Here is a 54,227-nt window from a genome sequence, read left to right as displayed (position 1 = left end):
CAGCCCTTTCGACGCTTGCCGCCGACGCCATCGCCATTAGCTACGTCTACCGTCTGAAGTGGTCGTCGGCACTCCCGCTCACACTGTTGCACTTCGGATTCTTCGCGGTCTTGGCCTTCGCCCTGAACAACATCTTCGGGCTCGTCTAGCGGTCGACGAAGAGCGCGTCGTCGAGCAGACGGCGGAACCGGTCGTCCTCGACGGTACAGACGGCTCGCCTGTCCGCAGCGTCGTACGTGATCACGTCCGCAGCGTCGAGCTTCGGCAGGTGGGTGTGGTGGAGCTGGAGCCGAATCGTCTCCAGCGGCGGTCGGTCGTCACCGGCCGTGGCCGCGTCGCACCGGGCCAGGACCGCCCGTGTGAGAACGTCGATAGAGAGCCACTCGCCGTCCCGCAGGACCGCGATCACCGCACGACGATAGGGATGTGCCAGTACGTCGAGCATCCACGTGAGATCGTCGAACTCTGGGAGGGAATCGCCCGTCCGACGCCACCCATCCAGCGTGGTCCGGGGAGTCACACGCTCCGTTCCCTGGTGATCCTGGCCCACAGACCCGTTATGCACCGACTGCCCCATCAGCATATCCCGTGCACAGTGTGCAGGGGTTGCACGCGCCGCCGACGACCACACCGCGTGGCGGTCACCACTGCTCGAACGGCGTCGCCTCGGCACGGTACTCCTCGACGGTGCGTTCGGCCCACTGGCGGGCGCGCTCGTCTTCGGTCGCCACCAGCGCGGCGGGTTGCCCCTCCTCGACCAGCCCGAGTTCGACGGTGTCGGCGTACCGGCCCAGATAGTAAGGGAACTGCCCGTCGTAGACCCACAGTGAGGCCGTCTCCGCCGCCTGCAGGTCCGCGACCATCTCGCGGTAGTCCGCCTCACTCCGGAGGTTCTCCGCGACGACGGGGGTGACCAACAGTTCGAGGTCCGCCCCCGCTTCGGTGACCTGCTCGTGCAGTGCCGCCAGCGCCTGCGCGCAGGTCAGCGGAAACAGCATCCGGAGGTACTCCGCGCCCTCGATGTGTTGGACCTGCTCGTGGATCATCTTCAGCGGGTCGGCCGGGTCCGGCGTCGTCACCGACACGTCCACGTGTCGGAGGTTCAGGTCGACCGCCTCCGTATCGACGTGTTCGTAGACCGGCGCGAGTTCCGAAGCGGTGTCGACGGTCCGGACCAGGTGTCGGAAGTCCTCGGCGACCCACTCACCGGCCGCCGTGGCGTCGTACTCGCGGTTCCGTTCCCGGACCCATCCCCGGTCGGCCAGCGCGTCGAGGTTGCGCTGGACCGTGGTCCGGGCGGCGTCGAACCGTCGCTGGAGGGCGTCACGAGTCAACGGCCCCGACGCGACCAGCGCGTTCAGGATTCGGACCCGCGTCCCCGACCGCGCGAGGAACTCGACGGCTCCGGTGGCCTCGCTCCGGTCGCCCACCGGCGTCGGGGTCGGCCGGTCGGTGTCGGCCTGTGGTGTCGCACCGCCAGCCGTCCCGCCGTCGGTTCGTTCGGTGCCCGCCGAACCGTCCGCCTCCGAAGCCCGCTCCCCACTCCGCTCGTCCGGTTGCGCACCGTTTGTCGCCTCGTCCATGTCGCCTTTCGATTCAGGCCATCCCCACGTAAAACCTGTCGGACGACGCGACAGTTACTCGACCAGCCGTTCGATTTCGGTCACCAGCACGTCCGTCGCCCCTTCTGCCTTGAGGTCGGTGATCGTCTCGAACACCGACTGCTCGTCGACGACCGCGTGGACCGCCACCATCTCCTCCCCCGCGATGTCCATCACCGTCGGCCCGCCCATCCCCGGAATCACGTCCTTCACCGCCTCGATCTTCTCCTCGGGGACGTTCATCATCAGGTAGCGTTTCCCCTCGGCGGTCTTGACCGAGGACAGCGCCGTCCGCACCTGCTCGACTTTCGGATCGTCGACGACGTCCTCGCGGGCGAACAGCCGTACCGAACTCTCCAGTACGTCGTCGATCACCGCCAGCCGGTTCATCCGGAGAGTGGTGCCCGTACTCGTGATGTCGACGATGGCGTCGGCGATGTCGACGTGCGGCGTCAGTTCGGTGGCACCCGAGACCTCCGCGATGTCGGCGTCGACGCCCCGGTCGTCGAGGTACGCCCGGGTGACGTTGGGGAACTCGGTGGCGACGGTCCCGCCGTCCAGATCGTTCACGGACTCGACGGCGCCGTCCTCGGGGGCCGCCAGCACGAGCCGACAGGCCCCGAACTCCAGGTCGAGCAGGTCCACGAGGTCGCCCGTGTCGGCCTCCCGAACCTGATCGAGGCCGGTGATCCCCACGTCGGCGGCGCCGTCGCTGACGTATTCGGGGATATCGGCGGCCCGGGCGTAGAGGATCGTCACCTCGGGGTCGACGGTGTCGGCGTAGAGTTTCCGGTCCGCGCCGTCGACGACGTGGAGTCCGGCCCGTTCGAGCAGATCGACCGACGGATCGTGGAGACGCCCCTTGTTGGGCACGGCGATGCGCATACCGCTCCTTCCGGACCCGCCGGCAATTGCTTTTCGCACGCCGCCCCGGCCGTCGGATCGCCGCGAAGATCGTTATCAAGCGCGATACTGCCGGAGGAATCGACTTATGAGGCGCAAGATCACGAAAGTACATGGCAAACGTACTGGATAGACTCTTTCTCTCGCTCCCCGATCCGGTTCGGGAGCGGCTCTGGGGAAAATTCGCGTTCGCCCTCGGCACGGTCGCGGTCCTCTCGGTCGTGCTGACAGGGGCACTCGTCGTGGTGTTCGACCTGCCATGGGTGCCGCTGCTGTTGCAGTGGGCGATCCTGATCGGGCTGGCGACCGGCACGAGCGTCTACGTCGGCGCGGACTTCATCGGGCAGATGCAACGCGTCGAGCGAAAGGCCACAGCCATCGGGCAGGGGGAGTTCGACACCCGGGTGACGACGCCGCGGAGAGACGAAGTGGGGGAGGTCTTCGACGCGCTGGCGACGATGCGAGATAAACTCCAGGACCGCATCGAGGAGGCCGAGCAGGCGACGGAGGCCGCCCAGCGCGAACGGGAGAAAGCCGAGACGTTGAGCGCCGAGGCCGAGCAGCTGAACGACCACCTCGAACGGAAAGCCGGGGAGTTCGGCGAGACGATGGCGGCCTGTGCCGACGGCGACCTGACCCGACGGCTCGACCCCGACGGCGAGAGCGAGGCGTTGACCCAGATCGCCACGGAGTTCAACGCGATGATGGACGAGATCGAGGCGACCATCCTCGATCTGCGGGCCTTTACCGACGACGTGGCGGCCGCGAGCGACGAGGCCACGGCGGGCACCGACGCGGCCCGCGAGGCCGGCTCGGAAGTCAGAGGCCACATCACGGACATCGCGGACGGTGCGAGCGAGCAGGATCGGAAGCTCCAGTCCGTCGCCGACGAGATGAGTCAGCTCTCGGCCACCGTCGAGGAGATCGCGGCCACCGCCGACGAGGTGGCCGACGTGTCCGACCGCGCCGCCGAGGCGGGCGACCAGGCCAGGGCGGCCGCCGAGGACGCCGTCGGCGAGATGGACCGCATCACCGCACAGACCACCGCCGCCGTCGACGAGGTCGAACAACTCGACGGGGAGATGGCCGAGATCGACGAGGTCGTCGGCATCATCGAGGACATCGCCGAGCAAACCTCCGTGCTGGCGCTGAACGCCTCCATCGAGGCCGCCCGCGCGGGCGAGGCCGGCTCCGGGTTCGCCGTCGTCGCGAACGAAGTGAAAGACCTCGCTGAGGAGACCCAGGCGGCGACCACGGAGATCGCAGAGCGCGTCGAGCGGATTCAGGACCGGACGGAATCGGCCGTCGAGGGCATGCACGAGACCAGCGACCACGTCGAGGAGGGGATGGAGACCATCGCGACCGGCCTCGACTCGCTGGAACGTGTGGCCGAACTCGTGGCCGACGCCAACCAGGGGATCCAGGAGATCGACGCGACGACCGACGAGCAGGCCGCCCGCACACAGGAGATCGTCGCGACCGTCGAGGAGGTCGCCGACATCAGCCAGCGGACCCGGGAGGAGACCGACGCCGCGACAGAGGCCGTCGACCGCCAGCAGGAGACCCTGGAGGCGGCGACCGGGACGGTCGAGGGCGTCGCCGACCGGACCGACGAGTTGCGGGACATGGCCGACTACTTCCGGGTCGAGGGCGACGCCGAGCGTGCGACGCTGGCGGCGGACGGTCGGGGCGACTAGCCCCGAGTCCCCGTCTTTATGTCGTCCGGCCGCGGACGCCCGAGCATGACGACGCTGCAAATCGCGGACGGTCGCGTCCTCCGCCCCGACCACACGGTCGAGCGGGCGGACGTCCTCGTCGACCAGGCCAGCGGCGAGATTCTGTCGGTCGAACCCGAAGGCGAGGGAAGTACCAGCGCCGACGACACCCTCGACGCCGACGGCGGGTTCGTGATCCCGGGGCTGGTCAACGCCCACACTCACGTCGCGATGACGCTGTTGCGGGGCTACGCCGACGACAAACCGCTGGACGCGTGGCTCCAGGAGGACATCTGGCCCGTCGAGGCCGAACTCACCGCCGAGGACGTGCGAGCGGGCACGCGACTCGGCGTCCTGGAGATGATCCGCTCGGGTACCACCGCCTTCGCGGACATGTACTTCTTCATGCCCGAGGTCGTCGCCGCCGTCGAGGAGTCGGGGATGCGCGCACTGCTCGGCTACGGCTCGATCACCGTCGGCAACGACGACGACGCCGCCCACCGGGAGATGCGGGACGGCCTCGACTTCGCCGAGGGCTACGACGGCGCGGCCGACGGCCGCATCTCGACGGCGTTCATGCCCCACAGCCTCACCACCGTCGGCGAGGAGTACCTCCGGGAGTACGTCCCCGAGGCCCGCGACGCGGGGATCCCGATCCACTTCCACGCCAACGAGACTGTTAGCGAGGTCGACCCGCTGGTCGACGACCACGGCGAGCGCCCCCTCGAATACGCCGACGACGTCGGCATGCTGGCCGACACGTCTTTCCTGGCCCACGGCGTCCACACCGATCGGACCGAACACGAGTTGCTGGCCGAGCGCGACACCGCCGTGATCCACTGTCCGGCCTCGAACATGAAACTCGCCAGCGGGATGGCTCCGGTCCAGGCCATGCGCGACCGGGGCGTGACCGTCGGCCTCGGCACCGACGGGGCGGCCTCGAACAACGACCTCTCGCTGTTCGACGAGATGCGCGACGCCGCCATGCTCGGCAAACTGGCGGCCGACGACGCCAGCGCCGTCGACGCCGATGCCGTCGTCGAGATGGCCACGCAGGGCGGCGCGGACGCGCTCGGGATGGCCTCCGGCCGGATCGAAGCGGGCGCGAACGCCGACCTGGCGGTGCTGGACCTGGACCAGCCCCATCTCACGCCGGATCACGACCTCGTGAGCCACCTCGCCTACGCCGCCAGCGGATCCGACGTGCGCCACACGGTCTGTGACGGTCAGGTCCTCATGCGGGACCGGGAGGTGCAGACGCTGGACGAAGACGCGGTGCTCGCGGACGCTCGCGAGCGCGCCGCAGCCCTGATCGACCGCGCGGAATCGTGACTCGACGCGTGAATTAAACGACCAGTACGGTTCGTGAACGTTCTGCCGGCAACTGCTGGCGTTTTAGATCGCAGTGAAGTAACTGAACGGGAATCCGGGTTTATGCGGGTCTCTCGCCTGGATACGGGTGAGATGCAATCGAGACAAACACTGTTCGCACTCGTGTCCGTTGTACTGCTCGCCGGTGCGGCGCTGGGTCCGGCCGTGGCCGCCGGCTCACCGACCGCCGTGGCGAGCGGGGCCGCGCTCGCACAGGACGACACCACTACCAACGAGACGGCCACGAACGAAACGGACGGCAACGAGACCGATCTCGACGAAACGGACGGCAACGAGACCGATCTCGACGAAACGGACGGCAACGAGACGGCCACGAACGAAACGGACGGCAACGAGACCCAGGTCCCGTTCGGTCAGCTCGTGTCCGCGTTCGTCGAGGACGCCAAGAACCGGCTGAACAGCACGAACAGCACGAACAGCACGAACGCGAGCGACACGCCGCTCGGCCTGCTGGTCGCGGCGTTCGTCACGGAGAACAACCCCGGGAACGCGCCCGACCACGCGGGCCCGCCGGACCACGCCGGTCCCGGCGGTGACAAGAACATGAGCGAGCGACGCGGCCCGCCCGAGGACCGCGGCCCGAGCGAGGACAGGCGACAGGGCCCACCCGAGGACCGCGGCCCGAGCGGTGACGACGAGGCCGACACCGAGAACGACGGCAACGGCGGTGGCGGCGGCGGTCCGCCCGCGAACGCCGGCGGGAACGGCGGCGGTGGTAACGGCGGCGGGAACGGTGGCGGCGGTCCGCCCGCGAACGCCGGTGGCCCCGGTCGGTAGGCCGACACTCTTCTGACGCGCAGATTCCACACGCAGGTTGCCGAGGCGAGTCAGTCCGACTCGGAGACGGCGACGTTCCGGTACGCCGAATCGTGTGACCCGCAACTGATCCCCTCGTTCCCGTCGCAGTCGTTGACGACGATCAGCGAGTCGGCGTCGCCGAGGTTGTTCGTATCCCCGTACACCTCGCCGATGGGGACCTCGTAGCGGGTCCAGCCGTCACCGGTCCTGTAGTACGACCCGCCGTAGTCGCTGACGTTGACACCCCAGTTCTGGACGCCCGAGAGCCGGACGACCCGGCCGCTCTCCTGCCCCGTACCGGCGTTCTCGAACCCGATACCGTGGATCGCGCCCTCCGTCGTACTCCTGAACTCGAAGGTCAACACCGTGTCCTCGGTGACGGTGTAGTTCTTCTCCACCAGTTGCCACTTGTTGCCGGTCACCTCGATCCGCCGTCCGTCGTCCGAGACCGTCGTCGTCGCCGACGGGTCGTTGTAGTTCCCGCCGAAGTCACCGAGCGAGCCGGCGTCTGCGGTGATCAGTTCGCCGACGATCCCGTCGGCGATCCAGAACTGCCGGGTGTGCAGGACCGCGCCGCTCGCTTCGTGGACGACCGCAACCGCGAGTTCGCCCTGGATCACGTCGTGGGAGAGGCGATACCGGTCACCGGCGGTGATCCGGTCGTCGTCGCCGCCGGCGACGGTGGTGAGCGACGACAGCCTGACGCGACGCGCGTCGTCGCCGTGGCGCAGGACCACGACCGTCTCGGCCGCCGGCAGGGCGTTTCCGGCGGTGTGGACGAGCGTGAGATTCGCCGCGGAGACGGAGGAGGAGAGCGACGCCGTCGTCGGGTCACGGGTCGTGTCCCCGGCCAGCGAGAACCCGAGGACCGCGACGACGCCGACCAGGACGACGCCGACCGCGACGAGCAGCAGGCTGCCGATCACCTCCGACTGCCCCCGGTCGCGACCGAAGTTTCGCATATCCGAGTGTTGGCTTCGCATTCGGTAATCGTTTTGGTCGGTCACGATCCGTGAGCCACGCCTTCACCGGCCCGGTTCGGCAGCGTTTTGAGTGTGCTGGCTAACTGTGGAGCAATGACTGCGCCGATCAGCGAGCGGCTCGACGACCCGGAGAGTGCACGGGAAGAGGGCCGCCGGAAGATGGACTGGGCGCGCGAACACATGCCGATCCTGGCCTCGCTGCGGGAGGACTTCACCGAGGGTCAGCCCTTCGCGGACGAGGTGATCGGGATGGCGATGCACGTCGAGGCCAAGACGGCCGTCCTCGCTGAACTGCTGGCCGAAGGCGGTGCCGAGGTCGCCATCACGGGCTGTAACCCCCTTTCGACCCACGACGACGTGTCCGCGGCGCTGGACGCCCACGGGAACGTCACCTCCTACGCCGAGCGCGGCGTCGACGACGACGCCTACTACGCCGCGATGGAGGCCGTGATCGAACACGAACCGACGATCACCGTGGACGACGGGATGGACCTCATCGCCGCCATCCACGAGGACTACCCCGAACTCATCGACACTATCGTCGGTGGCTGTGAGGAGACCACGACCGGCGTCCACCGCCTGCGTGCGATGGACGACGACGGCGCGCTCGAGTACCCGGTCTTCGCCGTCAACGACACGCCGATGAAACGCCTGTTCGACAACGTCCACGGCACCGGCGAGTCCGCACTCGCCAGCATCGCCATGACGACGAACCTCTCTTATGCCGGCAAGACCGTCGTCGTCGGCGGCTACGGGGACTGCGGCCGCGGCGTCGCCAAGAAGGCCGCCGGGCAGAACGCTCGCGTCATCGTCACCGAGGTCGACGCCCGGCGCGCCCTCGAAGCACACATGGAGGGCTACGAGGTCATGCCCATGCACGAGGCCGCGAAGGAGGGCGACGTGTTCGTCACGACGACGGGCAACCGCGACGTGATCACCGCCGAAGACTTCGAGGTCATGCAGGACGGCGTCTTGCTCGCCAACGCCGGCCACTTCGACGTGGAGATCGACCTCGTCGCACTGGAGGAGATGGCCGCGGAGGTCACCGAACCCCGGGAGGGCATCGAGGCCTACGTCATGCCCGACGGCCGCGAACTCAACGTGCTGGCCGAGGGGCGTCTCGTCAACCTCGCGACGCCCGTGGCGCTTGGCCACCCCGTCGAGGTCATGGACCAGAGCTTCGGCGTGCAGGCGGTCTGTGTCCGCGAACTCGTCGAGTCCGGCGAGGCGTACGACGCCGGCGTCCACGACGTGCCCGACGCTCTGGACCGGGAGGTCGCGGAGATCAAACTCGACGCGGAGGGCGTGGCTTTCGACGACCTGAGCGAGGCCCAGGCGGAGTACATGGGCTCGTGGCAACACGGGACATAGACGGCCGGTCGATTTTTCGGGTCGCCCTGCGAACCGGCAGGTATGGACGACGGTGCCCGGAACCGCTGGAACCCGGACGACTACGACGACGACCACGGCTTCGTCCACGAGTACGGCGAGGGGGTGGTCGACCTGCTCGACCCGAACCCGGGGGAGCGCGTCCTCGATCTCGGCTGCGGGACGGGTCACCTGACCGCCGAGATCGGGTCGGCAGTGGGGCCACAGGGCGAGGTCGTCGGCATCGACCGGGCCGCCGAGATGGTCCGGGAGGCCCGGGAGACCTATTCCGACCCCTCCTTCCAGCGGGCCGACGCCCGGTCGTTCAGCGCGCGCGAACCGTTCGACGCCGTCTTCTCCAACGCCGCGCTCCACTGGATCTCCGACGTGGACCAGAACCGCGTGCTGGCGGGCGTGGCCGACGCGCTCCGCCCCGGCGGCCGCTTCGTCGTCGAGATGGGCGGTTCGGGCAACGTCGACCGGATCGTCACCGCGACGCTCGACGAACTCGACGCCCGCGGCTACGACGCGATCCACCCGTGGTACTTCCCGAGCGTCGGCGAGTACGCCCCGCGGCTGGAGACCCACGGGTTCGAGGTCCGCCACGCGCGGCTGTTCGACCGGCCGACGGAACTGGACGGCGGTGCCGAGGGCCTCGCCAACTGGCTCGGGATGTTCGGCGACAGCCTCTTTTCGGACGTGCCCGACGACGAGCGGGCAGCCGTCGTCGCGGCCGTCGAAGACCGCCTCCGGCCGGACCTATTCGACGGCGAGACGTGGACGGCTGACTACCGGCGACTGCGCTTTCACGCCGTCCGGGACTCAGAGTGAGAGTAGGGTCAGGGCGTTGAGCGCGACGGTGAGCACGGAGATGACGGCGAAGCCGGTGAGGACCAGTTCCGCCGGTCGGTCCGGGAGGTAGTGCCAGGTGACCACGAGGACGACCAGCGCGGCGAACTTCAGCAGGCCGATGCCGGCCTCGCCGTAGGTCGCCAGGAAGGCACGGGCGACCTGGTTGCCCTCCTCGAACCCGACCGAGAGGCCCGCCAGCGTCGTCACCACGTCGAACGCCGCCGCGACGATGATGACCGTCCACAGCACGGCGTGGGACTCCGGGAGCTCCCGCTCGAAGCGTTCGAGCGCGTCTGGACTGCTCTCCGCCGGCGACCCCGAGTCCGACCCCATCTACGGCCGAAGAGACCGGCCGGCCACATAACGGTCCCCGCAGTGTCGGCGCGTGAGTCGTTTGGGACGCCGCGTCGGCAGACAATTCATATCCGTGTAGTCCCTACCACAGGTGACGGCACCGACTATGCCGCTGATTCCACCGCAGACCGACGAGATTCGCGCCGAGATGTCGAAAGATCACCGCCGTTTGCTCCACTGTCTCGACTGTGGCGGGCAGGTCGTGGCGATCCGCCACGGCGGCTCCTGCATCCTCTGTAGCTCCGAGGCCGTCGTGATCGAGGAGTGGGACTAAGGCCCGCGACACGGAAACCCCGAATCGATGCCCGCACGTGACGACGGGGAGGACGGGGCCGCCGCCGACGCCCTCTCGGTGGTAGCCCACGAACTCCGCCTGGAGATTCTCCGAGCGCTCTGGGCGGCGGAGGGACACTCGCTCTCGTTCTCGGACCTGCGGACCGCGGTAGGCGTGCGCGACGCCGGGCAGTTCAACTACCACCTCTCGCAGTTGACCGGCCGATTCGTCGCCCACGTCGAGGACCGCTACGAACTGCTCTACCCGGGCCACCGGGTGGTCGACGCGATCCAGAGCGGCGTGTTCCACCGGGACCTCGCCGGGACCGAGATCGACGTACCAGGCACCTGTTCCGACTGTGCGGGGTCGCTCGCGTTCACCTACGACGAGTTCATCGCTCGAATCGAGTGTCTGGACTGCGGCGAGACGATCCTCGGGTACCCGTTCGACCCGGGCGGGTTCGAGGGCCGCGACGACGCCGGCGTCGTCCGGGCGTTCGACCGCCGGACGCGTCGGTACTGGCGCTCGTCGACCGACGGCGTCTGCCCGGTCTGTGCCGGCCCCACCGACGCGGAGTTGGTGGCCGACGCCACGACGCTCCAGGCACTGGATCGGTACGACAAACACTTCGCGAGCGACCAGCCCGCCATCGTGGCCACCGACTGTCGGCACTGCAGTTTCTACAGCTACGTCCCCAGCGGCGTCGTCGTGCTCTCTCACCCCGCCGTCGTCGGCGCGCTGTACGACCGTGGTGTGGACGTGCGTGACGAACGGCTCTGGACCCTGCCGTTCGTCGTCGACACCGACCGCGTCGTGCTCGCCGGGTCGAACCCACTCGAAGTCACGGTCACCGCCGGCCCGGACGACGACCCCTTGCGCGTCGGCGTCGACGCGGACGCCACGATCAGTTCCCTCGACGTCTAGTCCCCCGCGGCCGGCGCGGGCGTCGACGGACAGTCCGGGTAGGCGGCGACGTTGGCGTACGCGACGAGTTCACGTCCCAGTCCCGCGACGCGTTCGGCGACGGCCTCGTCGGCGAACGCCCCGTCGTCGGTCACCGCCGAGTGTGAGTCCGGGACCGCGACCTGCGCGGGGAGCGTCCACGCCTCCAGTGCCCGGCAGACCGTCCGGAGGTGTTCGAGCGCGGGCAGGGGGAACCCACCACCCGCGACGGCCAGCAGACCGACCGTCGTGTCCGCGAACTCGTCGAACCCGCAGTAATCCAGCGCCGTCTTCAGCGGCGAGGCGTAGGAGCCGTGGTACATCGGCGTCGCCAGCAGGGCGGCATCGGCCTCGCGGACCCGGCGGCGCAACTCCGCGGCCTCGCCGGCGTCGGGCCGGTCGGGGTCGAACGTCGGCAGCTCCCACTGCCGGAGGTCGAGCAGGTCCGTGGTCGCGCCCGCACTGCTTGCGGCGTCGAGGGTCCGTCCGGCGGCGATTCGCGTCACGCTGTCGTCGGCCTGACTTCCACAGATCGCGACGACGTGTGTGTTCTCGGTCATGTATCGAGTGTATCGAAACACACGCCACGTAGTGTGATAAGCGATTGGTGAAGCCGATTTCAGTAAAAATTCCGGTAAGTACGGATCGACGGTCGCTCAGGAACGGTCGGTCTCGATCTGACGGTGTAGGTGCCGTCGCCGGGCAGTTGGAGGTTGCGTCCGTAGTGGAGCAGGCCCGGGTGACAGACGAACTGGATCTCCAGGGGCCCGACGCTGTCGCCCGCCTCGTCGGTCAGCGTCGCGCGCACGTCGACCTCGGGGGGAAGCGGCCGGTTTCGCCCTCGGCGACGAGGACTTCGAGGTGGCAGTTGTCGCCCTCGGCGGGATCGTGCCACGCCAGGTCGCCGTCGACGAACCGGTAGAGACCCATCGGCTTCTTGCTGTGCGAACCCGATCGGGTAGTCGCCGTGCTCGGTCGTGTCGCCCGTTGCCGCGACGTCGTCGATCATGTGGCGCTCGTCGGCCTCGTCGGGGGGTTCGGGTCGGAGCGGCAAGAGCCGCCGGACAACGTGCAGGTTCGTTGTCGCTCGCTTGCGAGACGGGCCTACAGCGTGATGCAGATGGCCCCGACGACGACCATGGCCGCGCCGAGGACGACCCCGCGGGTCACCCGTTCCACGTCCCGGAGGAGGACGGCGGCGAAGACGGTCGTGAACAGGGGTGCCGTCGCCGCGAGCGAGTCGACGATGGCGATCCGACCGGCCTCCATCGAGAGCGCCGTGAAAAACGAGAGCAGGGCAACGGCCGTGATGAGCCCGCTCCCGGTGAAGTACGTGTAGGACGCACGGGGCGTATCGAGGGGGTCGGTGCCCCACGTGACGAGCGCGTAGGCGGCCAGCGCTACGAGCGCTGCGGTCTCGTTGATCGCGACGGCCTGCAAAGGGGTCGCGGCGGTGTCCCCGAACCCGAAGCGTCGGAGGACGTTGCCAGCCGCGAACACGGCTGCCGCGCCGACCGGGAACAGCAGGTCCCGGGGCTTCCACCCCATCACGTCCCCACCCTTGGAGTATGTCAGGACCACGAGTCCCGCGACGAGGACGACGATGCCGACGCCCGTGAGCGGGCCCAGCGGCTCACCGAGGAAGCCGAGCGCGAGCAGGCTCGCGAAGAGCGGGCGCGTGCTGATGCCGGCGCTGTTGATGCTCGCCCCGACCCGGTGGACCCCGGCGAACACGAGGATTCGCCCCATCGCGGTGCCGAAGAGGCCGGCGACCGCGAAGACGGCGACCAGGTCGACGGTCAGCCCGGCGAAGGGATCGGGCCAGGCGGTGATCGAAAGCGCCAGCCAGTACAGCACCGAGTCCACGACCACGACGACGATGGCGGCCTGGGTCGCCGTCCCGCCGGCGTCCATCCCGCGCTTGTCGAAGATCGGCCCGAGACCCCAGAGGACGGCCGGCAACAGTGCCAGCGCGTATACGACCAGCGGCGTTCCCGTCACCGACGATCCGCTCCTGTCACGGCCGCCTTTCCGAACGGCCGCCTGAAGTGGCTTCCGTTCACTTCCACCCCGCTCCCGTGTCCCTTTTGCCCCCACCCGGCCAAGCCGGGGGTATGTCCTCGAATCGGAAGGGTGACAGGCGCGAGCGCGAACTCGTCAACGCTCTCGACGAGTCCGGCTTCGCGGTGATGCGCGCGCCCGCCAGCGGGAGCGCCACCGAGCGCGAACTTCCGGACGTGCTCGCCGGCGACGGCGAGGCCTTCTACGCCATCGAGGCCAAATCCTCCGCGGGCGATCCCATCTATCTCGACGGCCACGAGATCGAAGCCCTGCTGTACTTCGCCCAGAACTTCGGCGCGAAACCGCGCGTCGGCGTCCGCTTCGACCGGGAAGACTGGTACTTTTTCCACCCCGGCGACCTCTACACGACCGACGGCGGCAACTACCGCGTCAAGAAAGAGACCGCACTCGCCGACGGCACCGACTTCGCGGAGTTCGTCGGCGACACCCAGAAGGTCACGCTCGCCGAGGCGGCCGCAGCCGCCGAGGACGACGAAGGAGACGGCGACGAGGCCACCCGTGAGGTTCTGTCGGCACTGGATCGGGGCGACATCTCGGTCGACGACGCCGTCGAGATGCTCTAGTCGACCACTGCAGCGTCCTCGACCTGCCGGAGTCGCGAGTAGGGAAACGCGTACACGCGGGGATCGTCGTTGCGCAACTGATCGCCGAGATAGACGGCCTCGACCACCAGATCGTCGGCCGGGTAGTCCTCGTTCGTGTCGTGTGCGGCCACGGACCTGCCGGTGGCCTCGATGACGTACTCGTCGGCGCGGTCGGGCAGGACCCGCCGGACCACGAGGGTATCCGCCGTCTCTCGGTCGACGGCCACGTCGCCGTCGTCGAGCCGGCAGTCCGCACACAGCGGGACGTCGGCGGTCTCGGGGACGAACGACTCGTGGCCACAGTGGGCACAGTCGGCGCGGCGCTGGCCGGGTGCGGGGACCCGCCCCTGTGTGATCTCGATGGCGACCCGGCGGCGGTGCTTGCAGTGTGCGTGTCGGAAGTGGTAATCCGGACAGGTACAGCGGTGGCCGGGTACGTCGACGGTGTAGGTATCGGCGTCGGTGTCGACGCGATAACAGCCGCCGCCGAGCGGCGTGACGGCCATCGGTTCGGTCCATGCGCGAACGGTGCGCTCGTCGCAGTCCCGAAGGTCGGGCGCGAGCGCGGTCTTGGAGGCTCGTGACATCGGCGATCAGGACGCTGCTAGTTTCCGGCGCGTCCGTCCGAAAGTAGGTGCCCGAACTACCTAAGTGATACGCCCGATCCGGCCGGAAAACGGGTCTGAGACGGCCTGTATCGTCGCATTCTGCCCTTCTCGAAGCGGGGGAAATCGCCCGCGTCCGGCGGCATCGAAGCCCTTTTGCACGGGCCGGTGAAAGCCGCGCACATGGATATCGAGCGGGAGACGGTCGTCGAAGCGGGCGTCTCGTTCGCGGCAGTACTCGTCTTCATCGCGGCCGTCATGGGCGTCGGCACGACGTTCGGGACCAACGGCAACCTCTCCGGAACCGGCGGTCTCGCCGTCCTCGGCGCGGTCGTGCTGTTCGTCGTCGTCATGACCCTCGTCGGCTACTGGCTCTCCTTCCGGGAGTGATCGCCCGAGTCGGTGACGCACGGCCGTTACCCCGCGTCGTCGTCTTCCTCGTCTTCCTCGCCGTCACGCCAGTCGACCAGTTCCTCCTCGTCGGCCTCCTCCAGCCGGTGTTCGTAGTAGTTCAGCGGGTGTGACTCGTTGATCACGTCCTCGCAGATGTCGTCTTTGTTCACGCAGTCGCCGTAGGACTGCATCGTCGCACACGCCGGCGCGGAGTACTCGGTGGGGCTCGTCTCCCCGCGGATGTGATCGACCTGGTAGCGCGTCGCCTCCTCGCCGAAGCCGGGGTTGACCTGAAACAGCTCGACGATCTCGTCGGTGCTCATCCCGATGCTCGTCAGGAAGGCGGCGATGGCGAAGCGGGAGTGGTGTTCGAGGTGTTCGCCCTTCTGGACCTTGTCGAGCAGGTGGCGCATACACGGTGGGAACAGGTCCGGAACCACCGTGTCGATGTCCCGCGTCAGGTCCAGATCGGCGAGGACGTCGCGGACGCGCTCGGTCTCGTCGTCCAGTTCCGTGGCGATGGCGTCGGGCACCGAGAGCGGGAGTCCGTCCTCGACGCGGCGGCGGACGGCCTGGCGGACGAGCAAGAGGAGTTCGTCCTCGTCGACCGGGACCTGCCCGTCGGCCAGGGGGCGGTTGACCAGCCGCCACTCGTCACCCCACTGGCCGGCCGTGTGTTCGAGGTAGGTTCCCACGTCCACCCGATACTCCCCGTCCTCGCCCGCGACCGCGTGAACGTGGCCGGACAGATCGAATTCGGCCAGCAGGTCCTGGCGGTCGAGCCGTTCGGTGCGGGTACTCTGGAACTCCGCAGTCGCGGTCAGTTCCTCGGAGAAGCGGTCGTAGGCCGTCACCGCCTCCGCGCGGGCGTAGCGGCGCAACAGGATGTGTTCGTCGACCAGCGACACCAGCACCCTGGCGACGGGATAGGAGAGCAACTCGACGCGGGTGCGGCGGTGTGGCTCGCCGACGGTGCCCTCGGTGACGGCCCACTCGACGCGCTCCAGGCCGCGCTCGACCGCCGCCGAGTCGCTGGCGACCAGTTCGGACAGATCGACGCCGGCGGTCTCGACCGCCTCCCGGGCGGCCGACAGAAACGGATAGCGGGCGTGGAGCGCCTTCATCGACGCCTTGGTTGCCGCCGGGTCCGAATAAACCCGACGGTCCGGAGAGTGAGTCGCCGCGTCACCGGTCGTGGCGGTGTTCGATTTCCGTCACGATATCGTCGTCCGTCTCCCCACCGTCGGACCGGTGGTCCGACGAGGTCCCGATCACGACGTTCTCGGGACCCCCGTCCGCCAGTTTCGACCGGTACGCCTGCAGTTCGGCGGGCGTAACTTCCATCCGGCGCGTCTCGCCACCCGTCTCGATTTCGAGGGTGACGGTGCCGTGGGGGTCGTTGCGCCGCCGGAAGTTCGCGACGGCGACGAAGACGTACCAGAGGGCGACGAACGCCCCGACGAAGTAGACGACGGCCGTCTCGAACACCAGTGGATCGGCGGCGTGGAACCAGCGCTGGGGGTAGGCGAGCGAGAACAGATAGACGCCGGCGACGGCGACGAGCGAACCCGCGACCACGCCGACCTGCTGGCGACGCTTCGAGGGCAGGACGGCGACGACCCCGAGCAGGACGGCCGGGCCGCCCAGCCCCGCGAGAACGCCGCCCATGTGTTTGGCGGCGATGGCGTCGGTGGCCCCGAGGAGGTCTCCGAGCGGCGTCGTCACCACGAGCAGGGCGGCGACGAGTGCGACCGCGCCCGACAGCGACACGGCCGCGCCCAGCGCGATCCGGCGTGGATCGCGCTTCCCGCGGTCCCGTCGGTCGGTGTAGGCCTCCGAGAGGCTCGGCATACGTTCGTATGGTCGCTCCACCTACAAAACGATGCGTCAGACACGCGTGTGACGGCATCACCGGCGACCGAGCACCCGTTCGGCGATCCCGCCACCCTTCCGCTCGGTCAGGAGGACCGACACGTCCACGTCGTCGACCACGTCCATGTGCAGCGAGTCCGCGACGAGTCGCGAGAGCAGGCCGCGTTCGGTCGCACCCATGATCACGAGCGACGCGTCCTCGGCCGCGTTCTCGATGGCCGTCTCCACGTCCCCGGAGTCGTCGACGGTCATCGTCGCCTCGGCCATGTCCTGCTCGACGGCCCAGTCGGCGAGGAACGCCTCGCCGGCCTCGCGCTCTTCGGGGCCGTCGACGACGTGGAGCAACTCCACCGACGCCCCGGAGACGTCCTGGAGTGTCCGCGCCACCGACGCGGACAGTTCGCAGTTCGGCCCGCCGTCGGTCGGCAGGAGGACCGTCGAGACGTCGAGCCCGCGGTCCTTGAGGATCAGGAAGTCGCTGGGGAGCCGGCGGGTGAGGTCGTTCAGCGACCGGTCCGACCGGGCCGCCGTCCAGAGGCGGTCGTCACTCCAGCCCATCACCACGGTGTCCGCGTTCTTGCGCCGGACGATGTCGAAGATCTCCTCGAACGAACGGTGTGAGACGACCGTCGAGGTCTCGAATCGCACGTCGTAGCTCGCCGCGGTCCCCTGGAGGGGTTCGAGGAGGTTCTCCGACTCGTCGATGATGCGCCGGCGGTTCGACCCGCCGTACCCCCGTGCCGGACGGTCGGGCTTCTGGACGACGTGGACGGCGTGGACCGTCGCAGTCTCGTGGTCGCGTGCGAGCATACAGGCCAGCTCCACGAGGTGGGTCTCGGTCCGGGGATTGGCGATCGGAACGATGATCCGGTGATGATCGCCGTTCTCGGCGGCCTGTTCGGCCGTGTCGATCAGGGGGACGTACGAGCGGCCGACGAACCCACCGAACAGCCACTCCCGGATCGAGAGCTGCCGTGTCGCACCCTCGAACCGGGCCGACTCCAGCCGCGTCTCGGTGGTCTGGAAGTAGTTGACGAGCGTCACCAGCACGACACCGCCGACAGTGTTACCCAGAAGCACCGGGAGGACGAACTCGATCATCCCGGTCAGGACGCCGAGTTCGCCGAGCAACACCAGATACACCATCTCGGTGAACGAGACCACGGAGTGATACAGTCCGCCCAGCGGAATCGACAGGAAGGCCAGATAGATGACCACGAGTCGCGACACCGTGTCACGGGCGGCGTACTCGACCCAGACGACGCCGGCGACGATGAGACCGGCGAACGCGGCCTTGGAGAACAGCGACCACCACGCCGTCGCGACCCCTTTTTCGGCCAGAGCGGTCGCGGCCGTCGCCGCCTCGGGCGAGAGGACGCCGCCGAACACCAGCGCGATCGCGCCCAGCGCGCCCCCGGCGAAGTTGCCCGTCAGCACGACGATCCAGTTGCGAAGGAGTGCGGGGATCGACGCCAGCCGTTCCAGGGTCAGCGCCACCGGTGGCAACGTGTTCTCGGTGTACAGCTGGTAGCCACCGATGATGATGTAGATGAACCCGAGCGGATAGAGCATCACGCTCAACACCGTGTCTCCGCCCGTCGAGGCCGTCAACGAGGCATAGAGGAGGAACGTGATGGTGATGGCAAAGCCCGCAGCCAGGCCGCTGAAGAACAGTTCGCGGCTCCCGGAGGTGATCTCCTCGTCGGCCGCCGCGATGATGCGCTGGAACACCTCGTCGGTCGAGAAGCGATCACGGACGACGCGGCCGACCGCCGGCGCGCCACTCCGAGAACGCTCGACGGCTTCACGAACGGATTCCTCTGGGTCGCGGTCCGGCTCGGGCGGCCGGTCGTCTGGTATGTCCATGACAGGTCAGTACTGGATGAGAGGCAGGAAGACGGAGGACAAAAGAACAGTGATAGAGGACCGTGGATCAGTCGCTCTGTATCCGGGGTGCGAGCATGTAGGTTACCGTCCCGTCGCCCTCCGCGATGTCGAAGTGCATCTTGACGGGGAACTCCTCGCCGAGTTCCATCTCGATCTCGGCGTCTTTCGGGATGGCCTTGTTCATGTCCTTGAGGTAGTCGAGCGAGAACAGCGAGTGCGCGTCGCCTGCCACGAGGTCGATGAGGTCGTCCCGGCCGAGTTCGAAGTGGACGTCGTCGGTGTCGCCCTCGGCGTCGACGTAGAACACTTCGTCGTCGGTCTCGACACCCAGCGCGATGTGGTCGGAGACCATGTCCGCGGCGGTGACCGCGCGGTCGATGTCTTTGCCCTCGAGGACGACCGTCGCGGGCAGGTCCAGGTCGGGCAGGTCGGGTTCCTGCCGGATCGAGTCGGGGTCGATCAGCGCCAGCGTCCCCTCCAGCCCGTCGATCTGGACGTGGAGCTTCCGGGTCTCCTCGTCGAGTTCCAGCTGGATCAACTGGCCCGCGTCGGCCATACCGGCGAACTCTTCGAGCCGCGAGAGATTGACACCGATGATCCCGCCGTCGGTCTCGTAGGACTCGAAGGCTGCGGCGTCGAGCCGCAGGTCGACCATCCCGACGTTCGCGGGGTCGACCGCCCGGATCTCGATGCCCTCGTCCGTGAGGTGGATCTTGCACTCGTCCACCAGGACGCTCACGGAGTCGAGCGTCGCCCGGAGCGTGTCTGCACTCACGATGGCGTTGAACATCTTGACCCGGGCTACGCCCCCATCTCTTAAAAAGTCCCGTCTTTCCGTTCCCCGGCAGGGTCGCCACGGCGAACTGAACGACGACAGCCACTGCGCGGTGTCGGGCGACTAGCCCCGAAGTTTCGTGTCCGGCGACCGAACTGTGTGTCATGAACGAACAGACCACACACGAGTTGATGGAGTCGTACGCCGAGCTAGCGGCCGAGGAGGCAAAATACCGCCGGCAGAGAGCCGGCGTTCTCGGGACGGTGAGCGAGCGACTGGCCGACGGCGTGGCCGACGCGGTCGACGAGGCCGGGGTCGACGTCGAGGTGGCACACACGTCGGCCGAGGGGACCCACCAGACCCTGCGGGTGCGGCTGGAGCGGGCCACGCTGGTCGCCGCCCTCAACGATCACCTGCCCGCCGGGTTCGTCGTCGAGCACGTCAACGAGGACGGGACGCTGACGGTCCAGCGAGACGAACGCGAGGCCGTCCGGGAGCGTCGCCACCACGGCGCGATCCTGAAAGCCATCGTCGCCGAGGAGACGGTGACCGACGGTGACCGACGGTGACGGGCTCGTCGAATCGGTCCCGAGCCGCGAGCGAGTGCTGTCGCGGGCGGTCGATCTCGGTGTACCAGAGGACGCGGCCGCGGACCGACTGGCGCGGCTGGCCGAGCTGGACGTGATCGACCTCGCGGACGACAAGGTCTACCCGGACACCGACTTCTCGAAGTTCTGAGCGGACACGAACGACACGGGTAAACGGCTCGGCGGGCTACGGCGGACAATCAGATGACACGGAAAGACGAGTACTACAACCGGGCCAAACAGGAGGGGTACCGCTCCCGGTCGGCCTACAAGCTCAAACAGTTGGATCGGACGGCGAACCTGCTCCACGAGGGCGCGACCGTCGTGGACCTGGGGGCCGCCCCCGGCGGCTGGCTCCAGGTCGCCCAGCAGGAAGTCGGCGAGGCCGGGACTGTGGTCGGCGTCGACCGCCAGCGGATCGACGCGCTGGACGGCGTCGAGACGGTCCGTGGCGACATGACCGAGGACTCGACCAAAGACGAGGTGCGCGAGATCGTGGGGGAGGTCTCCGGCTCACAGCCGGAGGCCGGCGAGACTCCGTCTCGCGCTGCCGACGTGGTCTGCTCGGACATGGCTCCGAACATGACCGGCGAATACGACCTCGATCACGCCCGCTCGGTCCACCTCGTCCGGCAGGCGCTAGAGGTCGCGCTCGATCTGCTGGCCCCGGGCGGGGACTTCGTGGCCAAGGTCTTCGACGGGCAGGATCTGTCCGACCTGAAAGGAGACATCGAGCCCGAGTTCGAGTACGTCCGCGAGGTCCGGCCCGACGCCTCCCGCGAGTCGTCCTCGGAACTGTTCCTCGTCGCGAAGGGCCGACTCACCGCGCCCGTCGCGGAGGGCGACACGGTAACCGTCGAGATCGTCGACACGGGCCACGAGGGCGACGGTATCGCCAAGCTGGAGGGCTACACGCTGTTCGTGTCGGGAGCCGAGACGGGCGAGGAAGTCGAGGTGCGGATCGACGAGATCAAGCCGAAATACGGGTTCGCACAGCCCGTCGAGTGATCACCGGGGCTCGCCGTCGGTCGCGGTGGGAGCGGCGGTTGCCGGTTCACGCGACCGGACGAACCCGACGACGGCGTAGACGAACGGCGTGTCGACCAGCGCGATCAGGAGTTTCAGGAGGTACTGCCCGACGATCAGACTGGCGATCACCGGGATGGGGGGCGCGACGCCGACGCCGAGCAGTTCGGGGACGACGAGAAAGCCCAGCGTGACGAAGATCACCGTGTCGAGCAACTGGCTCGAAGCCGTCGACGCGATGTTGCGGAGCCACAGGCGCTCACCGTCGGTGGCCTCCCGGAGCCGGTGGAAGACGAGCACGTCCCAGTTCTGACTCACGACGTAGGCCGACAGACTCGCGATCACGATGTTCGTGCTCGCGCCCAGGACCTGCCGGAACTGGGTTGGGTCGATGCTGGTCGGCGCGGCCGGCGCGAAGATGGTACTCCAGACCAGCGCCAGCAGGACGAAGTTCATCGCGAAAGCGACGTTCACCATCACCTGCGCGGCTCGTTTCCCGTACAACTCGGCGTAACAGTCCGAGGCGAAGAAGGTGAGCGCGTAGGCCAGCGCGGCACCTGGCAGGGTGAGCGTCGATCCCGTCACCGGCAACGAGAGGGGAATCGAGAACGCCAGGATCTTCGCGGCGGTCACCTGCGCCGTCACCAGCGCCGTGACGAACAGCGCGAGCAGGGCGACCTGCGGGACCGCGAGCGAGGGCGTCCGCTCACTCATCGTCGAGTCGGCCCTGCCGCTGGTCGATCTCGTCCAGTAGGTCCAGCGTCTTGCGGATCGACGCCCGGATCGCCTCGCTCCGGTTGACGAACTTCCCGTCTTCCCCGACGTGATCGTCCAGATCCTGCAACAGCTCCTCGGGCACCTCGACGCTTATTTTGGGCATGCTGGGATAATATCGCAAGCGCGGCTTAACGGTTTTCGTCGGTCACTCGACTCGGGGTCACTCCGACGGGAGGCCGTCGGCGATCTTCATCAGCGAGACGTTGCCGTCCTGATCGATCCTGATGCGGTAGCCGGCGTAGGAGAAGGCGAGCTGGGCCTGTGCCTCCGAGGAGGGTGGATCCTCGTACATCTTGGTCACGAGGTGATCGATCCGGTCGTAGATCGGTGGCAGGTCGGTCACGTCGAGCCCTTCGACGTCGGCGATCAGCCGCAGGAGCCGGTAATCGGCGTCGGCGGGTTCGGGTTCGATCCGCCCGTGAACGATCCGGTCGTCGCGGTCGTCGATCTCGTCGCGGTCCTCTCGGTCGTCACTGTCGGCCGGGCCGTCAGTTCCCATACGCGGTGATTGTTCACCCCGGCAAAAGTGTCAATTGACGTGGTGGTTTCGGACTGGGTGCCCGACGTCCCACAACTACTTGCGGCTCACTCGACGGTGGGTTCCTGGGGCTGTGGGCGACCCCGACGGCCGCCGAGCGTGATCAGCCACAGCAGGCCCAGGCCGGCGAGATACGCCAGCGCGGCGGGAATTGCCAGCAACAGCATGGTGAACACGCCGCGTGGCGAGACGAACGCGGACAGGCCGAAGATCGCGACGACGATCTCCCGCCAGTACTTGCGCTGGGTGTGGTAGGAGGCGATCCCGCCGACGTGGAACAGCGCCATCGAGACGGGCACCTCCATGAGCAGGCCGATCCCGACGGTCGTGTAGATGACCAGCCAGCCGAAGTTGTTGATCCGGTAGGCGATCACCATGTTGGCGCCGATGGCGTCGGCGGCCAGCCAGGAGATGACGGCCGGCGCGACGAAGAGGAAGCCGACGATGCTCCCGACGACGAGGCCGACGATCAGCGACCCGCCCCAGACGAGCATGACGCAGGAGTCCCCACGGACCCAGCCCCGCTCTTTCAGCGACGGCCAGGCGTAGTACAACAGGAGCGGCAACGTCACGATGATGGCCAAAAGCGTCGAGAACTTGATCTGGAAGATGAGCGCTTCGACTGGGTGGAGCGTCACGATGTCGATGCTCCCGCCGACGCTCTCGGGCACCTGGCGGAAGAACGTGTCCTTGATCCGCCGGATCCCGCCCTGGTAGAGCCAGATGAACGAGCCCGCCAGCACGACCATGAACAACCCGACCAGCCGGAAGGCCTTGGAGGTCAACGACTCCAGGATGAATGCGATGTCGTAGTAGTAGCCGCCGATGTCCTCCTCGGTCGTCTCGTCTTCGGTGAAGGCGTTCATCATGCCCGCGGCGGTCTGGGTGGCCGTGCCGGCGTCGTCCTCGTCCTCGTCACTCGCGTCGGTCTCGCCCTCGGCCGCCTGCTCGCGGGCTTCGAGCTGCTCTCGCACCTCGTCGTACCGGTCGAGGATGGCCTGTGCTTTCTCGTGGTCGTCCTCCTCCATGGCGGCGCGGGCCTTGGCGACGGCGTCGTCCTCCGAGAGGTCGGCGAAGGCCTCCGGGGGCGCCGCCCGCACGCCGCCCGCGTCGAGGGCGTCGAGGCTGATCTCGGAGGGTGCGCCGGCACTGGCCGGTGCCGGGCTGGAACGGGCCCGGTCGGCCGCGCCGAGGGCCCGCGAGACGAAGACGAGCAGGGCGGCCCCCACGGCGAGCAGGGCGACGACGACGCCGAGCAGCGCGGCCGCGATCTCGTCGGGCAGGCCGAGGAGCTGCGAGGCCCGGGCCACGCGGAACGACGAGTCGAACGGCAGCGAGGCGCTGGCTCGGTTGGCCGCGGCGACGCCACCGCGGGTGAAAAAGCCGTAGACGGCGACGCCGGCGACGAAGGCCACGCCCGACAGGACGTTCCAGTTGGCGCGGGCGACACCGGGCACGTCGATCTCACTGCCGCTCCGTTTGGCGATGACGACGATCTTGGTCAACTGGAGGGAGAAGGCATAGAGGATGATCAGCGGGATCGCCCACATGATCTGGGTGAACGGTTCGGGTGGCGAGAACAGCGCACCGAAGATGAAGATGGCGACGACGGCGTGGCGCCACTTGTCACGGAAGGTCTCGTAGGGGACGATCCCCGAGTAGGCCAGCGCGCTCATCGCCAGGGGCAACTGGGCCGCCAGCCCGAATGAGATGGTCAACAGGAAGACGAACTCGGCCCACTTGACGATAGAGTAGGTGGGCTGGAACCCGACGTTGTAGGCGTTGGCCGCCAGGAAGTCGAACATGACGGGGAAGAAGACGAAGTAGCCGTAGGAGACGCCGACGGTCAAGAGGCCGACGGACATCAGGACGATCAGCGCGATCTTCCAGCGGGCGACGCGCTCGCCGGGCCAGAGGCCACGCTCGCGGAGGCCGTCCCGCGAGTACCAGAGAAAGAGGGGGAGCGCGAGCAGGATACCGACGGCGAGGCCGATCTTCACCTGCAACAGGATGACGTCGAAGGGCGTGCGGGCGACGATCTCCGTCGATTCGAAGGCTTCTGGATGTTTGGCGGCCAGCCGGGAGAACAGGTCCCGTTTCAGGATCGCCCAGCCGAACTCCCGGAGGGCGTAGATCGTCCCCATGAGGCCGAGGACGGCGACGATGAACACCTTCTGGAGGTGCGACTGTGCGGACGACAGCATCGCCCCGATGGTCTGCCGGCCGCTATTGACGGCTCGGCGGGTGTCATCGTCGATCGCCCCGGACATTATCGTGCGGTGATTGCCGACAGCCCGTTATCAACCTTTTCGATGCGCGTGGCCGCGCCGGGGCCGGGAAAAGAAAGTTTACAACACCCCACCAGCTATTCGGCCCCACATGAGCGACGGCGAACCGGGGCTCTACTCGGAGATGGACATCGAGGGCCCCGACCGCCCGGAACCGGATCCGAACCCACCCGGCGGCGATCCGCCGGGGACGGGCACGGGAACCGGCACGCCGGGCGCGCCCGACGACGAGGAGATGCCCCTGACGGAGCACATCGAGGAGATGGTCCGCCGGTTGGGCGTCGTCGTCCTGGCCATGGCCGTCGTCGCTGGCGTCGCCTTTCCGTTCGCCGACCGCCTGATCACGTTCCTGTGGTTCTCGTTCCTGCCGGGCGTGGCCTCGCAGTGCCCGCCGCCGGCCGGCGCGACAGCCTCGTCCTGTCCGCGGGTGTACCACCCGCTGGCACTGATGATCGCTCGACTGAAGGTCTCGACGCTGGCCGGGTTCATCATCGCGCTTCCGATCTTCGTCTACGAGACGTACCTGTTCATGCGCCCGGGGCTCTACCCCCGCGAGCGGAAGTACTACCTCGCGGCGGTCCCGACCAGCCTGATTCTCGCCGGCGTCGGCGTCGCCTTCGCGTTCTTCCTCGTCTTGCCAGCCATCTTCACCTACTTCCTCTACTACTCCGAAAGCGCCGCCGTCATCGCCTTCGGCCTGAGCGAGACGTTCAACCTGATGGTGATGATGCTCGGCCTCTTCGCGTTCATCTTCCAGATCCCGCTGTTCGTGATGCTGGCGATCATGATGGGACTGGTGACCCGCCGCTGGCTCGAAGCGCGGCGGCTCTACTTCTGGGGTGGCTTCCTCACCATCGCCTTCTTCTTCAGCCCCGACCCGACCGGAATGGCCCCCATCCTGGTGGCGGTGACGATGGTCACGCTGTTCGAGGGGACGCTGACCCTGCTCCGGTGGACCGGGACGGACTCGCGGACCTCCACGGTCGAGCAGGTGGCCTCCCTGCGGCCGTTGCTGTACACGCTCACCGCTGCCGTCGCCTACGTCGTCAGCCCGGCCCCGATGCCGACGGGTTACTTCGGCCAGCTCCCGCCGGCCGTGGTCGACGGGCTCGCCTACCTCGGCTTGACCTCGGCCACGCCGATCATCGTCGGGCTCGCCATCATCGGTGTCTTCGAGGGGATCAACCGCCTCGTCCGACGGGCCACCGGCGACTACCGGGTCCGAACACTGCTGGCCCGCGCCCGGGTCCCGGTCTGGCTCGGCGCGGTCGTCGTCGGCTACCTCGCCAGCCCCGATCCGGGTCTACTCCGGCGGATCGACGTCACAGTGTTGACGACGACCGAGACGGCCATCGCGGTGGCTGCCGTGATCCTCGTCTACGAGGGCGGGCTGGTGCTGTGGCGCTGGCGGCGCGGTCGTCGCGGTCGATAGCAAACCTGTACACTCTTTTCGGTGCCCGTCGAATCGCAAGCCGATGACGACGGTCGTGGTCGTCCGACACGGCGAGACCGAATGGAACCGCGAGGGCCGCATCCAGGGCTGGGCGGCCTCACCGCTGAACGAACGGGGCCGCCGCCAGGGCCGCGCCGTCGGCCGCCACCTCGACGACACCTACGACCTCGATGCCATCCTCGCCTCCGATCTCCGGCGCACCCGCGAGACCACCGCCCACCTCCGTTCTGCGGGGGAGTTCCCCGAACCCGAGTTCACCGAGGGGTGGCGCGAGCGGTCCTTCGGCGCGTTCCAGGGCCTGACCTACGAACAGGTGTTCAGCGAGTTTCCCGAACACCGGGCCTCCGTCGGCATGGTCGGCCTGGAAAACACCCCCGAAGGGGGCGAGAGCCTGCTGGAGGCCCGCGAACGCGTCCTCACGGCGTGGGACGACCTGCTGGAGGAGGCCGACCCGGACGGGGAAGTACTCGTGGTGACCCACGGCGGGCCGATCTACGTCCTGCTGGCACACCTGCGCGAGATGGACCTGCCGACGGCGCTGACGAACTTCTCACAGGGCAACTGCGCCGTCAACGAACTCGAACACGATCACGAAACCGGCGAGACCGAGATTCTGCGGGAGAACGAGACGGCGTATCAGGAGGTCGAGCTGGTGGAGTGAGCGGCGAGCGCGGGGCGGACCACCGGCCGCACCGCCGCTCACTCACCAGTCGGATACTCCGTACTGAACACGTCCTCGACAAGCGGTTCGTCGTCCTCGTCGTCGGGACTGACACTGCCGGTCCGGTACCCGTGGAGGTCGAGCGTCACGTGGTCGAACCCGAGGTCGCCGATGTGGTCGCGAGCAGCCCGCACGAAGTCCGGATCGAGGGCTACGTCGAGTTCGTCCTCGGCGACCTCGATGCGGGCGAGGTCGTCGTGGTCGCGCACCCGGAACTGCTCGAAGCCCCAGGTCCGCAGGAGGCGTTCGGCCTTCTCGATGCGGGAGAGTCGATCCTCGGTGACCTCCAGACCCGTGGGAATCCGGGAGGAGAGGCAGGCCATCGAGGGCTTGTCGGCGACCGAGAGATCGTACTGTCGGGCGATCTCTCGGACTTCGGGCTTGGTGATGCCGTGTTCCAGCAGCGGGGAGTAGGCGTCGAGTTCCTCGACGGCACGGAGGCCGGGGCGGTGCCCCTCGCCGGTGTCGGAGGCGTTGGTGCCGTCACAGACGACGCCGATGTCGAGTTCGCGGGCGTGGTCGTACATCGCCGAGAGCCGCATCGACCGGCAGTGGTAACAGCGGTCCTCGCCGTTGGCGACGAACTCGTCGCTGGTGAGTTCCGAGAACTCGACGATCTCGTGGCGGATGCCGATCTCGTCGGTCACCCGGCGAGCGTCGTCCAGTTCCTCGGCGGGGAGCGTCTCGCTCTTGGCGGTGCAGGCGACAGCGTCGTCGCCCAGCGCGTCGTGGGCGAGGGCGGCGACGACGCTCGAATCGACGCCACCGGAGAAGGCGATCAACACGCCGTCCATCTCGGCCAGGTCGTCGCGAACGGCCGCGATCTTGTCCGAAACCGCGTCCGCGTCGACACTGGTGTCCTCGGCTGCCATGGCCCCGGCTTCGCCGTCCCGTCGCAAAAGCCCGTTGTCTCACGCCCAGCGACGGCGGAATTATTTAAACTGCCGGCTAGTGACGGCACCGGTTATATCAGCGAGGAGAGTGGTGCAACGAACGATGGGGGACGGTGTCTACGCGATCGCCGGCGGCAAGGGAGGCGTCGGCAAGACGACGACGGCGATCAACCTCGGCGTCGTGCTGGGACAGGCCGGCTACGAGGTGGTCGTCGTCGACGCGGACCTGGCGATGCCCGACGTGGGTCGGCAGTTGCACGTCGACCAGGAGCGAGGGCTCCACAGCGTACTGTCCGAGGCCGCGGCTGTCCGAGAGGTCGTCGTCGACGGGCCGGGCGGGCTCGCGGTAATCCCGGGCGACGGCGATCTCGCGTCGTTCGCCGACGCGGACCCGGCACGGCTCCGGAAGGTGTTCAACCTGCTCGGCATCGCCTACGACGTGGTGCTGGTCGATACGGCCCCAGGGCTCCAGAACGAGGCCGTCATCACGTACCAGGAAGTCGACGGCGTCGTGCTGGTGACGACGCCGGAACCGAACGCCGTCGCGGACATGGAGAAGACCGGGCGACTCGCCGCCGACGTCGGCGCGGACCTGCTGGGCGCGGTCGTGACCCACGGCGAGGGACGCCGGGCCCGGGAGGCAGCCGGCGAACTGGACCGGGACCTGCTGGGTGTCGTGCCACGCCACTCGACCGGCGGCCCGATCACGGCCGTCGCACCCGACGACGCGGCGGCCGACGCCTACCGACGGATCGGCGCGGCTCTCCCCGCGGTCGACGCCGAGGCCGTCGTTCCCGACGGGACGGCCGCGGTGTCCGACGGCGTGCCGAACGTGGACCGAACCGAACCCGACTCCGACGAGGCGACCGCGGACACGAGCGCCGACGGGACTGTTAGCGCCGATACCGAGACTGGCGACACCGACGCGGCACCGGCGACGGTCGACACGCCCGAGAGCGACGACGACACGGAACCGATCGAGACGGGCGAACCCGACGACGCCAGCGAGTCGGGCGAACCCACGGAGACGAGGGATGAGACCGACGAGGGGACAGAACCCGGCGCGGACGAGGACCGCGACGAACGGGTCGACACGGAATCCGAAGACGCTGAACCCGTGGCCAGGGTGACCGGCGAACCGGACACGGCGGAGCCACCGGAGCCGGCCGAGTCCGACGGGGGCAGGGACGCGGCGGACCCGGACGCCGCGGCCTCGCCGCGGCTGACTGCGGAGCTCCCGCGGGCCACGGCGGTGGCCGGTGACGACACGGCGGAGACGGACGGGAGCGAGACCCCGGACGACGAGCCCGAGGGCTTCGACCGCGACTCGGACGGGCCGGCGTCCTGAGCGCGGGCCCGTCGTGCCGACCCGGGAACGCTTTTGCCCTCGGGTTCGGTAGGACGGGTCGATGGACCTGGAAGCGATTCCCGGGGTCGGCGCGAAGACGGCCGAGCGACTGGCCGAGCTCGACGATCCCGAGCGTGCGCTCCGGGACGGGGACGTGGCCGCCATCGCCCGCGCACCCGGCATCAGCGAGGGGCGAGCGGCCCGGATCGCTCGCGGTGCGATCAGGCGCGACCACGACGATCCCGGCGGCTTCCTCGGGACCGACCGCGCGAACGAACTCTACCGCGAAGCGCTCGCCTTGTTCCAGGAGCGGACGGTCACCGACTACGCCGCCCGACGACTGGAGACGATCTACCCCAGCGCTACCGAGTCCCGGATCGAGGAGGTTCGCGAGTTCGCGACGGCGGCCATGGACCGCGACCCCGATCCGGCGGTCCGGGACGCACTCGCGGACGTAGAACCGCTCGACGCGCCCGGTGACGTGCGGATTCGCGACCGCTGTCTCGCGACCGGTGACGCCGAGACCTACGCCCGGGCCCAGGAAGCGATCCCGGAGGTCAGCGTCGAACTCGTCGACGACGCCCGGAAGCTCTCGGAACTCGCGCGAGGCTACGCCACCGTGGTCGCGCTCGACGAAGATTTCACGGGCGTCGAAGTGGACGGCGACGTGCGCGTCGAGCCGTCGGCGCTGGAGAACCCGGCCGAGGTCGTCCCCGAGCGGGTGCTGACCTTCTTCGCACGCAACCGCGATAGCCTGCGAGCGGCCACCGAGGTCGCCCAGCGGGCGGGTATCGAGGTCGACTGCGATCTGTCCGCGCTGGAGAGTTCGCTCGACCAGCTCGACGACGACGGGCAGGTCCGGGGCGACGAGGAACTCGACCGGCTGACGACGGCCGTCGACGACCTGGACGCCGCGGTCTCGACCGCCGAGTCCGTGGCCAACGACCGGCTCCGCGAGGCTATCGAGGAGCGGGACGTGACCATCGAGGGTGCGGACCTGCTCACGCTGGTCGAACGCGGCGCGGGCGTGGACTCGCTTTTGGGCCGGGAACTGGCCGACGAGTACGCCGACGCCGTGGCGGCGGCCCGCGACCACCTCGTGGACGCACTGCAGTTGCGCGACACCGAGAGCATCGCTCGTCGGACGTTCCCGGACGAACCCACGTTTCCCGTCGAGCGCGACGAGTCCGTCGTCTCCCGCCTCCGCGAGGAGTTGACCGCGGCCCGGGACCGGCGGGCGACCCGGCGCAAACGGGAACTGGCGGGCGAACTGGCCGACGCGCGCCCGGCCGCCGAGGAACTGGTCGACGCCGCGCTCGATCTCGACGTGGAGCTGGCGGTCGCGCGATTCGCCCGCGATTTCGACTGCACGATGCCGACGCTGACGAGTGCCGACGAAGCCCCGGGCTTCGAGATCGAGGGGGGGCGCTCGCCGTTGCTGGACGTGCCGTTCGAGGCCGTCGAGCCGGTGGACTACGGTGTCGACGGCGTGACGCTGTTGTCCGGCGTCAACAGCGGTGGGAAGACCTCGACGCTGGATCTCGTGGCGCTGCTCGTCCTCCTCGCGCACATGGGGTTGCCGGTGCCGGCGGAGGCGGCCCGCGTCGAGCGGCTCGCCGAACTACACTACCACGCCAAGACACAGGGAACCCTCGACGCGGGGGCCTTCGAGTCCACGCTCCGGGAGTTCGGCGGCCTGGTGACGGGCGTGGGCGAGGAGGGCGACGGCGAGACGCCTGCCTCAGCGCGAAAACTCGTGCTGGTGGACGAACTGGAGTCGATCACCGAACCGGGCGCGAGCGCCAAGATCATGGCGGGTATCCTCGAAGCGCTGGACGAGCGGGGCGCGACGGCAGTGTTCGTCTCCCATCTTGCCCGGGAGATCCGGGCGGCCGCCGACTTCGACGTCCAGGTCGACGGGATTCAGGCCGTCGGGCTCGAAGACGGGGAGCTTCGGGTAAATCGGTCGCCGGTCAAGGGGGAGTTGGCGCGCTCGACGCCGGAGTTGATCGTGGAGAAACTGGCCGAGGACGGGGACGAACGGTCGAAGGCGTTCTACGAGCGGTTGCTGACCAAGTTCGGGTAGCTGGCGGTGTGACCGGCGAGGGATCGAGGAGCCCTCGTGCAGCCGGCGCTACGTGTCGGCGACGCAGGGAACACCGCCGGACACGCGAACGGATCAGACCAGGTGAATACACGCGCCGAGTTCGAGATCCAGGACGGCGGTGAAGACGGTCCCGACGACGACGGGGAAGAAGGCGCCGGCGGTGACCTGAAGCGCGCCGATCATCGCACGGCGACCCTGGCGCTGTCGGTCCGCACGGGGGGAGCCGAGTTCGTTGAACGCGACCGTCGCGGTGATCGCACCCTTCACGACGTGGAACGCGGCGAGCGCGGCCAGCGCGAAGGTGACGAGATCGCCGATGCCGAGTTGGCACGCGACCGAGCCCACCTGATCGGCCGCGCCCGCGCTCGCCGTCCCGACGAACAGCGGAACGAGGAGAATCAGCGCAGTCGCTCTGTCGGTCGTGAGTGCCCGGTCACAACCGAGCACACACAGTCCGACGCCAGCACCGACGGCGATAGCCGAAACGACGAGTACCCAGTCCATCGATCCCCTCCGTCCCCCCGGACGTGCGGCTTCGTGCCGCAATCGTTCCGCCGTAGCGATATTAACTCTCTATCAACGGCGGTGTGTCGACGGAATCTGTCTCCGAGTGGTTGTTCGACCCGAAACGGGGGTGTCGGGCCGGCACGAGTGGGGCCCGGTGCCGTCGGCGACCCCGTCAAAAGTGTCATGTGCCGGATCGACGTACGTACGGAGAATGACGGGTGAGGTAGATTACCGGTCGCTCTTCGAGCACGCCGCCGACGCGCTCGTCGTCTTCGACCCCGACACCGGGGACGTCCTCGACGCCAACGAGCGGTACTGCGAGTTGGTGGGTTACAGTACGGATCGTGTGGACGAGGTGACGCTGTCGGACGTGACGGCCGACGGCTGGGAGTGGCCGGCGAGTCCCGACGAACTCGTCGATCGGGCGCGCGAGGAGGGACCGACGACGATCGAGTGGTACAGCCAGCACAGGGACGGGACACCCTTCTGGACGGAAGTAGCGCTCTCGATCATCGAGTCTGACGACGGCGAAGCCGTCTGTGCCAGGGTCCGGGACGTGACCGAACGGAAGGACACCGAACGCGAGGCCACGCTCTACGAGACCATCGTCGAGAACGTGAGCGACGGGGTGTACGTCTTCGACACCGACGGGACCATCGAGTACGTCAACCCGCGCATCACCGCGGTGACTGGCATCGACCGGGAGCGGTGGATCGGGAACACGGTACGAGTGTTCACCGAGGATGGCGTGGCCGGCGAGGAACCGGTCGCGGAGTTCGAGCGGGCCTTCGAGGCGTTCGTCGAGAGCGGCGACGACCGGACACAACTGGACGTCGAGTCGCCGACGGGCATCTTCGACGTGATCGACATCAGGCTCTCGGCGGTCCGCTTCGGCGGGGAGTTACGGAAGGTCGTCGCGACGGTCCGGGACGTCTCCGAACGGGTCGAACACCAGCGACGGCTGACCGAACGGACCGAGCAACTGGAGGTCCTCAACCGCGTCGTTCGCCACGATATCCGCAACGACATGACCGTCGTGCTGGCGTGGCTGGAGGCGCTCGAAGCCCACGTCGACGACGACGACAGAGACGCGCTCGAACGGATCGAGCGGGCCAGCGAACACGTCGTGGAACTCACCGAGATCGCCCGCGATCACGTCGACGTCGTGGTCGGAGACGGAGAGGTCGAACCGGAGCCGACCGACCTCGCCGACGCGCTGGAGACGGAACTGGAGAAGCGCCGCGAGTCCTACCCGGACGCGACTTTCGAGGTCGACGGCGAGTTGCCCGACGCCCGGGTCGCGGCGGACGGGATGCTGCCGTCGGTGTTCCGGAACCTGCTGAACAACGCGGTCCAGCACAACGACGGGCCGTCGCCGACGGTGTCGGTTTCGGCCGAGCGCGACGGTGACACAGTGTGTGTCCGCGTGACCGACGACGGCCCTGGCGTCCCCGATGCACAGAAGGAGACGATCTTCGGCAAGGGCGAGAAGGGACTGGACAGCCCTGGTTCGGGGATCGGCCTGTACCTCGTGTACTGCCTCGTCGAGGGCTACGGCGGGTCGGTCCGGGTCGAGGATCGGGCAGACGGCGAGTCCGGGGCCGTGTTCGTCGTCGAGTTGCCGGTGGCTGGCGCGTGAGCGCTGGCGAACAATTAAGTCCTGTGGGGAGCGTGGTGAAAGTGATGACCGACGACCCCGAGGAGGGGATGCTCTCGTGGGACGAGTCGGTGTTCCGGGACGAGCACGTCTTCGAGATCGACTACCTGCCCGAGACGTTCCACCACCGGACCTCCCAGATGGAGAGCCTGAAGTACGCGCTCCGGCCGGCAGTTCGGGGTTCGCGGCCGCTGAACGTCATCGCCCGCGGCCCGCCCGGGACCGGCAAGACGACGGCCGTCCAGAAGCTGTACACCGAGTTACGCGCCGAGACGACCGACGTGCGGGCGGTCCGGGTCAACTGCCAGGTCAACGGCACCCGCTATTCGGTCTTCTCCAGACTCTTCGAGGGTATCTTCGACTACGAGCCGCCCTCGTCCGGAATCTCGTTCAAGCGGCTGTTCGAGCAGGTGACCGACCGGCTGGTCGACGACGAGGAAGTCCTCGTCGTCGCGCTGGACGACGTGAACTACCTCTTCTACGAGAACGAGGCCTCGGACACGCTCTATTCCCTGCTTCGTGCCCACGAGGAACACGCCGGTGCGAAGATCGGGGTCATCTGTATCTCCTCGGACCTCGACCTGGACGTGATCGAGGAACTCGACGGGCGCGTCCAGTCGGTGTTTCGCCCCGAGGAGGTGTACTTCCCGAAGTACGGCGAGGCCGAGATCGTCGACATCCTGAGCGAGCGGGTCGACCGGGGCTTTCACGACGGCGTGATCTCGCCGACGGTACTGGATCGGGTCGCCGAACTCACCGCCGAGTCCAACGGCGACCTGCGGGTCGGAATCGACCTGCTCCGGCGGGCCGGGCTGAACGCCGAGATGCGCGCCTCCAAGGAGGTCAGCGTCGAGGACGTCGAGGAGGCCTACGACAAATCGAAGTTCGTCCACCTCTCGCGGGCGCTCCGTGGCCTCTCGGACAGCGAGGCAGCCCTCGTCGCGGTGATCGCCGAACACTCCGGCGAGCAGGCCGGCGAAGTCTACGAGACCTTCCACGAGCGGACCGACCTGGGCTACACCCGCTACTCGGAGATCATCAACAAGCTCGACCAGCTCGGGATCATCGACGCCACCTACACCGACGTCGACGGCCGCGGCCGCTCGCGGGAGTTGACGCTGAACTACGACGCCGACGCCGTGCTGGATCGACTGGAAACCTGACGGTCACGGTCCCACGTCGACGTGTCTCGACTCGACGACATCGACCAGCGACGCCACCGGCCAGCGGAGAGGTATCAAGGACGACCGGACGTGTTCGGGTATATTAACACTAGGTGTTATATCTTCGGCTATTCTTGAGAGAGATGGAAAATTTTAATTCTATTTTTTGGTAAGAAACGGATACGATGGTCGTGCCGAAGCCAGACACCGGCATACTGAACAGGCTCTACGCGAACCTCGTCGGCGGGAACGGCGTCGTCTCGCTCGACGTGCCCGAGAAGGTGCTGAAGCGACTGTACACGTACGGGAGTCTCGCGAACACCGACGACGGCGTTCGCTTCGAGGTGAAAAACAGGTTGCAGGACGCGGAGTTCGGCGGCCTCGACCGTCTGGAGATCAACGGCGACGAGGTCATGCCCAGCGACGTGACCCTCGAAACCTCGGAGGGTGAGACCTACGCGCTCGCCGAGGTCGACGAGGACGATCCGCTGGGGTTCCCGGTCGGGCGGACGGTGTACGTCACCGTCGCGGGACTGGAACTCCCGACCGGCGACCACGACATCGGGATCGACTTCCTGGCTCATCCCTTCGGGTCGCTGTCGCTGTCGGTCACCGACACCATCCGCGACGAGGAGGCGGTTCCAAGTGTCCCTCGGGACGAAGCCGACAACTACAGCGAGGCCGCCATCGACGAGCGCCACGAGTACCTCGCCGAACGCACCGACGCGGACCTCGAACACATCAGCAGTTACTCCGTCGACCCCCAGGAACTGGCGGGCAACATCGAAAACTTCGTCGGCGTCGCCCAGATGCCGATCGGGCTCGCGGGGCCACTCAAAGTGAACGGCGAACACGCCGACGGCGAGTACCCGATCCCGCTGGCCACGACCGAGGGCACGCTCGTCGCCTCCTACAGCCGCGGCATGAATGCGCTCAACCTCAGCGGCGGCGTCAAAGCAACCGTCGTCGACGACCGGATGAACCGCGCACCGGTCTTCGTCTTCGAGGACGCCCGCAGCGCCCGGGACTTCCGGGACTGGGTGTTCGATCACTACGACACCGTCGAGGAGAAGGCCGAGGAGACTTCCAGCGTCGCGGAACTGGTCGAAATCGAGGACTACCTCACCAACAACCTCGCCTTCCTCCGCTTCGACTTCGAGACCGGCGACGCCGCCGGGCAGAACATGGTCGGGAAGGCCACTTTCGCCGCCTGTAACTGGATCCTCGGCGAGTTCCCCGGCTACGTCGAGAACTTCTACCTGGAGGGTAACTTCGCCACCGACAAGAAACACTCCCGGGTCAACGACATGATGACCCGCGGGAAGCGCGTGACCGCCGAGGCCACCATCCCCGAAGAGGTGTTCACGCACCACCTCGGGGCCGACCCGGAGAGTCTGGTCCACCACGGCGACGTGGCCAACCTCGGTTCGATGCTGGCGGGCGCGAACACCAACGGTGCCCACCCGGCCAACGGACTCGCGGCGCTTTTCGTCGCCACTGGGCAGGACGAGGCCAACGTCGCCGAATCCTCGGCGGCACTGGTCAACGCCACGCTGCTCGACGACGACTCCGTCCACGTCTCGGTCACGATTCCGTCACTCATCGTCGCGACCTACGGCGGTGGGACGGGCCTGCCGACCCAGGACGAGGCCCTGCAGATGCTGGACTGTGACGGCGCGGGCAACGTCAACAAGTTCGCCGAGATCGCCGCCGGCGTCGTCCTCGCCGGCGAGCTGTCGCTGGCCTCGGCCATCTCGGCTTCGGACTGGGTGACCAGCCACGAGGAACTCGGCCGGAACCGGTGAGGGAGTCGGCACGGCTGGCGATACGGCCCGAAGAGATATCCGGGTCGTCGACACCAGGGCCAGTAATGCGACAGTCACGACGAGGCGTGCTCCGGACCGGCGCGCTGGCACTGGCCGCAGGGCTGGCGGGCTGTGGCGCACGCGACGACGGGACGACCGGCGCGGCCACGACCGACGGGACCGCGACCGGCGACGCTGCCGGCTGTCCCGCGACCCCGATGCCGGAGGGCTGTGTCGTGGAATCCAGCGCCGGGGACGCCGACCCGATTCCGACGACCGCCGACGGAACTGCCGACGCGGAGACGACGCTCTCGGTCCGCTGGAACGCCCGGACACAGCCGTCGATGTCCCCTGACGATTCGGAGTTTCTCTCCTATAGCCCGGCACGGGGCATGGTCTACGTCGTCTTCCGGCTGGAACTGACGCCCGCGGTCGACCGCCCGGTCGACGTCGGACCCTACGGGGTGTTCGGCCTGCGGGCGCAACTCTGTGACGCGACGTGGTACCTGGAGCCACCGCTCCGGTCGCTCGACGCAGGCTTCGAGGTCAGCGTCGATCTCTCGCCCGGGGAGACGCGGGCGGGCGTGCTCGGGTTCGAGGTCCCCGCCGAACTGGACGCGGCGACGCTGGTCCGGTACGCCGACGCGGACGAGCAGCCCGACAGCGCCTTCGAGGCGACCTGTGACCGGGACCTCGACGTGGGGATCGGTCTCTAAAATTCCTCGACGTGGGGCCGCAGGTCGAGTTCCAGCGTCCACGCCGACTCGTCTTGCTCGACCAGGTGCCAGTAGCTGTCGGCGATGGCGTCGGGGTCGAGATAGTCCGCTTCGGTCTCGACCTCGGTATCCGGGGGCCGAATCATCCCGTCGAGGACGACGTGGGCGACGTGGACGCCCTCGGGGCCGAGTTCGCGAGCCATCGACTCGGCCAGTCCCCGGCAGGCGAACTTCGCGGCGGAGAACCCGACCGCGCCCTCCCGGCCCCGGACCGACGTGGTCGCGCCGGTGAAGATCACCGTGCCGCCGTCCGAATCGAGCATGTCCGTGACAGCTTCTTGCGAGCAGTGGAGCGCGGCCTTCGGCCCGACGGCGAGCGCGCGGTCGAACGACGCCGCGGAGATGTCGGTGAGGCCGTCCCACGAGGCGGCGCTGGCGTGGTTGACGAGGACGTCGACGGGACCGAACGCCTCGCGGACGGCCGCGAATCCGGCGGCGATTTCTTCGGGATCGGTGAGGTCGGTCGGTACCGCTAGCCCTGCGCCGGCGGTGTCGTCCAGTTCCGTGGCGAGGTCGTCGAGGTACGATTCAGAGCGGGCGAACAGCCCGACGCGACAGCCCTCGGCGGCGAACCGTCGGGCGATGGATTCGCCGAGCCCGGGGCCGACGCCGGCGATCACGGCAGTACGTGACATGGCCCGGGGTACGACCGGCACCGTCAAAAGGCTGTGTCGCCGACGGCCCGTCCCGAGCGGAGTCGTGACGTTCGTCCGATATATAGCGCGCGAGGGTGGCTGGTCGTGGCCCGACACGTCGTGCGCAGAACGTATCGGCAAATGACACCGGTAGCGAGCGGACGGGCCGTCCGTGGCGGTGTCCGAGGCGTTCGTCGGCGCGGGAGAGTGTCACAATCACCACCCAAAGTTAAGACAACACCATCCTATGCACCGGATGTATGCCGGAATGTCAGAACTGCGGCGCTTTTGTCACTGCCGCGTATGCACGTGTCTTTACACCGAACGGCATCCAAGCACCACGGGTCTGCCCGCAGTGTGAGGACAAGATCCGCGACGGCGCTGACGTCCGGAAAGCGCGGTCGACGCGGCGCGGATAGCCACCCCCGACGGGACGGTACGGCCCGTCGTCCGGAACCACCCCTCAACTTCTCGCGGTCTCCAGCAGGTCACGAGCGTCCGCGAAGATCGTCTCGGCCCGATTAGCCCCGCGTGCCTCGGCCGTGATCCGGATCAGTGGCTGGGTCCCGCTGGCCCGCAGGAGAAACCAGCCGTCGCCCAGGTCGACGCGCACCCCATCCAGCGTCTCGACGGCGTCGTACCGGTCGGCAACGAGGTCCCGCACTCGGTCCATGACGGCGGCCTTGTCGTCGACCGCGACGCTGTCGCGGCGGATGGGATAGGTGTCGATCTCGGCCGCTCGGTCTTCGAGGGGGCGCTCGGCGGCGAGTTCGACCAGTCGACAGGCCGCCAGTGGGCCGTCGGGACACAGCGTCGCGTCGGGCCAGATCCACGCCCCGCTGGGCTCGCCACCGAAGGCCACGCCGTCCTCGGCGACCCGTTCGGCCACGTACACGTCCCCGACCTGCGTCCGCTCGACGGGCACGTCGATCTCGGCCAGGTGGTCCGCGACCGCGAGGCTGGTGTCGACGGGCGCGGCGACGCGCTGACCGGGGTCGGCGGCCGCCCGGGCGAAGAGTGCGAGCGTCACGTCGCCCGAGAGGTAGGTGCCGTCCCCCGCGACGGCGCGCATCCGATCCGCGTCCCCGTCGTGGGCGATGCCGAGGTCGGCGTCGGATTCGGCCACCAGTGTCGCCAGCGAGTCACAGTTCTCGGCGGTCGGCTCGCTGGGACGGCCCGGAAACGAGCCATCGGGCTGGGCGTTCAGCGTCTGGACGTGACAGCCCAGTTCCTGCAGGGCGTCGACCGTGACGCCGCCGGCCCCGTTGCCCACGTCGACGATCACCGACGGCGGGTCCGCGACGTCCACGGCGGAGACCAGCGCCCGGACGTGGCGCTCGCGGGCGTCGGCGTCCCGGCGGTCCCCGAGTGCGTCCCAGCCCTGAAGATCGGCGGCGCCCTCGCGGACGCGCTGGCTGATCGTCTCCCGGCGCTCGGCGTCGAACGCCTGGCCGCTCTCCTGCCAGAGTTTGATCCCGTTGTCCGCGGGCGGGTTGTGCGAGGCCGTGATCGAGACGCCGGCGTCGGCCTCCTCCCACGCCACGGCGCGGGCGACGGTCGGCGTCGCCGCCAGCCCCAGGTCCAGTACGTCGGTCCCGGACTCGCGCAGCCCGGCCGTCAGGGCGTCGGTGAGCAGTTCGCCGCTCTCGCGGGGGTCCCGGCCGACGACGACCCGTTCGGCGTCGGCGCCGAGGCCGCGCCCGACCGAGAGCGCCAGGTCCGCGGTCACCGTCTCGCCCACCGGTCCCCTGATGCCGCTGGTTCCGAACATACGCGGGGCGACGGGTGTGATCCTCAAAAGTATCCGCCTCCTGGCCGGGCGATCCCACGGCTTTTTGTCCGCGGATGCGGTTCTCCCGGGCATGAAACGCGGCGGGAGTGACGAGGCGAAGCGACGCGCCGGCGAGGCCGCCGCCGAGGCCGTCGCGGACGGACAGGTGGTGGGACTTGGCACCGGCAGCACCGCGGCCCACGCCATCCGGGCGCTCGGCCGGGCGGTCGACGCCGGTCTGGACGTCGAGGGAATCCCGACATCCTACCAGTCGCGGGAACTCGCCCGGGAGGTGGGGGTCCCGCTGACGACGCTCGACGACGCGACACCGGATATCGCGATCGACGGGGCCGATCAGGTGGCCGACGGCGACCTGATCAAGGGCGGCGGGGCGGCCCACGCCCGCGAAAAGCTGGTCGACGCCGCCGCCGACCGGTTCCTGGTGGTCGCCGACGAGTCCAAGCTCGCCGACCGGCTGTCGGTCCCGGTGCCAGTCGAAGTCCTCCCCGACGCCCGCGAGCCCGTCGCGGCCAGCATCCGTGACCTGGGTGGCGAGCCGGACCTCCGGCTCGCCGAGCGGAAGGACGGCCCGGTCGTCACCGACAACGGGAATCTCGTGCTGGACTGTGACTTCGGGGAGATAGACGACCCCGCCGCACTCGCGGCCGACCTCTCGGCGTGTCCGGGCGTCCTCGAACACGGCCTGTTCGTCGACCTGGCCGACGCGATCTACGTCGGAACCGACGACGGTGCGACGGTCCGGGAGCGGTAGACCCGTGGCTGGCGGCCGTGGTACCCGGTGAAAAAACGAACTGGATTCCCAGCCTAGAGGTCGCGCGGCTGGACGGTCTTGCGGTCGTTCTCCTCTGCACGACGTGCGGCGTCCTCGAGCAGCTCGTCGACTTCCTCGTCGAGTGCGTCGTAGAAGTCAGATGCGACGTTCATGTCATCGAGCGCTTCCTTGACGGCGGCTTTGACGATCAGGTCTGCCATACACGCGGCCTTTCCAGAGGGTGGTTTAAATACTTTCCCGTTTGTGCAGTTTCTCGCCGGTATTCACGGGGGTCTGAGCCGGTTTCGCGGTTCCCCCTTTTTAAAGCCACTGGCCGGTATTTAACGAAAAGCCTGCGTCGACCCCCTTCGAACCGGCGAACTGGTCGTGTACACCCGTTAGGCGGTCGCTCGCGCGCGCTTTGGTCTGAAAGAATATGTGTCAGTGTATCGTCTATTCTGCGGCAGAGTCGATGGGTAGGAGTGAGTCGAGTGTGGAGGGGGCGTATGCGCGAGTTGCTCGAAGCGGTCGCGACGGGCGAGGTGAGTCCCGCCGAGGCACAGGCGGAACTCGCCGGCTACGCCACGGGCGAGGCCGGGCGGTTCGACGCCGCCAGGGAGACGCGGGCGGGCGTGCCGGAGGCGATCCTGGCCGACGGGAAGACGCCGGCCGAGGTGGCCGACCTGGCGGCCACGGCCGTCGAGACGACCGGGCGAGCCATCGTGACCCGACTGGACGCCGACGCGCTGGCCACGGTCAGGGAACGCCTGGCGAGTCACGACGCCGAGGACACGTATCACGAGCGCGCACGGGTGCTGGTGGCTCACACCGACGGGTTCGAGCGACCGCACCTGGACGCGACCGTCGGCGTCGTCACCGCCGGCACGTCCGACGCCGAACCCGCGGGCGAGGCGGCGGTCCTCGCCCGCGAGATGGGCGCACAGGTCGAGCGCGTCGACGACGTTGGCGTGGCCAGCATCGTCCGCTTGCTCGACCAGTTGCCCGCGCTCCGCGACCTCGACGTGTTGATCGTCGCCGCCGGGCGCGAGGGCGCGCTCCCGACGGTCGTCGCCGGCCTCGTCGACACCCCCGTCATCGGCCTCCCGGTGTCGACGGGCTACGGCCACGCGGGCGACGGCGAAGCCGCTCTCGACGGCATGCTCCAGTCCTGTACCGCCCTAACCGTCGTCAACGTCGACGCCGGCTTCACCGCGGGGGCACAGGCCGCGCTGATCGCCCGCGCGGTCGACGCCGCTCGCGATGGGTGAGGAGCCAAAACCGAGAGACGGCGCGGCCACGCGGGGATACCTTACTGGTCCGGTATTGAGGATATGTACACGCGACCCCTACAGATAGTGTCGGCAGTCGGTCGCTGCCGGCAGTGACGAATGCCAGACTGTAATCACTGCGGCGCGCACGTGTCCGACCAGTTCGCTCGGGTCTTCGCGGACGAGTACGGCGAGGTTCACGCCTGCCCGAGTTGCTCGGCGAACGCTGGCATCGCCGAGGTCGCACGCGAGCGCGCTCACAAAGCGTGACGGCCACTGTGGCCACCCGAATCGTGGTCTAGACACCACGCGAAGCCCATTTCGGCGGCACTGCTCCGGCAGCGGGCCGGGCGACACTGCCCTTTCGTACCTCCGTAGTCCCGACGCCGAACGTAACGCTCACCGTCGCCCGCGTGCAGAGTCCGCCCGTGTCGGACCACTACGTCTACGTGCTACGCTGTGCCGACGATACTCTCTATACCGGCTACACGACCGACGTACAGCGCCGGGTCGCCGAACACGACGCTGGCGAGGGCGCGAAGTACACCCGCGGGCGCACGCCGGTCGAACTCGTCCACGTCGAGGCCTTCGCCTCGAAGTCGGCCGCCATGTCCCGCGAGTACGAGATCAAAGAGTGCTCTCGGGCCGAGAAAGAGCGGCTGATCGAGGCCTGAGAGCGGTAGGGCCGGTGTGGAACCCCCACTGGATTGTCAGCAACCGTGACTTTTTGCAGGGCCACGAGCGAGGGACCGTATGGATCAGATCTCGTTCGGCACCGACGGGTGGCGGGCCACCCTGGAGACGTTCACCGACCGGCGCGTCCGGATGGTGGGGCAGGGAGTCGCTTCGGTATTGCGGGAGGACGACGACACAGGGACGGTCGCGGTGGGGTACGACGCCCGGGAACACTCGCGGGGCTTCGCGGAAGAACTCGCGCGCGTCCTCTGTGCCAACGGGTTCGACGTCCTGCTCCCCGAGCGGGACTGTCCGACCCCGGTCGTCGCCTGGAGCGTCCGGGACCGTGACCTGGCCGGCGCGCTCATGCTGACCGCCTCACACAACCCGCCCGAGTACAACGGCGTGAAGTTCGTCCCGGAGGACGGCTCGCCGGCCCCGGCGGACGTGACCGACCGCATCGAGGCCAACCTGGCCGACCCCGACCCACTCCCGGAGGCCGAACACGGGGCCGTCGAGGAAGTCGACTTGGTGGGCCCGTACGTCGACCACGCGCTGGCGTTCGTCGACACCGATCTCGACGGGTTGACCGTCGCCTACGACGCGATGCACGGGAGCGGCCGCGACGTGACCGACCGCCTGCTCGAAGCCGCCGGTGCCGAGGTCGAGCGCCTGCGCTGTGGGACCGACCCCGAGTTCGGCGGCGAATCGCCCGAGCCAAGCGCCGAGAAACTCGACACGTTGATCGAACGTGTCCGGTCGGGCCCGGCCGACCTGGGGATCGCCAACGACGGCGACGCCGACCGGATCGGCGTCGTCACACCCGAGCGTGGCTTTCTGGACCCCTCCCTGTTCTTCGCCGCGGTGTACGACCATCTGCTCGAATCCGAGTCGGGGTCCGCGGTCCGGACGGTCTCGACCAGCGCCATCGTCGACCGCGTCGCCGAGGCTCACGGCGAGCCCGTCGCCGAGACGCCGGTCGGCTTCAAACACGTCGCCGAGGCCATGCGAGAGACGGACGCGCTGATGGGCGGCGAGGAGAGCGGTGGCTTCGGGGTCCGGGGCCACCTCCGGAACAAGGACGGCGTCACGCTCGCACTGCTGACGGCGGCCGCGGCCGTCGAGCGCCCGCTGGACGAGCGCGTGTCGGCACTGGAGGACGAACACGGCGAAGTCCACCAGGATCGGATCAGCGTCGACTGTCCCGACGACCGCAAATCCGAGGTTATCGCGGATCTGGACGGGGCACTGCCCGACGAGATCGCCGGGACGGCCGTCGACCGTGTCAACGACGTGGACGGCTTCAAGATCTTCCTGGCGGACGGCGCCTGGCTGCTGGTCCGGCCCAGCGGCACCGAACCAAAGCTCCGGGTGTACGCCGAGGCGACCAGCGACGAGCGCGTGCGGGAGCTCCTGTCGGCCGGACGGGAGCTGGTCGAACCCCTCGTCTGAATCTGGTATTCGAAGCGGTGAATTCGTGCAATAAGGCCATCCTAGCGCCAATTTACACCCCAAAGATCTAAGGAAACGACTGGATAATACTACTCGCTATGGCGGCTGACGCGACTCCGGAGCAACGAGTCGATCACCTGCTCGATCTCTCGACGATCGTGTTGGATCCGGGAACGTCGTTCACCGACCGACTGGCACGGGCACTGGAACGGGAGCGGAACCGTCTCGACCTCTCCTACGGCTTTCTGACCCACATCGACCAGCAGGCGGGCCAGCAGGACATCGTCCTGACCGCCGGCGAGGACGGCCTCGTCGAGGAAGGCGAGACGCTGCCGCTCCCGGAAACGTACTGTCGGCGGACCATCCGGACCGACACGGGCCAGTTGACGGTCGAAGCGGCCAGTCAGGAGGGCTGGGCGGACGACCCCGCCTACCAGCGGTTCGGGCTCGAGAGTTACGTCGGGTCCGCCGTCGAGTTCGACGGCGAGCGGCGAGGGACCGTCTGTTTCGCGAGCGAAGCCCCCCACGAGGAGTCCCTCGACGAGTTCGAAGTGGCCGTCGTCGCGCTGCTGGCACGCTGGGCGGGCTACGAACTGGCACAGCGAACCGCCCGCGGTCCCGACGAGCGGCCGCCGGACCGACTCTCCCCGTTCGCCGCCGATGTCGATCCCGGTGTGGTCGACACCGCGCTCGACCTGCTCGCGAACCGGACCCGCCGGGAACTGCTCTCGTATCTCTCGCTCGCCGACGAGCCCGTCACCGTGACGAACGCGGCGGAGTACCTCGCGAACGTGGGCGGCGTTCCGGGCCAGTCCCCCGAGCGAATCGAGATCTCGCTCGTCCACTCACACGTGCCGAAACTGTCGAGCGCCGGCGTGGTCACGTATCGAGAGGGCAGCGGCGAACTCGACTACCGGTCCGACGACGCCGTCGAGCGCGTCCTCAGACGCGTCCGCACGCTGGAGGCGTGACTCACTCGCGGACGCCCCGGTAGCGGTCCGATCCCTCGGCGGCGTCGATCTCGAACCCGAGCGACGCCCAGAACGGCCGGACCCGCGGGTCGAACTCGACGACGAGGCGCGCCCGGCGGTCGGCGGCGGCCGCGACCAGCGCCGTGCCGATGCCCTGGTCTCGGCGAGCACGCCGGACCGCCACCGCCTCGATCTCGTCGCCGACCAGGAGACAGGCTCCGAGAACGCGGCCCTCGGCCACGGCCACGAGCAGGTCGCCCCGGTCGATGGCCTGCCGGACGGTCGCCACGTCGGTCGCCAGCATGGCCCCGTCGAAGACTGTCATCACGGCCGGCAGGTCCTCGGCCGTCGCCTCGCGAATCTCCATCGGTGTGGGATAGCCGCTGCCGGGTAAAGAGCGCGGGGGGCTGGGGCGGATTCGTCACGACCCGCTACCCGCCCTTGATCAGTCGCAGGACGCGGACGTAGTCGGCATCGACCGCGCGGTCCTCGGGGACCGGCTGGTCGTCGACCAGCACGGACACCTCGTGGGGGCTGTAGTCGACGGCCCGCACCAGATCCGCGTAGGTCGGATCAGTCCCGAGCGTCTCGGGGTCGATCTCGCGGGTCTCCTCGCCGACCACCTCGACCGTGACCATGTCCGGCGGTCGGGCCGACCGGATTTGAGCGTGTCGCTCACCGGCGGGTCCGCCGTCGCCGGACGGCGCTGGCGAGGACCCAGATCGAGAGCCCGAGACCGACGGCCGTGACGAGGAGGAAGTCCGTTTCGCGGTCCATACCGATCGACGGGGCCGGACGGCAGTAGTTACTGAGGGCCTACCGGGGCTGGTGGGGGCCGTGCGCGACCGGTCCCGGGCAGTTTATGACGAGCCCACTCGTTGCCCGGACTATGAGCGAGGCCGACACCGAGTCGCGGGCCGGGCGGGACGAGATCTGGATCGAGAAGTACCGCCCGCAGACGCTCGACGAGATCGTCGGACAGGAGACCATCGTCGAACGCCTCCGGAGTTACGTCGCCAGGGACGACCTGCCACACCTCATGTTCTCGGGGGAGGCCGGAATCGGGAAGAGCACCGCGGCGCTCGCCATCGCCCGGGACCTGTACGGCGAGGACTGGGCGGAGCACTTCCTCGAACTCAACGCCTCCGACCAGCGCGGGATCGACGTGGTCCGGGAACGGATCAAGAGCTTCGCCCGGTCCTCCTTCGGCGGCGCGAATTACCGCATTATATTCCTCGACGAGGCAGACTCCCTCACGAGCGACGCCCAGTCGGCACTCCGCCGGACGATGGAGGAGTTCTCGAACAACGTCCGGTTCATCCTCTCGTGTAACTACTCCAGTCAGATCATCGACCCGATCCAGTCCCGCTGTGCCGTCTTTCGCTTCAACCCCCTCTCGGACGAGGCCGTCGAAGAACAGATCCGGATCATCGCCGAGGAAGAAGACATCGAGGTGACCGACGACGGGATCGACGCGCTGATCTACGCCGCCGACGGCGACATGCGCCGGGCGATCAACGGGCTCCAGGCCGCCGCGGTCACGGGCGACGTGGTCGACGAGGAAGGCGTCTACGCCATCACCTCGACCGCACGCCCGGAGGAGATCCACGAGATGGTCACGCAGGCGCTCGACGGCGACTTTCTGTCCGCCCGCTCGACGCTCGACGACCTGCTCACCGACGAGGGCATCGCCGGCGGCGACGTGATCGACCAGTTGCACCGCTCGGTCTGGGAGTTCGACCTGGACGACGACGCCGCCGTCACGCTGCTGGACCGCATCGGCGAGGCCGACTACCGGATCACCGAGGGGGCCAACGAACGCATCCAGCTCGAAGCCCTGCTGGCCTCGCTGGCACTGGACGACTGAGTGTCGGCTGGTCGTCGATACGCTCGGGCTCGGCTATCCGTCACGGCAGTACGGATCGAGGCGTCGAGACGGCTGGGCCCTCAGTCAGCGTCCGCGGCTGGGAGCCAGGCTAGCACGAGAAGCGGGACGCCGAGTTTCAGCGCCGCGTCGAGGGTGACCCGTGCCGGCAACAACGGCAGGGCCGGGGCGAGCGCGAAGCCCGGTGCTCCGAGCACCCAGATCACCGGGTAGAGCAGGAACAGGGCGACGACGACGTTTCGGCCGCGCCCGAACGCGGGCGCGGCGTCGGCGCTGTCCCGAGCCGATCGCGAGAGTGGCCCGAACAGGACCCACAGGAGCGCACAGAAAGCGCCGACGGCGACGCCGAGCCACGCGAGTTTCGCCGCCCCCGTGGTCAGTGTCGCGGCCAGCGTCGCGGCCATACTGTACCCGCCGAGCGCCATCCCCGTCGCCGTCGTCGTGCGGTCGGCATCGGCGAGCAGGGAGAGGACGAACACGAGCAAGGGGATGGCGAGGACGCCGTCGGCGAAGCGGCCCCAGTGGACCACGCGGTCACCGGCGTAGAGGGCCCACCCCGTCGCCATGGCGAGGTACCAGGTCCCGATGGAAACCGGGAGGAGCGAGAGGGCGACGGCGACCGTCCGGGCACGACCTTCGCGGCCGCGGGCGCGCCAGCCGACCAGTGCTGCTCCACCGCCGAACCCTGCGGCGACCGTCGTGAGCGTCGGGTCCATCAGTTCAACCGACAGAGTTCGTAGTTCAACAGTGCGGCGAAACTCACCCACGCCAGGTACGGCACCAGCAACAGCGCGGCCCGGCGGTCCACCCGGTCGAAGGCCAGCACGGTGGCGACGATGGTGAGCCACAGCGCGAGAATGACGACCAGCCCGAACAGTGGCGAGCGCAGGCCGAAGAAGGCGCCGGACCACGCGACGTTGAACGCGAACTGGCCGGCGAACAGGGCGAGCGCGAGTCTGACGCTGGGCTCGTCGAGGCCGGCACGCCAGACGAGCCAGGCGGCGACACCCAGCAGGGCGAAGAGGGTGACCCAGACCGGACCGAACACCCAGCTCGGCGGGGTGAACGCCGGTTTCGTCAGCGTGGGGTACCACGTCGTGACGCCGTCGAGCGAGAGGAGGTTGCCGAGGCCGCCGAGCAGTTCGCTCGCGAGGACGGCGAGGGCGAGCGAGGCGGCCGGACGGCGGTCGGGGAGCCGGGCCACCGTGCGGAGTGTGGTGTCGGCCATACCGAACACAGACCGGGCAGCGACAAAAGGAACGTGGCGGGGGTGGCGAGCGGGTAGGCCGGCGCGGCGGGCACGTCGGGACCTCGAACGTCCAGACGGCGGCGAATCTCGCCGGCTGTTCGGAACTGTTTTACCGCCCGGTTGACCACAGTATGGCAACGAATGAGTGAGCTCGAAGCGGAGTACAAACTCCAGTACTTCGAAGACGAGGGGTTTCACCGGCTGACGTGTTCGGCCTGTGGGGACCACTTCTGGACGCTCGACGGGAGTCGAGAGACCTGTGGCGAGCCCCCGTGTGCGGAGTACAGTTTCATCGACAATCCGGGGTTCGACGACGAGCTGTCGCTGTCGGAGATGCGCGAGACGTTTCTCTCCTTTTTCGAGGACCACGATCACGAGCGGGTCGATCCCTACCCCGTCGCGGCGAACCGCTGGCGTGACGACGTCCTCCTGACGCAGGCGTCGATCTACGACTTCCAGCCCCACGTGACCTCGGGGCAGTCGCCGCCGCCGGCGAACCCCCTCGTGGTGTCCCAGCCCTGCATCCGGATGCAGGACATCGACAACGTGGGCAAGACCGGCCGCCACACCATGGCTTTCGAGATGGGCGGCCACCACGCGTTCAACGCCGCCGAGGATTCGGACTACGCCTACGAGGGTGAGGTCTACTGGAAAGAGGAGTGTGTCGAGTACTGCGTCGAGTTCTTCGAGTCGCTCGGGGCGGACATGGGCGAGTTGACGTTCATCGAAGACCCGTGGGTCGGCGGGGGCAACGCCGGCCCGGCCTTCGAGGTCATCTACCGCGGGCTGGAACTGGCCACGCTGGTGTTCATGTGCTTCGAGCAGGACCCGGAGGGTGAGTACGAGCTCAAAGACGGCAACACCTACTCCCGGATGGATCGCCGGGTCATCGACACCGGCTACGGCATCGAGCGCTGGACCTGGATGAGTCAGGGCACTCCAACTGTGTACGAGGCGATCTACCCCGACATGATCGACTTCCTGAAGGACAACGCCGGGGTCGATCTGACGAGCGAGGAGGCGGCCATCGTCCACGACGCCGCGCGGCTCTCCGGGAGCCTGGACATCGACGACGTCGACGACGTGGAGGCCGCCCGTGCGGACATCGCGACCGAACTCGGGGTCGACGTCGACCGCCTGCGCGACCTCGTGGAGCCCCTGGAGGACATCTACGCCATCTCCGATCACGCCCGGACCCTGGCGTACATGCTGGGTGACGGCATCGTCCCGTCGAACGTCGGGACGGGCTATCTCGCACGGATGGTCCTGCGACGGACCAAGCGGCTCTGTGACAACGTCGGCGTGGACGCGCCGCTGGACGAACTCGTCGACATGCAGGCCGAGCGGCTGGACTACCGCAACCGCGACACGATCCGTGACATCGTCCGCACCGAGGTCGAGAAGTACCGCGAGACGCTCGACCGGGGCGGTCGGAAGGTCCGCCAGCTGGCCGCCGACTACGCCGAGTCCGGCGACCCCATCCCGACCGAGGAGCTGATCGAGTTGTACGACAGCCACGGCATCCAGCCGGACATGGTCGAGGAGATCGCCGCCGAGCGGGACGTGGACGTGGCGGTCCCGGACGACTTCTACTCGCTGGTCGCGAACCGCCACGACGCCGAGACGGCCACGGCCGAGGTCGAGGAGTCGAGTCACGGCGAGCGGCTGGCCGACCTGCCCGAGACAGACCGCCTCTACTACGAGGACCAGGAGCGCATGGAGTTCGAGGCGATGGTGCTGGACGTCTTCGAGCGCGAGGACGACGGCTACGACGTGGTGCTGGACCAGACGATGTTCTACCCCGAAGGTGGGGGCCAGCCCGCCGACCACGGGACGATCACGACCGACGACGTGACCGCCGAGGTGACCGACGTGCAGATCGTCGACGGCGTCGTGCTCCACCGTGTCGACGAGGATCCGGGCAAAGGCGAGTTCGTCCGCGGTGGGATCGACGCCGACCGGCGACGCCGGCTCATGCGTCACCACACCGCGACTCACATCGTCGGCCACGCCGCCCGGACGGTGCTGGGCGACCACATCCGCCAGGCCGGGGCGCAGAAACACACCGACAGCGCCCGGCTGGACGTGCGCCACTACGAGCCCATCACGCGCGAGCAGGTCAAGGAGATCGAACGCCTCGCCAACGAGGTCGTGATGGACAACACGTCGGTCAGCCAGGAGTGGCCCGACCGCCACGAGGCGGAAGCCGAACACGGCTTCGACCTCTATCAGGGCGGGATTCCGGCCGGCGAGCAGATCCGGCTGATCCACGTCGACGAGGACGTACAGGCCTGCGGTGGGACACACGTCGCCCGCACCGGCGACGTGGGCGCGATCAAGCTCCTGAACACGGAGCGCATCCAGGACGGCGTGGAACGGCTCACCTTCGCCGCCGGCGACGCCGCGATCGGCGCGACCCAGGAGACGGAAGACGCCCTCTATGCGGCCGCGGACACCCTCGACGTGACTCCCCAGGACGTCCCCGAGACCGCCGACCGGTTCTTCACGGAGTGGAAAGAGCGTGGCAAGACCATCGAGCAGCTCAAGGAGGAACTGGCGGAGGTCCGGGCGGCCGGCGACGACGGCGAGGAAGTCGACGTGGGCGGGACGCCCGCGGTGATCCAGCGGCTGGATGCCGACATGGACGAACTCAGGGCGACGGCCAACGCCCTCGTCGAAGAGGGGAAGATCGCCGTCATCGGCAGTGGCCGGGATGGCGCACAGTTCGTCGTAGCCGTGCCCGACGACGCCGGGATCGACGCCGGCGAGGTCGTCGGCGAACTCGCGAGCAAGGTCGGCGGTGGCGGCGGCGGCCCGCCGGATTTCGCCCAGGGCGGCGGCCCCGACGGCGACGCACTGGACGACGCGCTGGACGACGCGCCGGACGTGCTCGAACAGGTCCTGCGCGCCTGATCGGCGCGCGATCGGTGGGTCGCCGGTGCCGGTAAATCCACAACAGCTAACAACTCTCCCGTGAATCTCGACCTACGGGTATGGGGGTGTTCACGGATCGACTCCGGTCGCTACCGGCGGCACTGTACGGCATCGTCGCGTTCGCGGCCGGACTCAGACTGTACGATATCGGGAAGGAGAGCTACTGGCTCGACGAGATCGCGTCGCTGAACCTCGTGGCCGGGCGCACGCTGCCGGAGGTGCTGACTCAGGTGCCGACGGTCGACCGACACCCGCCGCTGTACTACGCGGTGCTGAAAGGCTGGACGGACCTGTTCGGGACCACCGAGACGATCACACGGCTCCCGGCGGCGCTGTTCGGCGTCGCGGCCGTCGTCGTCATCTACGGCGTCGGCGCGCGCCTCTACGACCGGCGGGTCGGTCTGCTGAGCGCGGCCGTCCTCGCCGTGGCGCGGTTCCACATCAACTTCTCCCAGACCACGCGGATGTACAGCCTGTTCGCGCTGCTGACACTGCTATCCTTCTATCTGCTCGTGCGGGTCGTCGAGACGCCGACGCGCCGGACGGTGGCCGGGTACGCGCTGACGACGGTCCTGCTGGTCTACACCCACGCGTTCGCGCTGTTCGTCGTGCTGGCCCAGAACGTCTTCGTGGTCGGCTCCCGGTGGTTCGACGACGAGGGACCCGCCGTGCCGTTCCGGACGTGGCTCGCGTCACAGGCCGTCGTCGGCCTGGTTGCGCTCCCGTGGATCGCGGTGTTGCTCGGGCAGGCGCTCTCGTCGGGGGGCGGTGGGCCGACGGGACTGACCTGGATTCCCGCGCCGACGGTGTCGCGGATCCTCCTGACGTTCGGGGCCTACGTCGACCCCTGGAATCCGGTGATCGGATCGCTGGCGCTGTTGCTCGTCGGCGGATTCGTGGCCGTGGACTACGCCATCGAACGGACCGGCGGGGCCGGTGAGGCCCGCGAGGCCCGAGGGGACGGCGGCACTGCGAGCGAGCGCTGGGGAGCGCTCACCGGTCGCGAGCGGACGGCGTTGCTCGGCTCCTGGGTCGGGATCGTCGTCGTCGTCCCGGTTCTGATCTCGTACCTGGTCACGCCGATCTACGTGTACCGGTACACCATCGGGGCGGCGATGGGGCTGTACGTTCTGCTGGCGGCGTCGGTCCGACTCGTCGGCAGCGTCGAGATGCGCTACATCGTCGGCGGCGTCCTCGTGCTCGCGTTCCTGCTCCCGCTGCCGGTGTACTACACCCAGGACCAGCACGCCCAGTGGGACGAGGTGTCCGAGACGGTCGGGACCGACGCGGCCGCCGGGGACGTGGTTCTCGTCAGCCAGCCCTCCTACGCCAACCCCTTCGAGCACTACTTTTCGCGGGACGACGTGGCCGTGAAACCACTCCCGGCGTCGGCGTCGACGACCGAGATACGGGCGGCGGTTCGGGGCCACGAGACCGCCTGGCTCGTCACCTCCCACGTTCCGCCGGACGGACTGCGGCGCTACCGCGATACGCTCGAAGCGAACCGGAGCGACGCCGACGTGACGAAGTTCAGGGGGCTGACGCTGTGGCGGTTCGATCCCGGGAACGGGACGGCCGGCGGGTGAGCGCGCCCGGACGGCGCGACCCGTGGGGATTCAAATCGGTGGCCGCGCAACGACGAGACATGCCGACCGCGACCAACGGCGACGAGGACCTGTACTACGAGACCGCCGGCGCGGGCCCGACGGTCGCGTTCGTCGAACCGGCGGGCTACGGCGCGTGGTGCTGGTCGTGGCTCGTCGACGCGCTCGCCGGCCCGGTCGAGACGCTCGTCTGGGACCTCCGTGGGACCGGCCGTTCGGACGCCCCGCCGGGCCCCTACGACGTGGCGACGCTCGCCGCCGATCTGGAGGCCGTGCTCGCCGATCACGGGACTCGGACTGTACACCTCGTCGGTGCGGGACTGGGCGGGATGGTCGCGCTCCAGCACGCTCGCGAGTACGGACGGGCGACCACGCTCGCGCTACTCGGGACGACGGCCGACGGGAGCCGCGTCGACGCCGACGCCCTCCGAGACCTGCAGGCACCGCGGGACGACCGCGACGCGCTCCGGGCGTCACTGACGGAGGCGTTCTCGCCCGGCGTCGTCGAGGCCCACCCCGAGGCCGTCGACCGGATCGCCGGCTGGCGAGCCGACGACGACGCCGGCCCCGACGGCTGGGACGCACAGATCGGCGCGATGCTCGACTTCGAGATGCCGGACCTCTATACGGTGACGACGCCGTCACTCGTGGTCCACGGCCGCGCCGACGCCGTGGTCCCGGTCGAGGCGGGACGAGACCTCGCCGAGGACCTGCCAAAGGGGACATTCGAGGGGATCGACGCCGGCCACCTCGTCGCCGCCGAGGAGCCCACGCTCCTCGAGGACGCGCTGGCCGGACAGCTGAACGAGCACGCCGATCTGGACGGCTGAGTGCGGGCGCGGCAAGACGTGTCGAGACGGACGGGCATTTCAGTCTGGAGTGAGTACACAGGGACGATGACGCGGCCACGCATCGCCCTGTTGAACGCGGCCCACGACGGTGCAGACACCCGACGGAACTTCCGTCGCGAACTCGACGCGGACCTCGTCGAGTTCGACTGTCCGGCGGGTGAGGTGCCCGAGAACTTCCGCTACGACGGGTTCGTCGTGACGGGCTCGCGGGCGTCCGTCTACTGGGAGCGGGAGTGGATCGGCCAGTTGAAGGCCTGGGTCGGCGACGCCATCGAGGCCGGTCTCCCCGCGCTGGGCGTGTGTTACGGCCACCAGTTGCTCGCCGACGTCATGGGCGGGCGCGTCGAGGCCATGGACGAGTACGAGATCGGGTACCGTACCGTCGGGCAGGACGGTCAGAACCGGTTGCTCGACGGCGTCGACGACGACTTCACCGTCTTCACCACCCACTCCGACCGCGTGGTCGAGGCTCCGCCGGGCGCGACCGTCTTCGCCCGGAACGACTACGGTATCCACGGCTTCCGGAAGGACCGCGTGTTCGCCGTCCAGTTCCACCCCGAGTACGACATGGAGACGGCGGCGTCGGTCACCGAAGGGAAAGACGACCAGTTGAGTCAGGAGCGCATCCAGCAGGTGCTCGACGGCATCAACGCCGACAACTACGACGCCGCCTGCGAGGCGAAGCGCCTGTTCGACAACTTCACCGCCTTCGTCCGTGAGGTGCAGGCCGAACGGACCGGCGGCGACCCAGGAACTAGCGCCGCGGACGACTAGCGCGAGGCCTCGGTTCGCGCGAGCAGGGAGCGAGCGTCGACCGCGGCACGAACGGACGGAGCCCGTGCGGGCCGGACACCCCGAGAATAGGGGGATCGAACTGGGAGCACTGCAGTTTCGACCCGGTGAGCCGCAGGCGATCCGACCGACGACACGGGAATTTACCCCCCGGCCACCGGATTTAACAAACAGCGGTTTGGTTGAGTAGTGTTTTTACCACTGGAAACCTAGGGCGTTGTATGCTCGATTACTACGGCGTGGAAGCGGACCTCTCGGAAGAAGAGCGGATGATCCAGGAGTCGGCCCGCGAGTTCGTCGACGAGAAAGTGCGGCCCGACATCGGCGAGCACTGGATCGAGG

60 protein-coding genes and 1 pseudogene (1 of these 61 running past the window's edge) are annotated in these 54,227 nt (G+C 68.5%); 34 read left to right on the top strand and 27 right to left on the bottom strand.

Annotated elements, in window-relative coordinates:
- On the top strand, positions 1–149 hold the 3' portion of the coding sequence (locus tag EAF64_RS19270; protein WP_129070613.1) for a DUF7473 family protein. 241 nt of this gene lie to the left of the window's left edge; 149 of the gene's 390 nt are visible here — the last part of the coding sequence; its start codon lies off the left edge, out of view; its stop codon occupies positions 147–149.
- Here the strand turns inward: EAF64_RS19270 and EAF64_RS19265 are convergent.
- From EAF64_RS19265 to hisG, 3 genes are all read right to left on the bottom strand, one after another.
- Positions 146–550, bottom strand: a complete 405-nt coding sequence (locus EAF64_RS19265; RefSeq protein WP_129070612.1) for a DUF7344 domain-containing protein — start codon at positions 548–550, stop codon at positions 146–148. The genes EAF64_RS19270 and EAF64_RS19265 overlap by 4 nt on opposite strands.
- Positions 551–641: 91 nt before the next feature.
- Positions 642–1,583: a helix-turn-helix transcriptional regulator gene (locus tag EAF64_RS19260; protein ID WP_129070611.1), complete on the bottom strand. Its 942-nt coding sequence runs from the start codon at positions 1,581–1,583 to the stop codon at positions 642–644.
- A 54-nt stretch (positions 1,584–1,637) separates the two neighbouring features.
- Complete coding sequence (hisG, locus tag EAF64_RS19255) at positions 1,638–2,486, bottom strand: ATP phosphoribosyltransferase (protein WP_129070610.1); 849 nt, start codon at positions 2,484–2,486, stop codon at positions 1,638–1,640.
- A 131-nt stretch (positions 2,487–2,617) separates the two neighbouring features.
- On the opposite strand from hisG, the gene EAF64_RS19250 reads away from it, so the two are divergent.
- The 3 genes from EAF64_RS19250 (at position 2,618) to EAF64_RS19240 (ending at position 6,388) form a co-directional block, all read left to right on the top strand.
- On the top strand, positions 2,618–4,201 hold the full coding sequence (locus EAF64_RS19250) for a methyl-accepting chemotaxis protein (protein WP_129070609.1): 1,584 nt from the start codon (positions 2,618–2,620) through the stop codon (positions 4,199–4,201).
- Between the two features lie 45 nt (positions 4,202–4,246).
- Positions 4,247–5,551 carry an amidohydrolase gene (locus EAF64_RS19245; RefSeq protein ID WP_129070608.1) on the top strand — a complete coding sequence of 435 codons (1,305 nt, stop codon included), beginning with the start codon at positions 4,247–4,249 and terminating at the stop codon, positions 5,549–5,551.
- 132 nt (positions 5,552–5,683) lie between these two features.
- Positions 5,684–6,388 carry a hypothetical protein gene (locus EAF64_RS19240; RefSeq protein ID WP_129070607.1) on the top strand — a complete coding sequence of 235 codons (705 nt, stop codon included), beginning with the start codon at positions 5,684–5,686 and terminating at the stop codon, positions 6,386–6,388.
- A gap of 50 nt (positions 6,389–6,438) precedes the next feature.
- Here EAF64_RS19240 and EAF64_RS19235 read toward each other — a convergent pair whose 3' ends face one another.
- The gene (locus tag EAF64_RS19235) at positions 6,439–7,371 is read right to left on the bottom strand and encodes a type IV pilin (RefSeq protein WP_193767772.1); all 933 of its coding nucleotides are present in this window, start codon (positions 7,369–7,371) and stop codon (positions 6,439–6,441) included.
- Positions 7,372–7,485: 114 nt separating this feature from the next.
- On the opposite strand from EAF64_RS19235, the gene EAF64_RS19230 reads away from it, so the two are divergent.
- Complete coding sequence (locus EAF64_RS19230; protein ID WP_129070605.1) at positions 7,486–8,763, top strand: adenosylhomocysteinase; 1,278 nt, start codon at positions 7,486–7,488, stop codon at positions 8,761–8,763.
- Positions 8,764–8,805: 42 nt separating this feature from the next.
- A complete protein-coding gene (locus tag EAF64_RS19225; protein WP_129070604.1) occupies positions 8,806–9,591 on the top strand; it encodes a class I SAM-dependent methyltransferase in 786 nt (261 codons plus the stop codon).
- Here the strand turns inward: EAF64_RS19225 and EAF64_RS19220 are convergent.
- Positions 9,583–9,945 carry a DUF5658 family protein gene (locus tag EAF64_RS19220; protein ID WP_129070603.1) on the bottom strand — a complete coding sequence of 121 codons (363 nt, stop codon included), beginning with the start codon at positions 9,943–9,945 and terminating at the stop codon, positions 9,583–9,585. The genes EAF64_RS19225 and EAF64_RS19220 overlap by 9 nt on opposite strands.
- A gap of 127 nt (positions 9,946–10,072) precedes the next feature.
- On the opposite strand from EAF64_RS19220, the gene EAF64_RS21225 reads away from it, so the two are divergent.
- Both EAF64_RS21225 and EAF64_RS19215 read left to right on the top strand, forming a co-directional pair.
- Entirely contained in the window at positions 10,073–10,240 is a 168-nt protein-coding gene (locus EAF64_RS21225; RefSeq protein WP_193767771.1) for a hypothetical protein, read from the top strand.
- 27 nt (positions 10,241–10,267) lie between these two features.
- Positions 10,268–11,164, top strand: coding sequence for a winged helix-turn-helix domain-containing protein (locus EAF64_RS19215; protein ID WP_129070602.1), 897 nt, complete (start codon positions 10,268–10,270; stop codon positions 11,162–11,164).
- On the opposite strand, the gene EAF64_RS19210 is transcribed toward EAF64_RS19215, so the two are convergent.
- The 4 genes from EAF64_RS19210 to EAF64_RS19200 form a co-directional block, all read right to left on the bottom strand.
- A complete protein-coding gene (locus tag EAF64_RS19210; protein ID WP_129070601.1) occupies positions 11,161–11,742 on the bottom strand; it encodes an NADPH-dependent FMN reductase in 582 nt (193 codons plus the stop codon). The two genes, EAF64_RS19215 and EAF64_RS19210, sit on opposite strands and share 4 nt — an antisense overlap.
- A gap of 59 nt (positions 11,743–11,801) precedes the next feature.
- The gene (locus EAF64_RS19205; RefSeq protein WP_129070600.1) at positions 11,802–11,990 is read right to left on the bottom strand and encodes a hypothetical protein; all 189 of its coding nucleotides are present in this window, start codon (positions 11,988–11,990) and stop codon (positions 11,802–11,804) included.
- The gene (locus tag EAF64_RS21220) at positions 11,975–12,112 is read right to left on the bottom strand and encodes a hypothetical protein (RefSeq protein WP_193767770.1); all 138 of its coding nucleotides are present in this window, start codon (positions 12,110–12,112) and stop codon (positions 11,975–11,977) included. The genes EAF64_RS19205 and EAF64_RS21220 overlap by 16 nt, the downstream gene beginning before the upstream one ends.
- Positions 12,113–12,286: 174 nt before the next feature.
- Positions 12,287–13,183 carry a DMT family transporter gene (locus EAF64_RS19200; protein ID WP_129070599.1) on the bottom strand — a complete coding sequence of 299 codons (897 nt, stop codon included), beginning with the start codon at positions 13,181–13,183 and terminating at the stop codon, positions 12,287–12,289.
- Positions 13,184–13,296: 113 nt separating this feature from the next.
- Here EAF64_RS19200 and hjc point away from each other — a divergent pair, with 113 nt between their 5' ends.
- The gene (gene hjc / locus EAF64_RS19195) at positions 13,297–13,827 is read left to right on the top strand and encodes a Holliday junction resolvase Hjc (RefSeq protein WP_129070598.1); all 531 of its coding nucleotides are present in this window, start codon (positions 13,297–13,299) and stop codon (positions 13,825–13,827) included.
- Here the strand turns inward: hjc and EAF64_RS19190 are convergent.
- Positions 13,824–14,435, bottom strand: a complete 612-nt coding sequence (locus EAF64_RS19190) for an SWIM zinc finger family protein (RefSeq protein WP_227739067.1) — start codon at positions 14,433–14,435, stop codon at positions 13,824–13,826. The two genes, hjc and EAF64_RS19190, sit on opposite strands and share 4 nt — an antisense overlap.
- 201 nt (positions 14,436–14,636) lie before the next feature.
- Between EAF64_RS19190 and EAF64_RS19185 the strand changes: the two genes are divergently transcribed.
- Entirely contained in the window at positions 14,637–14,843 is a 207-nt protein-coding gene (locus tag EAF64_RS19185) for a DUF7472 family protein (RefSeq protein WP_193767769.1), read from the top strand.
- A 26-nt stretch (positions 14,844–14,869) separates the two neighbouring features.
- Here the strand turns inward: EAF64_RS19185 and priL are convergent, their stop codons facing one another.
- The 4 genes from priL to EAF64_RS19165 form a co-directional block, all read right to left on the bottom strand.
- A complete protein-coding gene (priL, locus tag EAF64_RS19180; protein WP_129070597.1) occupies positions 14,870–15,970 on the bottom strand; it encodes a DNA primase regulatory subunit PriL in 1,101 nt (366 codons plus the stop codon).
- Positions 15,971–16,031: 61 nt separating this feature from the next.
- The gene (locus tag EAF64_RS19175) at positions 16,032–16,697 is read right to left on the bottom strand and encodes a DUF7139 domain-containing protein (RefSeq protein WP_129070596.1); all 666 of its coding nucleotides are present in this window, start codon (positions 16,695–16,697) and stop codon (positions 16,032–16,034) included.
- Positions 16,698–16,754: 57 nt separating this feature from the next.
- Positions 16,755–18,584 (bottom strand): formate/nitrite transporter family protein, encoded by a 1,830-nt coding sequence (locus tag EAF64_RS19170; RefSeq protein ID WP_129070595.1) that lies wholly within the window; start codon positions 18,582–18,584, stop codon positions 16,755–16,757.
- A 67-nt stretch (positions 18,585–18,651) separates the two neighbouring features.
- On the bottom strand, positions 18,652–19,395 hold the full coding sequence (locus EAF64_RS19165) for a DNA polymerase sliding clamp (RefSeq protein ID WP_129070594.1): 744 nt from the start codon (positions 19,393–19,395) through the stop codon (positions 18,652–18,654).
- Between the two features lie 149 nt (positions 19,396–19,544).
- On the opposite strand from EAF64_RS19165, the gene EAF64_RS19160 reads away from it, so the two are divergent.
- From EAF64_RS19160 to EAF64_RS19155, 3 genes are read left to right on the top strand one after another with little or no spacing between them, the layout of a single operon-like run.
- Positions 19,545–19,949 (top strand): hypothetical protein, encoded by a 405-nt coding sequence (locus EAF64_RS19160; protein WP_227739066.1) that lies wholly within the window; start codon positions 19,545–19,547, stop codon positions 19,947–19,949.
- A complete protein-coding gene (locus tag EAF64_RS21500) occupies positions 19,936–20,118 on the top strand; it encodes a hypothetical protein (protein WP_227739065.1) in 183 nt (60 codons plus the stop codon). Before EAF64_RS19160 ends, EAF64_RS21500 begins: the two co-directional genes overlap by 14 nt.
- A gap of 53 nt (positions 20,119–20,171) precedes the next feature.
- Positions 20,172–20,975 carry an RlmE family RNA methyltransferase gene (locus tag EAF64_RS19155; RefSeq protein WP_129070593.1) on the top strand — a complete coding sequence of 268 codons (804 nt, stop codon included), beginning with the start codon at positions 20,172–20,174 and terminating at the stop codon, positions 20,973–20,975.
- Here the strand turns inward: EAF64_RS19155 and EAF64_RS19150 are convergent, their stop codons facing one another.
- The 4 genes from EAF64_RS19150 to EAF64_RS19135 form a co-directional block, all read right to left on the bottom strand.
- Positions 20,976–21,707 (bottom strand): queuosine precursor transporter, encoded by a 732-nt coding sequence (locus tag EAF64_RS19150; RefSeq protein WP_129070592.1) that lies wholly within the window; start codon positions 21,705–21,707, stop codon positions 20,976–20,978.
- Positions 21,700–21,873, bottom strand: coding sequence for a ribbon-helix-helix domain-containing protein (locus tag EAF64_RS19145; RefSeq protein WP_092658676.1), 174 nt, complete (start codon positions 21,871–21,873; stop codon positions 21,700–21,702). Before EAF64_RS19145 ends, EAF64_RS19150 begins: the two co-directional genes overlap by 8 nt.
- Before the next feature lie 57 nt (positions 21,874–21,930).
- A complete protein-coding gene (locus EAF64_RS19140; RefSeq protein WP_129070591.1) occupies positions 21,931–22,269 on the bottom strand; it encodes a HalOD1 output domain-containing protein in 339 nt (112 codons plus the stop codon).
- A gap of 86 nt (positions 22,270–22,355) precedes the next feature.
- Positions 22,356–24,578: a twin-arginine translocase subunit TatC gene (locus tag EAF64_RS19135; RefSeq protein WP_129070590.1), complete on the bottom strand. Its 2,223-nt coding sequence runs from the start codon at positions 24,576–24,578 to the stop codon at positions 22,356–22,358.
- A gap of 109 nt (positions 24,579–24,687) precedes the next feature.
- On the opposite strand from EAF64_RS19135, the gene tatC reads away from it, so the two are divergent.
- Both tatC and EAF64_RS19125 read left to right on the top strand, forming a co-directional pair.
- Positions 24,688–26,028, top strand: coding sequence for a twin-arginine translocase subunit TatC (tatC, locus tag EAF64_RS19130; RefSeq protein WP_193767768.1), 1,341 nt, complete (start codon positions 24,688–24,690; stop codon positions 26,026–26,028).
- Positions 26,029–26,071: 43 nt separating this feature from the next.
- Entirely contained in the window at positions 26,072–26,710 is a 639-nt protein-coding gene (locus EAF64_RS19125) for a histidine phosphatase family protein (RefSeq protein WP_129070589.1), read from the top strand.
- Positions 26,711–26,748: 38 nt separating this feature from the next.
- On the opposite strand, the gene larE is transcribed toward EAF64_RS19125, so the two are convergent.
- Positions 26,749–27,642 (bottom strand): ATP-dependent sacrificial sulfur transferase LarE, encoded by an 894-nt coding sequence (larE, locus tag EAF64_RS19120; protein WP_129070588.1) that lies wholly within the window; start codon positions 27,640–27,642, stop codon positions 26,749–26,751.
- A 124-nt stretch (positions 27,643–27,766) separates the two neighbouring features.
- Between larE and EAF64_RS19115 the strand changes: the two genes are divergently transcribed.
- A complete protein-coding gene (locus tag EAF64_RS19115) occupies positions 27,767–29,011 on the top strand; it encodes a P-loop NTPase (protein WP_193767767.1) in 1,245 nt (414 codons plus the stop codon).
- 61 nt (positions 29,012–29,072) lie between these two features.
- A complete protein-coding gene (locus EAF64_RS19110; protein ID WP_129070586.1) occupies positions 29,073–31,097 on the top strand; it encodes a helix-hairpin-helix domain-containing protein in 2,025 nt (674 codons plus the stop codon).
- Between the two features lie 93 nt (positions 31,098–31,190).
- On the opposite strand, the gene EAF64_RS19105 is transcribed toward EAF64_RS19110, so the two are convergent.
- Entirely contained in the window at positions 31,191–31,622 is a 432-nt protein-coding gene (locus EAF64_RS19105) for a hypothetical protein (RefSeq protein ID WP_129070585.1), read from the bottom strand.
- Positions 31,623–31,836: 214 nt separating this feature from the next.
- Here EAF64_RS19105 and EAF64_RS19100 point away from each other — a divergent pair, with 214 nt between their 5' ends.
- The 4 genes from EAF64_RS19100 to EAF64_RS19085 all read left to right on the top strand — a co-directional run bounded on the left by EAF64_RS19100 (position 31,837) and on the right by EAF64_RS19085 (position 36,966).
- Positions 31,837–33,264, top strand: a complete 1,428-nt coding sequence (locus EAF64_RS19100; RefSeq protein WP_129070584.1) for a sensor histidine kinase — start codon at positions 31,837–31,839, stop codon at positions 33,262–33,264.
- 44 nt (positions 33,265–33,308) lie between these two features.
- Positions 33,309–34,445 carry an ORC1-type DNA replication protein gene (locus EAF64_RS19095; RefSeq protein ID WP_129070583.1) on the top strand — a complete coding sequence of 379 codons (1,137 nt, stop codon included), beginning with the start codon at positions 33,309–33,311 and terminating at the stop codon, positions 34,443–34,445.
- Positions 34,446–34,630: 185 nt separating this feature from the next.
- Positions 34,631–36,250 carry a hydroxymethylglutaryl-CoA reductase gene (locus tag EAF64_RS19090; RefSeq protein ID WP_129070582.1) on the top strand — a complete coding sequence of 540 codons (1,620 nt, stop codon included), beginning with the start codon at positions 34,631–34,633 and terminating at the stop codon, positions 36,248–36,250.
- 65 nt (positions 36,251–36,315) lie between these two features.
- Complete coding sequence (locus tag EAF64_RS19085; RefSeq protein WP_129070581.1) at positions 36,316–36,966, top strand: hypothetical protein; 651 nt, start codon at positions 36,316–36,318, stop codon at positions 36,964–36,966.
- Here EAF64_RS19085 and EAF64_RS19080 read toward each other — a convergent pair.
- Entirely contained in the window at positions 36,963–37,661 is a 699-nt protein-coding gene (locus tag EAF64_RS19080) for an SDR family NAD(P)-dependent oxidoreductase (protein ID WP_129070580.1), read from the bottom strand. The two genes, EAF64_RS19085 and EAF64_RS19080, sit on opposite strands and share 4 nt — an antisense overlap.
- Positions 37,662–37,921: 260 nt before the next feature.
- On the opposite strand from EAF64_RS19080, the gene EAF64_RS21810 reads away from it, so the two are divergent.
- Positions 37,922–38,080, top strand: coding sequence for a DUF7563 family protein (locus tag EAF64_RS21810; protein ID WP_422653630.1), 159 nt, complete (start codon positions 37,922–37,924; stop codon positions 38,078–38,080).
- Between the two features lie 44 nt (positions 38,081–38,124).
- On the opposite strand, the gene glmM is transcribed toward EAF64_RS21810, so the two are convergent.
- Positions 38,125–39,432 carry a phosphoglucosamine mutase gene (glmM, locus tag EAF64_RS19075; RefSeq protein WP_129070579.1) on the bottom strand — a complete coding sequence of 436 codons (1,308 nt, stop codon included), beginning with the start codon at positions 39,430–39,432 and terminating at the stop codon, positions 38,125–38,127.
- Positions 39,433–39,523: 91 nt separating this feature from the next.
- On the opposite strand from glmM, the gene rpiA reads away from it, so the two are divergent.
- Positions 39,524–40,204, top strand: a complete 681-nt coding sequence (rpiA, locus tag EAF64_RS19070) for a ribose-5-phosphate isomerase RpiA (RefSeq protein WP_129070578.1) — start codon at positions 39,524–39,526, stop codon at positions 40,202–40,204.
- 53 nt (positions 40,205–40,257) lie between these two features.
- Here rpiA and EAF64_RS19065 read toward each other — a convergent pair whose 3' ends face one another.
- Positions 40,258–40,425, bottom strand: coding sequence for a DUF1931 domain-containing protein (locus EAF64_RS19065; protein ID WP_129070577.1), 168 nt, complete (start codon positions 40,423–40,425; stop codon positions 40,258–40,260).
- Positions 40,426–40,710: 285 nt separating this feature from the next.
- On the opposite strand from EAF64_RS19065, the gene larB reads away from it, so the two are divergent.
- The 5 genes from larB (at position 40,711) to EAF64_RS19045 (ending at position 44,570) form a co-directional block, all read left to right on the top strand.
- Complete coding sequence (gene larB, locus EAF64_RS19060) at positions 40,711–41,472, top strand: nickel pincer cofactor biosynthesis protein LarB (protein ID WP_129070576.1); 762 nt, start codon at positions 40,711–40,713, stop codon at positions 41,470–41,472.
- Between the two features lie 120 nt (positions 41,473–41,592).
- On the top strand, positions 41,593–41,742 hold the full coding sequence (locus EAF64_RS21495) for a DUF7563 family protein (RefSeq protein WP_170845344.1): 150 nt from the start codon (positions 41,593–41,595) through the stop codon (positions 41,740–41,742).
- A 158-nt stretch (positions 41,743–41,900) separates the two neighbouring features.
- Entirely contained in the window at positions 41,901–42,146 is a 246-nt protein-coding gene (locus EAF64_RS19055; protein WP_129070575.1) for a GIY-YIG nuclease family protein, read from the top strand.
- A 79-nt stretch (positions 42,147–42,225) separates the two neighbouring features.
- On the top strand, positions 42,226–43,599 hold the full coding sequence (locus tag EAF64_RS19050; protein ID WP_129070574.1) for a phosphoglucomutase/phosphomannomutase family protein: 1,374 nt from the start codon (positions 42,226–42,228) through the stop codon (positions 43,597–43,599).
- 98 nt (positions 43,600–43,697) lie between these two features.
- Positions 43,698–44,570 carry a DUF7344 domain-containing protein gene (locus EAF64_RS19045; RefSeq protein ID WP_129070573.1) on the top strand — a complete coding sequence of 291 codons (873 nt, stop codon included), beginning with the start codon at positions 43,698–43,700 and terminating at the stop codon, positions 44,568–44,570.
- Position 44,571: 1 nt separating this feature from the next.
- Here EAF64_RS19045 and EAF64_RS19040 read toward each other — a convergent pair whose 3' ends face one another.
- On the bottom strand, positions 44,572–44,937 hold the full coding sequence (locus EAF64_RS19040) for a GNAT family N-acetyltransferase (RefSeq protein ID WP_129070572.1): 366 nt from the start codon (positions 44,935–44,937) through the stop codon (positions 44,572–44,574).
- A 64-nt stretch (positions 44,938–45,001) separates the two neighbouring features.
- Positions 45,002–45,208 (bottom strand): ubiquitin-like small modifier protein SAMP2, encoded by a 207-nt coding sequence (gene samp2 / locus EAF64_RS19035; protein ID WP_129070571.1) that lies wholly within the window; start codon positions 45,206–45,208, stop codon positions 45,002–45,004.
- Positions 45,209–45,459: 251 nt separating this feature from the next.
- On the opposite strand from samp2, the gene EAF64_RS19030 reads away from it, so the two are divergent.
- Entirely contained in the window at positions 45,460–46,437 is a 978-nt protein-coding gene (locus tag EAF64_RS19030) for a replication factor C small subunit (RefSeq protein WP_129070570.1), read from the top strand.
- Between the two features lie 80 nt (positions 46,438–46,517).
- Here EAF64_RS19030 and EAF64_RS19025 read toward each other — a convergent pair whose 3' ends face one another.
- Both EAF64_RS19025 and EAF64_RS19020 read right to left on the bottom strand, forming a co-directional pair.
- On the bottom strand, positions 46,518–47,171 hold the full coding sequence (locus EAF64_RS19025) for a bacteriorhodopsin (protein WP_129070569.1): 654 nt from the start codon (positions 47,169–47,171) through the stop codon (positions 46,518–46,520).
- Complete coding sequence (locus EAF64_RS19020; RefSeq protein WP_129070568.1) at positions 47,171–47,683, bottom strand: TspO/MBR family protein; 513 nt, start codon at positions 47,681–47,683, stop codon at positions 47,171–47,173. The genes EAF64_RS19025 and EAF64_RS19020 overlap by 1 nt, the downstream gene beginning before the upstream one ends.
- 162 nt (positions 47,684–47,845) lie before the next feature.
- On the opposite strand from EAF64_RS19020, the gene alaS reads away from it, so the two are divergent.
- The 5 genes and pseudogenes from alaS to EAF64_RS18995 all read left to right on the top strand — a co-directional run.
- The gene (alaS, locus tag EAF64_RS19015; RefSeq protein WP_129070567.1) at positions 47,846–50,617 is read left to right on the top strand and encodes an alanine--tRNA ligase; all 2,772 of its coding nucleotides are present in this window, start codon (positions 47,846–47,848) and stop codon (positions 50,615–50,617) included.
- An 80-nt stretch (positions 50,618–50,697) separates the two neighbouring features.
- Complete coding sequence (locus EAF64_RS19010; protein ID WP_129070566.1) at positions 50,698–52,224, top strand: glycosyltransferase family 39 protein; 1,527 nt, start codon at positions 50,698–50,700, stop codon at positions 52,222–52,224.
- 59 nt (positions 52,225–52,283) lie between these two features.
- Positions 52,284–53,072, top strand: a complete 789-nt coding sequence (locus tag EAF64_RS19005) for an alpha/beta fold hydrolase (RefSeq protein WP_129070565.1) — start codon at positions 52,284–52,286, stop codon at positions 53,070–53,072.
- Between the two features lie 66 nt (positions 53,073–53,138).
- Complete coding sequence (locus EAF64_RS19000) at positions 53,139–53,867, top strand: type 1 glutamine amidotransferase (protein ID WP_129070564.1); 729 nt, start codon at positions 53,139–53,141, stop codon at positions 53,865–53,867.
- A gap of 239 nt (positions 53,868–54,106) precedes the next feature.
- Positions 54,107–54,227, top strand: a pseudogene (locus tag EAF64_RS18995) (acyl-CoA dehydrogenase); the annotation flags it as partial.

This window comes from Halorientalis pallida (genome assembly GCF_004118325.1).
Taxonomy (GTDB): domain Archaea; phylum Halobacteriota; class Halobacteria; order Halobacteriales; family Haloarculaceae; genus Halorientalis; species Halorientalis pallida.
This window is presented reverse-complemented; position numbering and strand designations above follow the sequence as displayed.

Excerpts from the sequence above, each read along its gene's own strand:
- EAF64_RS19260 (WP_129070611.1), bottom strand. The coding sequence starts at position 1,583 with ATGGACGAGGCGACAAACGGTGCGCAACCGGACGAGCGGAGTGGGGAG.
- hisG (WP_129070610.1), bottom strand. The coding sequence starts at position 2,486 with ATGCGCATCGCCGTGCCCAACAAGGGGCGTCTCCACGATCCGTCGGTC.
- EAF64_RS19250 (WP_129070609.1), top strand. The coding sequence starts at position 2,618 with ATGGCAAACGTACTGGATAGACTCTTTCTCTCGCTCCCCGATCCGGTT.
- EAF64_RS19245 (WP_129070608.1), top strand. The coding sequence starts at position 4,247 with ATGACGACGCTGCAAATCGCGGACGGTCGCGTCCTCCGCCCCGACCAC.
- EAF64_RS19240 (WP_129070607.1), top strand. The coding sequence starts at position 5,684 with ATGCAATCGAGACAAACACTGTTCGCACTCGTGTCCGTTGTACTGCTC.
- EAF64_RS19235 (WP_193767772.1), bottom strand. The coding sequence starts at position 7,371 with ATGCGAAACTTCGGTCGCGACCGGGGGCAGTCGGAGGTGATCGGCAGC.
- EAF64_RS19230 (WP_129070605.1), top strand. The coding sequence starts at position 7,486 with ATGACTGCGCCGATCAGCGAGCGGCTCGACGACCCGGAGAGTGCACGG.
- EAF64_RS19225 (WP_129070604.1), top strand. The coding sequence starts at position 8,806 with ATGGACGACGGTGCCCGGAACCGCTGGAACCCGGACGACTACGACGAC.
- EAF64_RS19220 (WP_129070603.1), bottom strand. The coding sequence starts at position 9,945 with ATGGGGTCGGACTCGGGGTCGCCGGCGGAGAGCAGTCCAGACGCGCTC.
- EAF64_RS21225 (WP_193767771.1), top strand. The coding sequence starts at position 10,073 with ATGCCGCTGATTCCACCGCAGACCGACGAGATTCGCGCCGAGATGTCG.
- EAF64_RS19215 (WP_129070602.1), top strand. The coding sequence starts at position 10,268 with ATGCCCGCACGTGACGACGGGGAGGACGGGGCCGCCGCCGACGCCCTC.
- EAF64_RS19210 (WP_129070601.1), bottom strand. The coding sequence starts at position 11,742 with ATGACCGAGAACACACACGTCGTCGCGATCTGTGGAAGTCAGGCCGAC.
- EAF64_RS21220 (WP_193767770.1), bottom strand. The coding sequence starts at position 12,112 with ATGGGTCTCTACCGGTTCGTCGACGGCGACCTGGCGTGGCACGATCCC.
- hjc (WP_129070598.1), top strand. The coding sequence starts at position 13,297 with ATGTCCTCGAATCGGAAGGGTGACAGGCGCGAGCGCGAACTCGTCAAC.
- EAF64_RS19190 (WP_227739067.1), bottom strand. The coding sequence starts at position 14,435 with ATGTCACGAGCCTCCAAGACCGCGCTCGCGCCCGACCTTCGGGACTGC.
- EAF64_RS19185 (WP_193767769.1), top strand. The coding sequence starts at position 14,637 with ATGGATATCGAGCGGGAGACGGTCGTCGAAGCGGGCGTCTCGTTCGCG.
- priL (WP_129070597.1), bottom strand. The coding sequence starts at position 15,970 with ATGAAGGCGCTCCACGCCCGCTATCCGTTTCTGTCGGCCGCCCGGGAG.
- EAF64_RS19175 (WP_129070596.1), bottom strand. The coding sequence starts at position 16,697 with ATGCCGAGCCTCTCGGAGGCCTACACCGACCGACGGGACCGCGGGAAG.
- EAF64_RS19170 (WP_129070595.1), bottom strand. The coding sequence starts at position 18,584 with ATGGACATACCAGACGACCGGCCGCCCGAGCCGGACCGCGACCCAGAG.
- EAF64_RS19165 (WP_129070594.1), bottom strand. The coding sequence starts at position 19,395 with ATGTTCAACGCCATCGTGAGTGCAGACACGCTCCGGGCGACGCTCGAC.
- EAF64_RS19160 (WP_227739066.1), top strand. The coding sequence starts at position 19,545 with ATGAACGAACAGACCACACACGAGTTGATGGAGTCGTACGCCGAGCTA.
- EAF64_RS19155 (WP_129070593.1), top strand. The coding sequence starts at position 20,172 with ATGACACGGAAAGACGAGTACTACAACCGGGCCAAACAGGAGGGGTAC.
- EAF64_RS19150 (WP_129070592.1), bottom strand. The coding sequence starts at position 21,707 with ATGAGTGAGCGGACGCCCTCGCTCGCGGTCCCGCAGGTCGCCCTGCTC.
- EAF64_RS19145 (WP_092658676.1), bottom strand. The coding sequence starts at position 21,873 with ATGCCCAAAATAAGCGTCGAGGTGCCCGAGGAGCTGTTGCAGGATCTG.
- EAF64_RS19140 (WP_129070591.1), bottom strand. The coding sequence starts at position 22,269 with ATGGGAACTGACGGCCCGGCCGACAGTGACGACCGAGAGGACCGCGAC.
- EAF64_RS19135 (WP_129070590.1), bottom strand. The coding sequence starts at position 24,578 with ATGTCCGGGGCGATCGACGATGACACCCGCCGAGCCGTCAATAGCGGC.
- tatC (WP_193767768.1), top strand. The coding sequence starts at position 24,688 with ATGAGCGACGGCGAACCGGGGCTCTACTCGGAGATGGACATCGAGGGC.
- EAF64_RS19125 (WP_129070589.1), top strand. The coding sequence starts at position 26,072 with ATGACGACGGTCGTGGTCGTCCGACACGGCGAGACCGAATGGAACCGC.
- larE (WP_129070588.1), bottom strand. The coding sequence starts at position 27,642 with ATGGCAGCCGAGGACACCAGTGTCGACGCGGACGCGGTTTCGGACAAG.
- EAF64_RS19115 (WP_193767767.1), top strand. The coding sequence starts at position 27,767 with ATGGGGGACGGTGTCTACGCGATCGCCGGCGGCAAGGGAGGCGTCGGC.
- EAF64_RS19110 (WP_129070586.1), top strand. The coding sequence starts at position 29,073 with ATGGACCTGGAAGCGATTCCCGGGGTCGGCGCGAAGACGGCCGAGCGA.
- EAF64_RS19105 (WP_129070585.1), bottom strand. The coding sequence starts at position 31,622 with ATGGACTGGGTACTCGTCGTTTCGGCTATCGCCGTCGGTGCTGGCGTC.
- EAF64_RS19100 (WP_129070584.1), top strand. The coding sequence starts at position 31,837 with ATGACGGGTGAGGTAGATTACCGGTCGCTCTTCGAGCACGCCGCCGAC.
- EAF64_RS19095 (WP_129070583.1), top strand. The coding sequence starts at position 33,309 with ATGACCGACGACCCCGAGGAGGGGATGCTCTCGTGGGACGAGTCGGTG.
- EAF64_RS19090 (WP_129070582.1), top strand. The coding sequence starts at position 34,631 with ATGGTCGTGCCGAAGCCAGACACCGGCATACTGAACAGGCTCTACGCG.
- EAF64_RS19085 (WP_129070581.1), top strand. The coding sequence starts at position 36,316 with ATGCGACAGTCACGACGAGGCGTGCTCCGGACCGGCGCGCTGGCACTG.
- EAF64_RS19080 (WP_129070580.1), bottom strand. The coding sequence starts at position 37,661 with ATGTCACGTACTGCCGTGATCGCCGGCGTCGGCCCCGGGCTCGGCGAA.
- EAF64_RS21810 (WP_422653630.1), top strand. The coding sequence starts at position 37,922 with ATGCCGGAATGTCAGAACTGCGGCGCTTTTGTCACTGCCGCGTATGCA.
- glmM (WP_129070579.1), bottom strand. The coding sequence starts at position 39,432 with ATGTTCGGAACCAGCGGCATCAGGGGACCGGTGGGCGAGACGGTGACC.
- rpiA (WP_129070578.1), top strand. The coding sequence starts at position 39,524 with ATGAAACGCGGCGGGAGTGACGAGGCGAAGCGACGCGCCGGCGAGGCC.
- EAF64_RS19065 (WP_129070577.1), bottom strand. The coding sequence starts at position 40,425 with ATGGCAGACCTGATCGTCAAAGCCGCCGTCAAGGAAGCGCTCGATGAC.
- larB (WP_129070576.1), top strand. The coding sequence starts at position 40,711 with ATGCGCGAGTTGCTCGAAGCGGTCGCGACGGGCGAGGTGAGTCCCGCC.
- EAF64_RS21495 (WP_170845344.1), top strand. The coding sequence starts at position 41,593 with ATGCCAGACTGTAATCACTGCGGCGCGCACGTGTCCGACCAGTTCGCT.
- EAF64_RS19050 (WP_129070574.1), top strand. The coding sequence starts at position 42,226 with ATGGATCAGATCTCGTTCGGCACCGACGGGTGGCGGGCCACCCTGGAG.
- EAF64_RS19045 (WP_129070573.1), top strand. The coding sequence starts at position 43,698 with ATGGCGGCTGACGCGACTCCGGAGCAACGAGTCGATCACCTGCTCGAT.
- EAF64_RS19040 (WP_129070572.1), bottom strand. The coding sequence starts at position 44,937 with ATGGAGATTCGCGAGGCGACGGCCGAGGACCTGCCGGCCGTGATGACA.
- samp2 (WP_129070571.1), bottom strand. The coding sequence starts at position 45,208 with ATGGTCACGGTCGAGGTGGTCGGCGAGGAGACCCGCGAGATCGACCCC.
- EAF64_RS19030 (WP_129070570.1), top strand. The coding sequence starts at position 45,460 with ATGAGCGAGGCCGACACCGAGTCGCGGGCCGGGCGGGACGAGATCTGG.
- EAF64_RS19025 (WP_129070569.1), bottom strand. The coding sequence starts at position 47,171 with ATGGACCCGACGCTCACGACGGTCGCCGCAGGGTTCGGCGGTGGAGCA.
- EAF64_RS19020 (WP_129070568.1), bottom strand. The coding sequence starts at position 47,683 with ATGGCCGACACCACACTCCGCACGGTGGCCCGGCTCCCCGACCGCCGT.
- alaS (WP_129070567.1), top strand. The coding sequence starts at position 47,846 with ATGAGTGAGCTCGAAGCGGAGTACAAACTCCAGTACTTCGAAGACGAG.
- EAF64_RS19010 (WP_129070566.1), top strand. The coding sequence starts at position 50,698 with ATGGGGGTGTTCACGGATCGACTCCGGTCGCTACCGGCGGCACTGTAC.
- EAF64_RS19005 (WP_129070565.1), top strand. The coding sequence starts at position 52,284 with ATGCCGACCGCGACCAACGGCGACGAGGACCTGTACTACGAGACCGCC.
- EAF64_RS19000 (WP_129070564.1), top strand. The coding sequence starts at position 53,139 with ATGACGCGGCCACGCATCGCCCTGTTGAACGCGGCCCACGACGGTGCA.